This window comes from Leptospira bandrabouensis (assembly GCF_004770905.1).
GTDB lineage: Bacteria > Spirochaetota > Leptospiria > Leptospirales > Leptospiraceae > Leptospira_A > Leptospira_A bandrabouensis.
The window spans coordinates 807,402-865,072 of the sequence record NZ_RQHT01000014.1 but is presented as its reverse complement, the minus strand read 5'-3'; the positions used below and the strand labels follow the sequence as shown (position 1 = coordinate 865,072).

Genomic DNA, 57,671 nt, shown 5'->3' with positions numbered 1-57,671 from the left:
TTTTTTTGTTTTGGGGTGTTCTAGTTTTTCCCGCAAAATCAAATTGATTGATTCTTCTGCTTCCATAGCGTTTTTCGAAGTGGAGGAAGAGGAATGGAAAAAAATATTTCCAACCGAGATATCTTTGCTTAAAATTAACTCTAATAATTTTAATGAACTAACTACCGTTTTAAAATCAATTCAATACAAACGAGGTGTTCTTGCGTATGAGGATTGGGATGTATTGGTTCCGGAAGCCTACCTTCCTGAAATTCAAAAGTTTGCTGAAAAAATAGGAAAGAACGAAGAACCAAAGGTCTATCTTTGCATTTTTAAATTAGATGATATTCTCTCACCCAATGTTAAAATTTTAAAAACCAGTTTTTATTTTCTCAGCACGGAAAATGGTTTGGTATTGTTGTTTCATGAAATGAATACGAATATCACTTTCCAAACACAATATTCTTTTGAGGACTGGGTGATTTTTCATCCATCGCCGATACAACCAATCTATAGGCCTGAACTTTGGTTACGTGACCGGCAGCAAACTAGTTTGTATAAAGATAAAAGTCGAAGTAAAAATGCGATTTATGGAAATATTATTGTTTTTAATGTTCCAGAATTGATGCCAAACCCTCCTCTTTTTCGGTACCCCAAGGAAGATGAAATTAATCCGCCGTTAGAACAGTGGAAGTCAGTTCCTGAAAAATTAAAGGCATTAGAAGAAATGCGAAAAAACAAACTCATCACTGATGGAGAATATGACCGTAAAAAAACGGAACTTTTAAAAGAATTTTAAATTCCGTCTCCATGGATGAATTCTTGGATAAAACGATCGTTCTCTGGAGCCTCGTCAGATGCTTTTTCTAACAGTTGTTGTTTCTCATATAATTTGTTAATGAGTTGCTGTTGGGTTTCCACCTTTTCCAATAATACAGAAAAAACTTTAGCAATGGGATCCGGCATTTGATTGTGTTCTAACATTTGTTCTACGCTATCAGAGGCAACGTCACCTGCTTTGACAACTTTCCCCGGAATACCGACCACAGTACATCCTGCGGGAACATTTCTCATCACAACTGACCCGGCACCAACACGGACATGATCTTCTACAATAATGTTTCCAAGCACTTTGGCTCCCGCACCGATCACAACGTTTTTTCCAATGGTTGGGTGACGTTTGCCTGATTCCTTTCCTGTTCCTCCAAGAGTCACTCCTTGGAAAATTAGAGAACCGCTGCCAACAATGGCTGTCTCTCCAATGACAACTCCAGAACCGTGGTCGATAAATACACCTGGAGCAATTTTTGCACCAGGATGGATGTCGATTCCGGTCAAAAACCTACTAATGTAGTTCACAAGTCTGGGAATGATTGGTAAACGAAGTTTATAAAGTAAATGAGCAAATTTATGAAGCCAAAGGGCATGGAGACCAGGGTAACAAAGGACAATTTCCAAATAGGATTTTGCAGCCGGGTCAAATTTTTTGATAATTTTTATATTTTCAAACATTGATTAGTTGGTTTTAAAATTACTATTTAGACGAGTCAACTTTTCCGAGAGTTGGGAAAGATTTAATGGAACTAAAGTTTGGAGTGCGTACAGAAAATCCACTTGTTCAGTGGATTCAAAAGACCCAAATTTAGGAAGAATATTTTCCCCTCGTGGAATCTACAAAAAAGAATCAACTTTGCCAATTCATCCGGAAATGACACAGTTTTTCCAAAGGATCAGAAACTAAGTTTTCATCTGAATCTAGTTCAGAGTCTAAAGATTGAGTCAAATTTCTGATTCAGATCGGGTTTATCATTGATTCTATAACTCAGTTATTTATCCTTTCGAGTAGAAATAAATTTCTAGGTTGTTCCGAATTTGGAATCAAAAAAAACATTACACATCCTTTTATTCATTCTTACATTTTTTACATTAACTTATTCTGATATTTTTTTAAATCCACAAGTGCCTCAAACATTAGAGAATTATAAACTGATGTTTTTTGAGAATTGGCCCTATTCAGTGTCACTTCTATTCATTTTATTTGCTCATGAAATGGGGCATTATTTACCTGCTCGATTTTATGGAGTCAAAACGACTTGGCCATATTTTATTCCATTACCTGTGGGTCCTATCGGAACTATGGGTGCTGTCATTCAAATTAAACAACAGATTCCCGATAAAAAAGTTTTATTCGATATTGGAATTGGAGGACCAACTGCTAGTTTAATACTCTCGATGATTGCTTGGTTAGTCGGTATAAGCCTTTCGAAAGTGATAGAAATACCACCTAATTTTGACAGGTCAGGTTTTTTATTTTTTGGAGATAGTTTATTCACTTATATTACGAGTCAGTGGATTTTAGGACCTATCGATTTTTCTACAATGGATATACAGGCGCATCCTTTGGCAAAAGCAGGATGGGTCGGTCTTTTGATTACTGCAGTAAATTTGTTACCATTTGGACAATTGGACGGCGGTCATGTCATTTATTCTATGTTTGGTGAAGGTTACCGCAAATGGATTCATATCCTATTCACAGCTTTTCTAGTATTTGCTTTAATTCATTTTACCTGGTTACTTTGGGGTTTTATCATTTATTATGTGGTTAAAGTGGAACATCCTTTCATTCATGATTCCGTTGCTGGGATTGGAAAATTTCGATTTTATTTTGGGGTTATCATGTTAGTATCATTCCTAGTTATTTTTGTACCAAAACCAATCATATTAGGATCCGAATTGGAAGAATCTTCTTTACTGATGGATATTTTTCGTCTGATAACACATAACATCGGGTTCAATTAATGATTCGTATTTTAATATTTTTACTGATATTTATTTCCACTGGAATTTTTGCCCAAGAGAGCAAAGAATATAAACTTTCTGATAAAGCATACGGGCTTGCATGGGACGGTGTCAATTTTTGGTACATTGATACCAATCGTCGTGCTATTATTAAAATCAATGAAATCGGGGAACAAGAGATTTTTAATTTAGGTCTAGCAAACCTTCGTGGAATTAGTTTTGATACACGAGAAGGAAAACTCCTAGTCGTAGCCCCAAAACAGATTTTGAAATTGGATCCTAACTCAGGGGGGATAACAGACAAAATCCAAATCCCAATCGCAAACGTTGCAGGTATTGCAAGTGTTGGAAATTATTATTATATTTTAGATTTGGATTCAGGAAAGGTTCAAATTTATGACCAGTCTTCCTCTCTTATGATTGGTGGATTTTTTACAGATCGCACAAGACCACGTGATATCTGTTATGGTAGAGATTCTTTATGGATATCCGATTCAGCTGATAATAGTATCTATCGATATGATACCAAAACAGGGAAAATTACGGGTTCTATTAAAACAAACTTACGATCGATACGTGGAGTTTTGTTAAGTGGCTCAAAACTATGGGTGGTTGACCGAGAAAATAAAGAAATAAAAAATATTCCCTTCATTGAAACTGAAAGGTTCATTGCCTCTGGTGAAGAAGAATACAATTTAGAAGTATCATTAAAATTCAAACTAGACTCTGTTTCTCTTTCCAAAGCTCAAATTGCCATCCTCCACCCACCTTCAAATGAACAACAAAGAATACGTGCTGTTAAATTTACTGATGGAACTTACCAACCTTCTTTTATTCAAAGAAATCGAGTTCACCTGAAAAAACTATCCATCGAAGATTTACCAGGAGAACAAATTGTTAAGTATAAGTTTTCTTCAAAAAACCAATTTATCAAATACTACGTTACCGACGAATATTTAGATAAAGAAGCTACTTATCCAAATGATGTTACTGCTTTTTATGAAAAAACTAATGAAGAGTTAAAACTGTTACCAAGAGACTATTTGGATGCGATTTACCAAGCTCGTCAAACTAGTATTAGTTTAAATGATTTTAAAGACAAAATGAAAGAAATGGGAGTTCCAATACAACCATTTCGCATGATCCGTTTTGAAAAAGGAAAACCTAAGTCCATTCAAGATTCTGTCTCTATTTTCCTTTTAAGTTATGGTTGGATCCCCATTGCCGATTTGGGGTTGGGAAGTAATACAGACAAACGTTACTTTGAAAAAAAAGAAACAGATCTAATTTTATTTCAAAGTTTGAATTCCAAAACATCCATTTCTCCTGTATACTTTCGGAAAGATGCCAACTCTGAATGGGAAAATTTACCTGCAGAAATTACTTATAAAATTAAGTAGACTTTCCGTTATCTTTTTAGTCGTTTGTTCACCACTGAGACAAAAAGTTGATTCGCTGTTTGTAGATAAAACTATAGAAAGGGAAACAAAATTTCGAGATTTAGTCGAATCTACCTGGATTCAATATCCGAAATTAGGATTATCTTGTGATAAGGAAATTTCTTATCACAAATTTTATTGTAAAATCCAAACGATAATAAGTCTTAAAAAACTTTCTGAATATCTGGGAATTCCTATTTTTGAATCTGGGCCTCATACAAAATATTATTTAGAATTGAATTCACCAAATGACTTTGGGCATTACCATCCTGAATTTCCAGTAAAATTACGAGAGTATCTACTTCCTGCAAAAAGTAACAAAGCTTTGTATACGGTAACTTTGCCTATTTATGAACATTCCATTCGAAATATAGCTCGTGAGTTTTTTATTGTTTATCAGAAGTTAGATTCAAATCCAAAGTTTTTTAGAAAAGAAGCGGATCGTTATTTGATGTTAGTGGAAGAGAAGAGGTTAGATCCTTACTATTTAGATCGATTCATTTTATTTTTATATCCCGCTTTTACCGACAATGAAGACCCTGAAGAATCATCGCGATTTGTTTATAGAAAGGGCGATGAAACTATAGATGCTCAGGTAGTGAAAGAACTTGTTGGTTTTTGGATTCGTAGAAAGGCAGATGGAACGGATACAGAGTTTGTTTTGGGTTTAATTGATTTATTAAAGTTGTACGATCCAGAGTTTTATCAAAACCGAACCGTAACAACTTCCAATTAACTTTTTATCCCAAAATATCTTTTACAGCATCAATCACATCTTTTTCATCAGATTTTGTCATTCCAGCAAACAAAGGTAAAGATACTGATTTATCATACATGGAACATGCATTGGGGTATTCTTTGCGATTGTATTGAAAGGTTTTTTTATAATAAGGGTGTTCGAAGATAGGAATGAAATGAAGGCTTGTTCCAATATTTCTCTCTTTTAATTCTTCTACTAATGTATCTCGTCCCACTTTCGCAATTTTTGGATCTACTTCAATTCGATAGAGATGCCAACTGTGAATTCCATTTGGATCTTCTTTAGGAAGTTTAATGCCTTTAAGGGAAGAAAACTCTTGGTTGTAATGTTTTGCAATTTCTATTCTACGTTCCCAAAATCCGTGAGATTCTTTTAACTGCACAACACCCAAGGCAGCGGCTATATCGGTCATATTGTATTTATATCCTGCATCAACTACTTCGTAGTACCAGCCAGGTCTGTTAAACGCATCTCGATTAATACCATGAAGTCGCATTTTACGAATTCGTTCCGCGGCCTCTTTGTGAGAAGTGGTTACCATCCCTCCTTCTCCTGTTGTGATTCCTTTTGTAGCATAAAAGCTAAACACAGTAAAATCGCCCCAGGTACCGATCATTTTATTTTTATGAACCGCGGGAAATGCATGAGCCGCATCTTCTATTACATATAAATTATATTCTTTCGCGATTTTGAGAAGACCTTCCATATCACATGTATGCCCTGCTAAGTGGACAGGCAGGATTGCTTTGATTCGTTTTCCGGTTTTTTTACTTTTAAGTTCTTTTCCGTTCCATTTGCATTTGGACTCAATAGTCTCCCGTAAGGATTCTGGTGTCATTAGATTGTGAATGGGATCAACATCAGTGAGAATTGGCTCGGCACCGAAATAACAGATTACTTCTGTCGTAGCAGTAAAGGTGATGGAACTTGTGATGGCGGCATCTTCAGAAGTTAGTCCAATCGCTTCTAAAGCTAAATGTAAGCCGGCAGTGGCGGAATTAACAGCTATGGATTCTTTGCTACCGACAAAGTCACCAAACTCCATCTCAAACTGTTTGACTTTGGGTCCTGAGGTGACCCAACCAGACCGTAAAACTTGGGCAACTTCTTCAATGGCTTCTTCAGAAATTGATGGAAGTGCAAACGGTAGAAAGGTTTTGCGAGATGTGAGCATATTCATTTATACGACATAATTCGGAAAAAATTTCCAGTCTTTTCCGCCCCCAAACATCCTATCGACGGGATTTTTCAAACCTAAATAGGGATTTTCACCTGGACTCTAAAAATCTACTTGTAGATACCCGCTGATTCACCCATTCTTTCCTGGAACATGGAAGTTCCTTTTTCTGAGATTTTAAATCGTATTGCTGTCATTGACCGTGACATAGCAGAGCTCAATCGCCTGAAAAGTCGGCTGCCAGCTGACAGGCCCTACTCTCCTACTATCCAACTTACTTTTGATAAACAAATCAATACGCTGTTAAACGAGCGTGTTTCCTTGATGGAACTCCCAGTCCTCCATCCACCACTTTGGCTTTTGTCCAAAGAAGGGTTGGAACCAGCAGCAGAACCTTCGGTTCTCAAGGAAAGAAAGTCCTTACTTGCTGGAGATCTTTCTGTCCCCCATCCCAATGAGCAAGATGTCATTAACTTCATACGCGAAATTCCCAAAACGGAAGTGCATCTCCATTTGGAAGCTTGCGTAAACAAAGAAACATTAAAATTTCTATATAAAAAGAATGGAATCGAAGTAACCGATAAAGAGTTCGAAGACAAATATAATTTCAAAGATTTAAACGGTTTCATCCAAGTATTTTTCTTCGTTCAAGGTGCGGTTAAAGAAGCATCGGATCTCGGATATTTTATTGATAGTTTAGCCGATTACCTTCGATCCAATAACATTGTTTATTGTGAGGCATTCTTCGCACCTTCTAAGTTCATTCAAAATGGATTAGATTTTGATGAAATGGTAGAAGTGATGGTAAATCGAATTCGTCAAATTGAAGTTAAGGACGGAATCACCATTCGTCTGTTAGTTGATGTTTCGCGTTCCTTTGGACCTGAAAATGCGATGAACAATCTCAAACGAGTATTAGGATTAAAACATAAAGAAGTCATAGGAATTGGACTTGGTGGAGCGGAACTTATGGGACCTGCCAAGGATTATTCGGAAGTATTCAAAATTGCTAGAGAATCCGGTTTACGATGTGTTGCTCACTCGGGTGAAGATGATGGTCCATGGGCGATTTGGGATGCAGTAAATCTATGTAAGGCGGAAAGAATTGGTCACGGAACATCTGCGATCCAAGACCCAGAACTTGTCCGTTACATGAAGGAAAACAAAATCCCAATCGAGATTTGTGTAACTTCAAATGTGTTTACAGGAAAATATGTTCGCAAAGAACAAAACCATCCAGTTCGATATTATTACGACCAGGGACTTATGTTGTGTATCAATACGGATGATCCAGATATCTTTAATGTGAATCTTACGTATGAATTTTTTAAACTCTATCGTTTCTTAGATTTTTCCATTGATGAAATCATTGATTTGGTGAGACAAGGTGTGCTTTGTACCTTCCATCCAGAAAAAGATTCTTTATGGAAGTCAATGGAAGAAAAAATTGATCAAATTAAATTGAAATACAATTTGATCTCTGAAAAACAAGTAACAGCTGTCTGATTGTAGTAAGTTAAATTAATTAACTTACTGCTTCTTTCAGTGCCGCTATATCTATTTTTCTCATTTTTAACATGGCTTGTGTGGCACGTTCTACTTTTATAGGATCTTTGTGCGAAATAAGTTTTAAAAGAATATTGGGAGTCACTTGCCAGTGCATTCCAAATTGATCCTGAAGCCAACCACACATACTTTCTTTACCGCCATTGGCTAAAAGTGCATTCCAATAATAATCTACTTCTTTTTGGGTTTCTACACTGATCATAAAGGAAACTCCCCAAGAAAATTTAAATTCCGGTCCACCATTGTAAGCTTTAAACTTTTGACCGTTTAAAATGAACTCCCCTTGCATGGGATTTGCGGTTACGATTTTGGATTTTTTAAAAACCGATGCGTAAAACTTTGCTACCTCTTCAATGTTCGCGTTAAACATAAGAAAAGGGGAAATGGTGTGAGTCGGATTGGGTCGATAATCTAATTTTTTGAGATTGGATTTGGTTTTAGTTCCAGTGGTTTTTTTCTTCTTTGGTGCTGCCATAGTATTTCCCTTTTGTGGTTTCGAAAGATTCCGTTTGTTCTTAAAAATTTGAACTCGTTTCAGTTTAAACAGAGTTATATGAGTGGATAATGACAATCTTTCAACAAGAAAATATAGATCGAAAAGGAATATCTAGATTCGATTTTCTGGGGAATACAAACCTCGAGTTGAAATTTGAATTTGTTTAAAAACTTAAAATTAGAATTTTGGTTCTCCCATCAAAAACCAGGCATTAGAAATTTTGTGGTTCATAATTTCATAAATCGCTAATACTTCAATCGTACCTTTTCCTTCAGGAAAATTCCTGGTAACCAATTCATGGTCTACAATTTTACCGTTGAATTTAGTTCTAGAAATTAGTTTTGCAAAAAGATTTGGTTCTTGAAAACGAATTAAATGCCTTTCTTTGATCTCTTCAGTTCCTTCGGCTACCAGTGTATCCGGATGCAAAAAGATTTTGGCATTTTTATCCCAACATTCTAAAAACAAATCTATATCTTTGTTATTGTATGCGTTTAGCTGTTTATCAATTAGTTTTAAATTTGAATCTTCATTCATGATTGATTTCCATGACAATTATTATTTAAAAACCTGGCAAAGTATTATTTAAAAAATTTATTTAGTGCTTAAAAAATGAGTTAACAACTATTATATAAGGTAAAGCTATTGTTTCTCTGAAAATGGAATATAGGTCACGTATTTCAATGTATCTGGCGTAAGATGTTTTGATATTATTGAATCCTGCTCTTTTTACTAGGTAACTTGCTCTAGGAAGATGATAATACTGCGAAATGATAAGAATTGGTTCCGATTCATGCGATTTCAAGATTTCCTTTAAATTATCTGCAGATTTTTCCGTAGTGTAACCTAGATTGTCTTCTATGATTTGATTTGCATTTAAGCCATTTGCTATTAAATATTCTTTCATTATTTTTGCTTCGTCAAATCCTTCTTTTCCAATCCCTCCAGAGACTATTATTTTCTGAATTGAATTTTCCTTATAAAGGAAAACGGCACGATCTAATCTTGCTTGTAATCGATCCGAAGGTTTTCCATTTAGTTCTACTTTATTACCCAGTACAAGAGCAAAAGTTGATTTTAAGTCTTTTTCTTCTGTTAATCCATGATAAAGGATATAACCAAATGAAACTAACAAATAGAAAGAATATATCTTCGTTAATGAGATAAGTTTTACTTCGAATTTTTTTAGAGACATGAATTTGTTATTGTTATAGAATTTTTAATTCAATTTGGTTTGGAAAAAAGTACACCTAGAAATTCGGAATTATTCCATTCTTCTATAATAAAACCATTTTTAAATTTGGAAACAATCATTTCGTCCCACTGAATGGTTTTACTTGTTTTTAAGTTTTTGTTCTTGGAAGGTTTTATTTTTCCACGTAAGGTTCTTTTCCATACTATCAAATCCTCTGTTTGTACTAAGAATTGAATTTTTACTATTTTTAAATCGGATAAAAAATCATGTAAATTCTTGGCCCACTTGATGATGATTTTATGTCCTTTATAATCTTTTTTTGATGTATGAACAATGTATTCACTCGAAAAAACTTCTTGGATTGATTTAGTATTGTGATTTGTAATTAGTTCGTTCAAAATGTACGAAATTTTTTCCTGGTTTGTTTTATTTGTTTCCAATCCTCAATTTTCTCCTTAGCGTATTCTCGGTAATTTGACGATAGAGTGTGAACTTAGAAAAGAAGAAATTGGGTTTCTGGAACAAGGAATAGATTGACAATAAATGATTTGATATTAAACTATCTAAATAGAGGGACGGATAAATTTAATTCAGGTAACTATCATGAATCATGCAGAAAACATAGAAAATTGGGGTATTTTCCAAAGCTCAGAAACTTTTACTTCGCTTTTTTTGGGACATGGAAGTCCGATGAATGCGATTGAGGAAAATGAATTTGTAGAAGGTTTACGAAATCTTTCCTCTGATCTTCCCAAACCAAAAGCGATTCTTTGTATTTCTGCCCACTGGGTAACCGATGGTACTTTTGTAACCGCCATGGAAAATCCCCCCACCATACATGATTTTGGTGGATTCCCAAAAGCTTTATTTGATGTTCAATACCCGGCGCCAGGTAACCCAGAACTTGCAAAACTAGTGCAATCAATGGTGAAATCTCAGAATGTAAAATTAGATTACGAATGGGGTTTGGACCACGGAGCTTGGAGTGTGATCAAACATATTTATCCTGATGCCGATGTACCCATTGTTCAGTTGAGTATGGATTATAAAACTTCTCCTGAACAACACTTTCAGTTAGCAAAAGAATTAATTCCGCTTCGAAACCATGGTGTATTAATTATAGCTAGTGGAAATATAGTACATAACTTGCGTATGGTGGCTTGGGACCGATTAAACGAAGTGTATGGATTTGACTGGGCGCTGAATGTAAACCAAAAGGTCAAAAATTGGATTATGGCAGGAGACAATGACTCATTAATTCAATTTCGAAATCATGGAAAGGAATTTGAATGGGCCATCCCCACTGCGGAACATTATTTGCCGTTAATTTATACGTTAGGGACAAAACTTGATTCAGATAAGGTGTCCTTCTTTAATGATAAACCAGTCGCAGGTGCGTTGACAATGACTTCTGTCAGGTTTGATTCGTAATCAAAAGTAATAATAGAAAGAGATAATCATATGGAAAAACCGTTAGAATTTTTAATTCGAAAACCAAAGGTATCGATTGAAAAACCACCTCTTCTCTTATTGTTACATGGCGTTGGAAGTAATGAAGAAGATTTGTTTTCCTTAGCAAGTAATTTACCTGATTCTTTTCTGATCGTTTCACTTAGGGGTCCTTTGGTATTAGGTCCTAAAAGTTTTGGATGGTATGAAGTATTATTTACAACTGGCCAACCTAAAATCAATTTAGACCAAGAAAAAGAGAGTAGAAAGCTATTATTAGATTTTTTGGATTACCTTAAATTCAATCACCAATATGATGAATCCAATGTTTGGACTTGTGGCTTTAGTCAAGGTGCCATCATGTCTTATTCTATTGGATTACTTTATCCAGAGAAATTCAAAGGGATCATTGCTTTAAGTGGAAGGTTGCTGGAAGAGAATAAGGAAATGATAAAGGTCACAGATGATCTTTTCAAAAAGAAGATATTTATTTCTCATGGGACCAAGGATCGAGTGTTATCAGTTGAATATGCACGTTCGGTGAAACAATATTTGGAATCCATTGGCATTCGGCCTTATTATCAGGAATATGAAGAAGGCCATAGTATCAACAGAGAGATGTTAAAAGATTTGATCCAATGGTTGGTTACCGAATTAGAAAAGAATTATTAAAAACTATATTATTTATTCAATCTTTAACAAATGTTCAAATTGATTCAGAAAGTTTGAGCGGCCAATTGTAGATATACTAATCCGATACTTTTTTTCATAAATTTTTATTTGTGTTTTTCGTTAATCATCCGGTTTTTTTGAAAAGTTTTTAAATACAAAAGATAAAAATCCAAAAAAAAAGGACTAGGTTTGTAAGAACCTAATCCTTTTTGAAATCTAAGATTTGATTTTTCTTAAAACTAATTAATCAGTAATCCCCAATCGTTTGAAAATGAGAGGAATCCTTTCCAAATAAGGTTTGATTTGGAAAATTTCATCCAAGTCGCTATCTTTTAGGATGGCAGAACATCTTGGATCTTGTTTTAAAAGGTCACGAAGATTTTTGGATTGGTCTGCCCATACTGCCATTGCATTTTCCTGTACGATTAAGTAGGCATCTTCACGAGTGATTCCACCTTTTTCAATCAACCACAACAGAACTTTTTGTGAAAAAATTAATCCACGTGTCACATTTAATGTGCGTTCTGTGGCATCAGGATACACATGAAGTCCTTTTAGGACAAAATTCATTTTCTCTAAAATGTAATCGAGTGCGATGGTAGAATCGGGAAGTACAATTCGTTCGGCAGAAGAATGAGAAATATCTCTTTCATGCCAAAGTCCAACGTTTTGTAATCCCACGTTTACGTTGGACCGAATGACTCTGGAGATTCCAGAAATTCTTTCGCAAACAACAGGATTACGTTTGTGAGGCATAGCCGAAGATCCTTTTTGGCCTTTGGCAAAAGGTTCTTCTACTTCGCGCCCTTCCGTTTTTTGTAAGAGTCGAATTTCAGTTGCCATTCGGTCTAAACTGGCAGCAACCACTCCAAGCACTGACATATAAAATGCATGGCGGTCACGAGAAATAACTTGTGTAGCAATGGGATCAACAGTTAATCCAAGTTTGGTTAACACATATTCTTCAATTTCTAAATCAATATTGGAATAGGTTCCCACAGCTCCAGATAGTTTACCTACCGCAACTTGAGCCCTAGCATCTTTCATCCGTTCTAAGTTTCGAGTCATCTCCGCATAGAAGAGAGCAAACTTAAGACCAAGTGTCATTGGTTCCGCATGGATTCCATGAGAACGTCCGATACAAGGAAGGTCTTTGTACTCTTTTGCTTTTTGTTTTGTGGTTTCTAAAAGAGTTTCGGTTCTTTGGATGAGAAGGTCCATTGCTTGGACCATTTGTACACAAAGTGCAGTGTCACCAACGTCACTGGATGTCAGTCCAAAGTGAACATGTCGGCCTGCTGGTCCTATATAAGAGTTTAGGTTTGTCAAATAGGCGATCACATCATGGTGAACTTTGGATTCTATTTCTAGAATTTCGTCCACATTGAATTTTGCCTTTTGTTTGATGGTTTCTAGGTCCTCTTTGGGAACTTCTCCACGGTTGGCGCGGGCTTCGCAGGCATAAATTTCAATATCTGTCCAAATCTTAAATTTGTTCTCTAATTCCCAGATGGCAGAAATCTCTGGATGGCTGTATCGATCGATCATAAGGGCAGTCTTTCATTAGAAACTTCTCTTTCAACTGGGAATTTTACGATTGCCGAACGATGTTCGAAATTCAAGTTTAGAATCTAGTAATAAATCCTAGGGGGGCATATGTCCAAAGAATTCGAAGGAAAAGTAGCACTGGTAACGGGAGCTGCCTCTCCCATTGGTTTGGGAAGAGCAATCGCAAACCGAATCGCATCGCATGGTGCAAGTTTGGTGCTTGTTGATTTGAATCAGGAAAAAATTGAAGAAGCTGCAAGAGAAGTAGAAGCAAAATTTGGTGTGAAAGCAATTGGAGTTGCTTGTAACGTAACAAAACCAGAAGACTGCGACACTGCGATCAGCAAAACTAAAGAGGCTTTTGGAAAACTAGATTTTCTAGTAAACAACGCTGGAGTTTTAAAAGACAATCTTCTCATTCGTATGTCTGAACAAGAATATGACTTTGTTATGGATGTAAACTGTAAGGGAGTTTTCCTTATGACTAAGTCCGCAAGTAAACTCATTCTAAAATCTGACTCTGGTAGAATCGTAAACATCTCTTCTGTTTCTGGATTAACCGGCCAACCAGGCCAAGCAAACTACTCTACTTCCAAAGCGGGAGTGATTGCATTAACAAAAGTTTCTGCTCGTGAATTTTCAGGAAGAAACGTACTCGTAAATGCAGTTTGTCCAGGTTATGTACAAACAGAAATGACGGGAACACTTTCCAAAGAAGTGCAAGACAAGTTAACTGATCCTTCTGTAATCCCACTCAAACGTCCGGGAAAACAAGAAGAGATCGCATCTGCTGTTAAGTTTTTCTTAAGTAACGATGCATCTTACATTACTGGAACTTACCTCCGTGTAGACGGTGGTGCGGCTATCGGGATGTAGATTTTTTATCCTTTGCCTTGGGTGCGATTGAAATTGGTTTCACCGCCTTTTGCACCTTAGGTGAAGATGGTTTTGTTTTAGTTTCTTTTATATTCTTTTTATCTTTTCCCAAATCTACGTTTTGATTTTCGTTAGGAAGTTTTTTCTTTTCTTCCGTAACAGGTGGAGCCTGTATTTCGTAATCATATCGAACTGTCGAACTCCAATTTCCAGCAAAATCTCGCACACTCGCAAGCACAGTATGTTTCCCTGGTTCATATAAAATCTCTGGTTCAAAGATTTCCAAACGACCGTCTTTAGGAAAAAATTCCGCTTTGCCTGGAATTCCATCCACTGTGATGTCAAACCCGTCAGGCATAATTCCTGATCCAACATCCACAGCTTTTAAATACAAAGCAAAATCTTCTCTAGGATAAACGGTTTTACTCATCAACTCGTGTAAGTAGATTGTAGGAGGAGTTTGGTCTGAAAGAACCACAAACATTCCTGTCTTGCGTAATCTTACTTTGAAAAACTGGCCCCAAGAACTAAAAGAAGATCCATTTATTTTTTTAACGTTTCCATCTGGTAAAACTTCATATAGGTCAGCTGAGTTAATATCTTTCGATTTTGGTACCTTTACATAAAGGTCATAACCTAAATTAAAATCCTTAAAATCAGGACCAATTTTATATACACTGGAAAGTTGGTTGAGCCCTTGTGTTTTGATTTGTATTTGTTCTTGGGCTTCAATTTCAAAAAATGCTTTGGAATACACAGCATTTACTGGAAAAAATAATTCCACTTTTGTATCTTTCGATTTGAAAGTCGTATAACGATCATAGTACACATTGTATTTCCATTCTTTAGTGACAATATGACTATAATCCCCTTGGTCTTTTAGAATATAAAAGGAAGCAAAAGACATCTGGCCACCCATACCAGTAGCTCGAATGGTAATCTCTTTTGGTTCACCCATTCTCATTTGTTCGCTATCGAGTAGGCCTTGTTCTCTTCCATTACTCCGCATTCCAAGAAGGTCATTCCCATCTCTTGTATGTAAATAATAGGAAAATGGGTTTCCATTAGGTTTACTTACAGAACTGTCATATAATAATACGTTTTTTCTTGTGTGTTCTTTTAGAATTTTCGATAGTTGGAAACCTTGTAAAACATTTTCACCAATTAACATATCTAAGGTGAAAATACCAAGACGATTACTATTTGATTTTTGGTGGATTGCAATTTGTATTCCCACTTTTCCCTGTATAAAGAGAGTAGGTGACTCGGATAACTCAAATCGGTTTCCACCTGTTTCATAAAAAGGAATTTCAACGGTTTCATTTCGGCCGTTAATAAAAGTTCGTGGTGTTTGTGGCGTAATCCGAAGTGCATTGAATACAATAGGTTCTGCCACGTTGTATCCTAATCCATAATGTACGGGATTATAATATACGTTGTCTTTAAAAAGTTCAAAGTGAAGGTGAGGTGGCCCCACTCCTGTGTCACCAGAAAATGCTATTGTTTCGCCAGCTTCTACCTCAACTGGTTCAGGAAGTGCTATATCAAAATCGGTTCTATCTTTGTATCTTTTTGCTTGTTTTGATTTTAAGATTTGTTTGATAACTTTTTGTGAAAATTTATGTAAATGACCGTACCGTGAAGTCATTCCATCATCGTGTTGGAGGAATAACGCATAACCTATGCTAGTCCATCTTCTTTGTACTCGTGTGATTTTTCCTTTTGCGACAGCTACGATAGGAATACCAATCCTGCCACCTGTAGAAAAATCTTGGCCCATATGAAAATGACCTGTTCGAAATTCACCGAAGGTGCCGGTGATAGAATCATATCCTTTGACGGGCCAGACGTAGGGATTTTTTAAAACAAAACCTGGGGGAAAATCAGAGACAGATATTGCAGAAAGGGGAAAGAAAGAAAGTATAAGTACTAATACGAGAGAACGCAACATCAGATTTCACTATATTTTTCGGCTATTATGGTGAAAAGACTTATAAGAATCGAGGGGCCATTCTCATTTTCCCCTCGTTCTGTAAAAATTTATTTAAAAACGGGTCTACGTTTTTCCTTAAGGGCTGTCATTGCTTCGAGTAAATTATCAACAACACCTGGTTGTTCAAAGGATTTGATCGTGTCCTTTTTATACTGATCTAGGTGAGCTATCAGTGCACCATTCAAAGTATTTTTTGTAGCCCGGTAGGCAGCGGAAGGAACTTTCGACAGGGCCTCCAGTTTCTTTAATGCAAGTTTTCGAACCTCTTCGGGAGTTGGAGCCACTTCATCGATAAGACCAATTTTTTTGGCTTCGGCACCTTTGTAAGTGGTTCCTTCTAAACATACTTCTGCCCAATACCTTGGATCCACACACATTCGAATCCGATCGATAAAACTTCCAGGAAGCGGAAGACCCACATTGACTTCTGTAAAACCAATCCTTCCTTTTCCATCCAACATATATTTAAAATCAGATGCAACCGTGATGACCGCACCACCACCCATGGCATGACCGGTGACTTCGGTAATGAGAGGTTTATCAAATTTAACTAACTCACCGAATAAAATAACAATGCCACCGACTTCATCGATGAGTTTGTCTCTACTGGTAGAAAGTAAGTTTTCTGCATCGAGTCCATTGCAAAAAAACTTAGGATTGTCTGTGGTTAAAATCACACCACGTTTGGAATTGTCGGCCTTGATTTCATTTAAAATTTCACCGAGGTCTCTCATGTTTTGACCGGTGAGTGAATTTTGTTCGTTCATTTGAAAGCGAATGATTTCGCCTTTGCCGTTGGGAATATCGATGACTTCTCGTTTGTAGTTCATTGGTTACTTCTTTTGTTTAATTTTTATCAATTATGGTTGGGGTGGAGATTGCGTTGAATCAGAGTTAGACGAAGTATCTGTCGATTCTGAAGAAGGATTTGAAATTTCTGGTTCGCTGGGTGGATTGATTGGAAGTTCAATTTTAACCTGGCTTAAAAGTGTAGGAGCTGGTGGAGGTTCTTTACCTGTTTCCTTAATAAACTTTTCCTTTTTTTCTTTTTTACGTTGTTCTTCTTTTTTCTGTTCTTCCATTTTTACATATTCTTCGAACTCGTTTGGCGCCATGAATACTAACATTTTTTCATCATCTGCTGCATGTTCAATAAAAGCACCCATGTGTCGACCAGCGATGAATACAACTTTTTCGTGATTTGAAAACAGTTTCATCACACGTTCGAAAACTTCTACTTCATCTTTTCCCAATTCGGGAACAACGCGAACATCAAAACAAATACGTTCAGACTGGATGGACTTTAAAAAATTAGGTGTGAATATTTTTTTGAATTCTGGAAATACATATCGTTTGAGATTAGCACGACACTGAAACAATACACGTCCATGTCCTCTATCCACAACAACAAATGACATATTGTCTCTTGTTTTGGATGATTCGCTAAACTTATATTCTTCAATATGTGAGTGGATACGATCTAAAAGAGGTTGTTTGATTAATGGTTTAACCATATAATCTGTAAAACCAAGAGCTTTATGATTTGCTATGAAGTTGGAATCTTCTTTGGGAATCATAGCCAAAATAGGAATGTTATGAGTGATCACATCACGGCGAAGTTCCAAAACAAATTCTAATTCTTTTTTATCCTTAAAGGACAAACCCATTAATATGATATCTGGATTAGAGGATTTCACATATTCTTGGACTGTTTGAGAAAACTTAGTGATAACAACTCGTTGGCGTAAACCAAGGAAGATATTTTCCAAATCCTGAGAGGAATTGGGATCGTTTTCAATCGCCATGATGAAATGCATAATGAATTTTAAATTAAACCTTCTTCGGAAGCAACCCGAAACAAATTCCCAACTTTCTTTTGTTTTTCTGACAAAATTTTATCTGTCAATACTTCTTTCACAACATCTTCATGGATTGAATGCAGAACTTCAAAATCCCTTTTATAATCCGATACGGTCATTTTTCCAAATAGAATGTTTGCTTGGAATTGGTAAATTTGGTGTTCCATAAGAAATCGTAAAGTATCAAAATCCTCAACAGCTTCAGCAGTAATCACAGCCTCCCTGTTATCAGCTAGACGTTTACAATAATCAATAAATGCCAAGTTATCCAAAAATTTAATTTGGTCTTCTTCCATTTTGAATTTAAAACTAATAGGATCTAGTTTAAATTCTTTGATCATAATTCCTAGATCTAAAACGATTTGGTGGGACTGACTTTTTACCCCAAAGTCGTCTGCCGCAAAACTCATTCCATGTGAATAGAATGCATGACATACATCTTTTAATGGAAAGTGCGAATCATCATAAGGTTTTTCTACGAGTTCGAATCGTATGTTTTCAGGAAGTAGGTCTTTATTCTGGATGAGTTTTTTCAGTCGATCGACTCGGTCCATTTGCGAAAAAGTATCAATTAACGATTGAGGCGAAATATTGAATTTTAATAACCCTGGTGCCCCTTCACAAGCTATGATCAACTTTTCTAAAATCAAAAGTTCAATACGATTTATATCTTGGTCAGAAGGAATGTCATTGATCAAATCTTTATAACCGATATAGGCTCCACCACCTAGAAAAACTTCGCCGCCTTTCACAGAATAGGTTTTGTCTTTAGGGTTGAAGATGACAGTCGGTTGGATCATGGCTTCATGAACTGAACCAGAAATATAAGTATTGGCTTTATTGTAATATGTCCAACTCCAACGAACTAGGTTATCGTTTAGATTTTTTTCTGATGATTTATAAAGTTCGTTATAAATTTCCTCATCATCCGAGATGAAATTAGATTGAGTTCTAGAAACTCCAAAGTGAAAGGATGCAGTTTTATTCTGTAAACATTGTTGTTGGAATTTACCAACTGCATTTTCAATATTTGGGAATCGTTCGATATCCCATTCAAAAAGGGGAGAGATCCCCATAATCAAAATGTTTTGTTTTTCAATATGGTGAAATCCAAAAGTAATATCTTCCAAATCCATACAGTTATAAAACTCAGTTCGAAGTAGATCCAAAAAATCAGTAAGTTCGATACCAGTAATGTTTTCAAAACGAATGAGGAAAAGAGGTTTCCCTTGGTTTTCTTGGATGAAATGTTTTTTGAATACATCCAAATCTTTCATACCAAAATAATAGGGACCTGTTAAAAGTTGATTTTTCAAATGTAGCCTGCGTATATGATTTGATTCTCAAACGACTTCTTGTAAATTTATGAGAATTCAAAAGAAAAGGCAACAAGGATAGTAACTTATGTTTAGTTTTATTTGGTTTTTACTGATTGGTCTTGCAGCAGGTTGGCTTGCTGGTCGTATTTTGCGTGGAAAAGGATTTGGGCTGATTGCCAATTTAGTGATCGGTGTTGTCGGTTCCTTTTTAGGAGGAATTGTATTTGGCCTATTAGGTTTTCGATCTTATGGTCTGATTGCGGAATTGATTGTGGCAGTCGTAGGTGCCATTTTACTTATCTTCATTGCAGGTATGATCAAAAAAAGATAAACCAAAAAACCGGTAACTTCGTAAGACAAAATATTTGTCTTACGATTTCAAACTTCACTTGAGACAGGGCGACATAATTTACCGTCCTGTCTTTTCAGGGAAAAATTTAATCTAGTTCGACACCTTCACCTAACTCAAAGTTGGAACTTACACCCTGCACGTCGTCATTGGCTTCTAGGTTATCAATTAACTTCATCACCTTTTCTGCGGTTTCTTTGTCGTTTACTTCGACAGTTGTCATCGCAATGTATTTAATTTCTGATTCTTCCATATTTAGGCCCTTTGTAGAAAGGGCAGATTGGACAGCTTCATATTCTGCAGGAGCTGTAATTACAACATACATTCCGTCATTCACTTGGATGTCTTCGGCACCAGCACCGAGTGCCAAATCAAACAACGCTTCTTCAGAAATTTGGTCTGCTTTTAGGGTGATTTGTCCTTTTCTTTCAAAAAAACGAGAAACGGCACCTGCATTGGCGAGGGAACCACCGAGTTTGGTTAGAATGCTTTTAATTTCAGGAGTTGTACGGGATTTTTTATCAGTAAGAACATCCACCATAATGGCAACACCACCAGGTGCGTAACATTCGTACAGACACTCTTCGTAGACCATACCTTCGAGTCCACCCGTACCTTTTTTGATGGCACGTTCAATGTTGTCTTTAGGCATATTGGCGGCTTTTGCTTTCGTGACAGCTAAGCGTAATCTTGGGTTTCCTTCTTGGTCTCCACCACCTTCTTTCGCTGCTACGGAAATTTCTTTGGCAATCCTTGTAAAGATGGCGCCTCTTTTGGCATCAATGGCTCCCTTTTTTCTTCGAATCGTCGCCCATTTCGAGTGTCCTGACATTGTTTTCTCCCAAGGCTAGGATTTTTGATTCAAAAGATTTTTCAACAGATTTAAGTCGCCCTAGTTTCTTGACTCAGAGAGAAAATTCCAAAGTACTGTAAAAAAACATCTATAAGGCATACCATGATCGACTTTTCTATCACCGATGAACAAAAAGCCCTACGCGACTTAGCGAAAGATTTCGCCAAAAATGAAATGATTCCCAAGGCGGAACACCATGACCACACAGGTGAATATCCGAAAGAAATTTTAAAGAAAGCTTTTGATGTAGGTCTTATGAATATGCATATCCCCGTGGAATACGGTGGGTCTGGCCTCGGTGTTTTGGATGAACTGATTGCTTCGGAAGAGTTATTTTACGGATGTTCTGGAATGGCCACAGCCATCCTAGCAAACAACTTGGCACTTGCGCCTGTATTGTTAGGTGCGGATGATTATGTGATGAAAAAATTCATCCAACCAATGACTGAAAATTTTACATTGGCTGCTTATGCAGTAACGGAGCCAGGAGCTGGTTCCGATGTGGCTGGAATTCGAACTACGGCAAAAAGAGTGGGTGACGAATACATCATCAACGGATCCAAAATGTGGATCACAAACGCAGGTCATGCAGATTGGTTTTTTGTTTTAGCAAAAACAGATCCAAATGCGGGTCACAAAGGTATGACAGGTTTCATCGTCGATGCCAAATCTCCAGGAATCATCGTTGGTAAAAAAGAAAAAAATATGGGACAACGTTGTTCCGACACTCGTGGTGTTACTTTTGAAGATGTAAAAGTTCCAAAAGAAAACATGATTGGAAAAGAAGGAGAAGGGTTCAAAATTGCGATGGGCGCTTTTGACCAAACTCGTCCTGCCGTGGCAATTGGAGCTGTCGGTGTGGCACGTGCGGCACTCGATCATTCTATCCGTTACGCAAACACTCGTAATGCGTTTGGGAAACCAATTTCTGTAAACCAAGGTGTTAGTTTTATGATCGCTGAAATGGCTCGTGACATCGAAGCAGGAAGACTCCTTTGTTGGCAATCAGCTTGGCTTATCGATAACAAATTCAGAAATACTTACCAAGCATCGATTGCAAAAGTTTTTTGTGCAGATATGGCTATGCGCGTTACAACGGATGCAGTACAAATCTTTGGTGGTTACGGATTCAACGAAGAATACCCAGTCGAAAAATTGATGCGTGATGCAAAGATCTTCCAAATCTATGAAGGAACTTCGCAGATCCAAAGAGTCATCATTTCTAAATTTTTAAATGATGGTGTTGGAATCGAAACTCCTAACGCGTAAAGATTGGTTTAAGGACAGGTGGACCTGATTTTATCACCACTTGTCCTCTCCCAGTATGTTCCTTCTCATCGACAACTACGATTCATTCACTTATATTCTGTACCAATACCTGAACCAAATCATACCAACAACTGTCATTCGGCATGATGAAGACCTACCTTTGGATCTACAAAACAAATACAAAGCTGTTGTATTGTCACCGGGTCCAGGTCTTCCCAAAACTTCAGGAAAACTCATGTCTCATTTAAATTCCATTTATAAAGAAATGCCGGTTCTCGGAATTTGTCTCGGCCACCAAGCGATTGGAGAAATGTTCGGAGCCAAATTGGAACAAACTCCTGAAGTGTTCCATGGTCGGCCCTCGGAAATCCTACATAATGGAGAAGGTGTCTTTAAAAACCTTCCCAATGGATTTTTAGCTAACAGGTACCACTCTTGGGCTGTCTCGAAAGTTTCTTTACCAAACGAATTGGAAGTGACAGCGGAAACCAAAGATGGAGTCATAATGGGAATTCGTCACAGAAAATGGAAAAAGGTCTTTGGGGTTCAGTTTCATCCGGAATCCATCCTCACGGAAAATGGGCAAACCTTACTCCGCAACTTCTATGAGGAAGTTATCCAATGAAATATTTTTTAAGACTATTGTCCTATTCTGTGCACTACCGGGAACGATTTGTTTTGGGACTCGTGTTTGCACTTTTGACGGCCGTTTTAAATGGAATTTCTCTTACAGCACTCATTCCCCTATTCGATTCGTTAGGTGGTGATAAAAACAATCGTTTCCACCTAGATTTAACTCTTCCTGAAAAAACGATCCTTGTCCAAGAAGTTCTTTTGGGTGTTGATAGTTTGGATGGCTTGGAACGTATCAAACGTCTGATAATCTCTGCAAAACTTCAAATCAACGAATTCACAAAGGATATGGAACCCAAGGAAGTGGTTTGGGCAGTTTGTATCGCTGTATTCCCACTTTATCTTTTAAAACTGGGAACCTATCTTCTTTCTGTTTATTGTATCGCCACGGCTGGATATAAGGCCGTTCGAGACATTCGCCAGGAATTATTCCAGAAAGTCCAGAGGTTGCCTCTTACCTATTTTTATAAAGAAAAAACCGGACTGATTATGAGTCGGGTTATCAATGATGCAGAGATTGTAGCAGCCGTTATTTCGAGTAACCTTCGTGATGCGGTCATTAACTTCTTTTACGTTTTAACTCATTTAATGATTCTGATTTATTTAAATTCAGAACTATTACTCCTGGCATGTCTTACTATTCCCGTAGTGATAATGCCTGTAACTTTGTTTACACGAAAAATTTCTTCCTCTACAGCAAGGTTCCAAGAAAAACTTGCTGATCTCAATAGCCATATCCAAGAATTCATTTCAGGAATTAAGGTCATCCGCACGTTTCGCCAAGAGAAACAAGACCTTAAAAAATTTGATAATATCAATTACAAGGTGTATCGAAGGACTTTCAAAGGCCAATTCTACTTACAAATGGCCCCAAGTCTTGTCGAACTTACTTCATCCATCGTGGTGCTAGGTTACTTTGCTATGGGTGCCAAATTTATTTATTCAGGTAAGTTTACCCAAGGTGAGTTTATGGCCTTCCTTCTTACCTTGTTATTTTTACTTCGTCCGCTTACCCAACTTTCACAAATGGTTGGAAAAATCACCCAAGCCAATGCTGCAGGGAAACGGATTTTTGAAATTATCGATCGTGATTCGGAAGTGGTTGAACATGGGGATGAGACAGTCCTCGAAAAAATAGAGAAGGGGATTCAGTTTGACGACATTCATTTTTCTTATCCAGGAACAAACCAAGAAGTTTTAAAAGGAATCAACTTAGATATCAAACTGGGTGAAACTTATGCCTTTGTTGGAACCAGTGGTTCTGGCAAATCAACTATGATGGATTTGATTCCTCGTTTTTTTGATCCAACAGCTGGCAAAATTTTAATTGATGGAATGGACATTCGAAACTATTCCCTAAAATCTCTTCGTAAAAAAATTGGAATTGTCACTCAGGAAATTTTTCTCTTTCACGGAACGATTGCAGATAACATTGCTTATGGGACTGGTGCTGCGACCAGAAAAGAAGTGATTCGTGCGGCACGTCTTGCCAATGCCCATGATTTTATTACCAATATGGAAAACGGCTATGATACCGTCATTGGAGTACGTGGACTTGACCTGAGTGGTGGCCAAAGACAACGCCTTGTCATTGCCAGAGCTTTGTTACGAAACGCAGAAATTTTGATTTTAGATGAAGCTACCAGTGCCCTTGACGCCGAATCCGAAAGGTTGGTTAGCCGAGCTTTGGAGCGGCTCTTTAAAAATAGAACTACTTTTATCATTGCACATCGCCTTTCCACAGTAAGACGGGTGAAAAATATTGTAGTGATTGAAGAGGGCGAAATCAGGGAAAAAGGTGATCATGATTCTTTACTTGCCCAAAACGGAATTTATAAAAAATTATATGACAGCCAATTTGCAGAAGCGGAGATTCAGATATGAAAAAAGTTTTAATAGTAGATGATAATGACCGTTATGCGAACAATCTAAAATCATATTTTGATTCTAAAAATATATCCTCGGATCGTGCTGTGGATGCAAAGGAAGGATTAGCCCTTTTTACAAAAAATCCAAACTATGATATGATTGTTTCGGATGTGACTATGGAAACCCAAACATCAGGTCTCTGGATGATGCGCCAAATATACAAATCCGGTTATAAGGGAGTTCTTGTGATTGCTTCGACTGGATTTGATGTAATGGGTGTGATGCCGTTTTCTTCTCTATTTTTACCTTGGTTTTGTGGTCTTCATTGGATGATTCCGAAAGTTCCTCTCAAACAAGGGACGGTAGAATGGGTTCCCACCGCCCTTTCCAAAGGAAAATCTAATCCTTTCTAGGAACTTTGATTTCTTCAATTGGGTTGAAGAGATTGTTGTGTTTTCCTTTTTTCAAATTGGAATACTTTCCAGAATTTCCATCACTGCCAAGTTGTTTCACTTCAATGATATCTAGTTTCGGATAAAATACCCAACCTGTGACAAAGGCATCGCGTGCTCCCGGAAGTGTAGATTCCATTTTCACCTGGATGTATTTGTCAGTGAGAATGTCTTCCCCGATCCGCACGGCAAATTCCTTTTTAGTTTCAGAAAGAATTAAACCAATCTCTTTGTTTTTGATATAAGAAACAGGTCTCGAACGTTCGTTTGGTTCTGCCCGGAGGTAATCATCTTCAATGAGGATGATCGCATACTTACCAAATGCCTTACGACGAAGTAAGGATTCACCAATTCGTTTATTTATTTTTTCATCAGTCTGCGACTCATTCAATCGAATGAGAGCAAAGGTTGCAGATAAAGATGGATTTTTGCTAATTTCATCAATGGCAAGTAATGCCATGTTTGGTTCTTCCGAAACAAATTTTTCCAAAATTCTAAGACTTTCTCTACTTCCATGAATCGCAAGAGCTTCAAGACATGCTTCTTTAATATCTTGGTCATTCGATTTTAAAAACTTACTAAATACTTCGACATCAGCATCTAGTTTGTGATAGGCGAGACCGCGTAAGGCACCCGAAACAATCACCACATATTCTGAGGCGAGTCCTGTTGTAAGGATCATCTCACGTCCTGCTGGATCTTTTGTTTTTCCCAGACCTTCGTAACTCACAGCGATCACTTCTGGATCTTCTGCTTTGGTTCCGGCTATAAAATAAGAAAGGGAACGTTTATCTCCAATATCAGACAAAGCTTTATAGGCAGCAGGTCTTACTTGGTATCCGTCTTTATCGATGGCATTTTCTAAACTAACTCGGCCTGCCTTTAATCTACCAAGCGCCAGTGCAGCAGCAGCGCGCACACGAGGGATAGGATGAGTGGTTAAAATCTTTTCTAAGTTTTTTGGCTTTCGGTAGTATTCCCATTGGAAAACCTGAACCAACCCTTTACGAATTTGGTCTGTATACTCTCTGTCCTTTTTTTCTTCTTCGGAGAGAACTTCTTCTTCCTTTTTTACTGACTCATTGATTTGATCGGTAACTTTAGCTTTTCCTGTTACTTTTGCTTTGCGATTGAGTCGTTTGATAGAAATTTTAGATGGATTCTCTACTTTGTTAGGAATTATTTTTTCAATTTTTTTGGGAGTTTCCACTTCATTCGTTATAATGACTGGATCTTCCACTACTGGTTTTATATCTTTCTCAGCGATATCTTTGCCTTGGTTGTAGTTCCCTGAATCAGAACGTAAATGTCGAATCGCGTTTTGGATACCAATTGCTTTAGGACTGTTTTGTTTTAATGAATCTAGAATATTACCTAATTCATAACTGACACGACCAATGGCTGGGCCATCAAAATCATTGGGAACGCTATCAATGAGATCTTGGTTGGTTTGGATGAGTCCTGGCAGCTTGGCAATAACGACAGGCAAATCTTCTTCCAAATAGGCAGCCGCTTGCATTTCCTTATCTACTGGTTCGCCGACTGTTTTTTTGCTATCAGCACGAAGAGCAACATTTTCTCCAAACTCAAGTAAAGCAATGGCCTTATGTGCTTCTTGGATAAACTCATCATACTTACGGTTTTTAGTCACAGGGATTGTGACAGATTTTGATTTATGCGGGTCTAAATCCGAACCTTGGTATTCTTTATACTTTGGTGAAACGTCTGTTAATTGGTATGGTTTTGAGGTGGAACAACTGATCAACAGAACAAGGACCACCCATAAACTGCTCTTCCAAATTATGTCTTGACCCTTTTGAAACATCTGATAGCCTACTTCCATACTTTGAATATCGGATACGTACTATAAGTAAAATTAGCGGCAATCTAGCTGGTCTCAAGCCAAACCAGTTAAAAAAGTTAAAATCTCTCTCCGAAAGACGACTTCGGGAGGATTCTATCATTTCGATGGAGCTCGCAAGGCTCGTGGGCGAGATTTCCGTGGAAATTGGTAGGCAGGTAGGCCTTCTCATTGAGAGGACAGGTTATGTCACTCATTTGATTGTTGGGAACGACCATTCGATTGAAATTCCCCATTTGGATCGGTATCGTGTGGCTCATTCGAGGCTTCGTGGCCTTCGACTCTTTCACACACACCTCAAAGAACACCCGTTAAACCAAGAAGATTTGATGGACCTTGTCCTCAACCGATTTGATTCCATCACGGCTGCTTGCGTGGGTGCCGATGGAATTCCTAAATTCTTTTTTTCTGCCTTTATCAATCCAGATCCCGACGCAAAGGAACCTTGGATTCTTTCTCCCAAACAATACCCAGGCCAATTGAAGTATGGATACACGGAGCAAGTGGAAGCACTCGAGTCCGAATTCACAAAAAAAACATCCAACCTCAAAGAATCACAAAAAGAAAACCGAGCCTTCCTTGTGGGTGTGTATGATGTCAGGAAGATGAAACGTTCCCCAGAACATTCCATGGCAGAACTCAAAGAACTTTGTCGCACAGCAGGAATTCATGTTGTGGATACTTATGTTCAAAAAAGAGATCCCGATCCCAGGACTGTTGTAGGAAAAGGTAAGTTACAAGAAATCATTCTAACTTCAGTTCACAAAGACATTGAACATTTAATTTTTGATTTGGAACTCACACCTTCGCAGGCCAAAAAAATCTCGGATGCCAGTGATTTAAAAATCATCGATCGCACCCAACTCATTTTGGATATCTTTTCCAAAAATGCAAAATCACGAGATGGAAAACTCCAGGTGGAACTGGCCCAACTCAAATACTTAAAAAACCGACTTTCCGAATTGGATGACAATATGAGTCGCCTAACAGGTGGTATTGGAGGAAGAGGGCCTGGGGAAACTAAGTTGGAAATTGGTAACAGACGTGTGGAAGAAAAAATCACTCGTTTGGAAAATGAACTAAAAGACCTCAAACGTCGTAGGGAATTAAACCGCAAGGCTCGTTCCCGAAATGAAATTCCCATTGTGGGAATTGTTGGTTATACGAATGCAGGAAAATCAACCCTTCTCAATGCCCTCACGAATTCTACTGTCATTGCCGAAGACAAATTATTTGCAACTTTAGATCCTACAACTCGTAGGATTCGTTTTCCCGAAGAAAGAGAAATCATCATTTCTGATACTGTAGGTTTTATCCACGACCTTCCGCCAGACCTTTCCCAGGCCTTTAAGGCCACATTGGAAGAATTAGGGGATGCGGATTTATTACTCCATGTAGTCGACTCCACAAACGCAAATTATGCGGAACAAATGGAGGCGGTAGATACGATCCTCAACTCACTGCAATTGAACGAAATTCCCCGAATGGTGGTTTTTAACAAAGCGGATGGGTTGGATGAGGAAACTCGTCTTTCCTTTGAAAAGAATGAGGCACTCCTTGTTTCTGCTGTGACCCGCGAAGGTTTGTCTCATCTTTTGGATTTAATTGAAGACGAACTTTGGAAAAAAAAAGATCAGAACCCTAACTTGATATCTATTACCAATTCGTAATGGCTTCTTGTTTGGTGTTAAAAATCTGAACCTGACGTGGCAAATCCATTAATCGAATCACGTTTTCCAGAAAATGATTGAGTCCCCCAATCATAATTTTACCATGATTGCTCTCCACAGTTTTGATGATACCAATGAGTGTTGCCACTCCAATGCTATTGATATAATCCAACTTGGTTAGTTCCAAAATGATATTGTAAACAGAGTCGCGAAAGATCATGGAAATATTCCGATTGATTTCGTAGGCGTTGGTATTGGTGATCTGGCCCACAAAGGAAACAACCAGCACTCGCTCTCCTTTGATTTCGATGAATTCTGTTTTGAGATCCAGGGAGGGAAACTGTAAATCCGCCATGCGAGTTACAGGTTTTCCAAAAGCCGGATGGCAACAGTTTTCTGTTTAATGATGTTCGACATAGTATCAATTTCCTGCAGAGATTTCTGAAATTCCCCTTCTGTCGCCGAGTGTGTGACAACAATCACAGACACTGGTTCCGAAGTGGACTCCTTCTGTTGGACGGATGCAATGGAAATATTATGACGACCAAGTACTTGAGAAATTTCAGCAAGAACTCCCGGTTTGTCCACAGTGGAAAAACGTAGGTAATAACGAACCATATTGTCTGGCTCTGGAAAGGCTTTGGCTTCTGGGAAAAGATTATTTTCTTTAGCGATGTCCTTACTTCCCAATCTCGAAGCATAATAGATGATGTCAGAGAGCACCGCACTAGCTGTTGGCATTCCACCAGCACCTTTTCCCGTGATCATTCCCGAATCCGCTTCTTTGGTTTTATAAAAAACAGCATTGGATTCGTTCATTACATTTGCCAATGGATGGTCCAGAGGAACAAGCGTAGGATGCACTTTGGTTAGTACTCCCGCCGAACTTCGTTTAGAGATTCCTAAAAGTTTGATTCGATATCCAAGAGAAAGTGCTGACTGTATGTCCAATGATTGCAAATCGGAAATTCCTTTTACGGAAAGGGAAGCGAACGAAACGTACTCACGGAAGGCAAGACTTGCAAGCAAACTAATTTTATGACCAGCATCGATCCCTTCTACGTCGAAGGTTGGGTCTGCTTCGGCAAATCCCAGTTCTTGTGCTTTTTTCAGTGCCGTCACATAATCCCAAGCCTCTTGTTCCATTTTGGTTAAAATAAAATTTGTGGTTCCGTTCAGAATTCCGCAAATAACTTCAAATTCACAGGAAGAGAGTCCATCTCGTAAAGTGCGGATGATGGGAATGGAACCCGCCACTGCTGCCTCATAACCAAGCTCAGCACCGGTTTTTGCAGCGATCGGATACAATTCCCGCCCTTTTTCGGATAACAAGGCCTTATTGGCTGTGATAACAGTTTTCCCATGTTCCAAAGCGGATCGAACCGCTTGGTAAGCCGTATCAGTTCCGCCTATCAATTCAACAATCATATCGATATCCGAACGATTTGTAACAGATAATACATTGTCTGTTACTGGAACGTTCGTTTTACCTTGGAGTTTTCCCGGACTGCGAGTGGCAATGGTCGTTAGTTGTAAGTTGATTCCATAATGACGTTGGATTTTTTCTCGGTTTTTATCCAAGAGTTGGAGTAAGCTTGTGCCGACAACTCCGGCACCCAATAGACCAATACGAACTTCTTTCATTTAGGATCACGATTTCGGAGTAGAAAAGGAAACACACTTAAAAAAATTTTAAAAAAAAACAAATTTGAGAAGAAGTTCTTCAGCTTTTTCTGATTTCATGTGATAACTATAATTAGAATTGTCTCGGCAATAAGGATTATCATTATGGCAACGAAAAAATCATCATCTGCCGCTAAGAAGAAGGCTGTTAAACAAGCGGCTAAGAAAACAAATACGGTTAAGAAACAATCTACAAGAAACGAGAGTGCATCTCTATTCGGAAACGATGAGTCCGCGCAAGTTTCTCTTCAATCCCCAGTTTCTCATTCTGAGGGATCTTCTCAAACGAAAGAATCAGGAAACGGAGTATATCTATTTTTGGTTTTGGCCGGAGTACTTGCCATCGGGTACTTAGGATATGTGAAATACTTTAAAACAAAGGCACCGGCACCAGTGGCTACAGCTTCTGTTCCAGCAGATGCACAAACCAAACCAGTAGCAGCAGAACCTGAGAAAAAAGTAGAAGAGGCTCCTGCACCTGCAGAAGAATCTACTGCTGTGTTCCTAGTGGACAAAGTAGCTTCTAAAAAATGGTCAGAAGCAGCTGCTTATTGTAAATCAGTAGGTGGAGTCGTTCCTTCCAAAGACGATCTCGTAAAATTTGCGGCAACTGCTCCAAAAGAGATCAAATCTAGCGAAGAGAAATATTGGACGAAAACAGAAGTGGATAAAAAATCTGGTTTGGCTTACCGTTTTTCTAACGGAAAGGCACCCAAAGTGGACAAAGCTACTTCTTTAAAAGTTCTTTGTAAAAACTAATCTCTAACGAGAGTTCGATTGGATCGGGGCTAGAATTTCTCTTCTGATTTTGTCAGCAAGGTCAGAAGAAGCAAACATCTTCCCCGATGCATCTGTTAAATAAAAACTATCTTTGGCCCGGCCTGTTTCAAAGTCCGTTTCAATAGTAGCACTACGAATGTTGATTTGGTTTTGCATTAAAATGCGAGATACATAATACAACAAACCTCGACCGGCACTACTTTCCAAATACAAACAAGTTTCGTTCCTTTCTGGTAAATCGCTAAAAATAAACTCTGGGGTTTCGCGAAAGAATGTGGCTACTGCTGGTTCTTGGATTTGTAATTTTTCCAAAATTTCTTCAAACTTGGTATTTTTAGAAAATAAGGAATCCATCATCATTCCCAGTTTGAATGCGGCTTGGGTGGTGTCTCCGCCATCTGCTTGTAAAATGAACGAATCGATTGTAAACTCGTGACCTTGTTCTATGACTGTGCTCAGTTCCCCTGAAAGTATGTCCATTTTGAGTGCATAAATGATGGTAGCGATTCGGTGGAAGGTACCGATTTGGGTAGAATCGGTTTTGAGGGAAATAAGGATATTTTCCTTCTCTCGTTTGTATTGAAACTCGATCAATGTGGTATTTCCCTTTCCCACAGATTGTATACATGCACAGGAAATTTCAATCAAAAGGTTTCGGCAAAATACGCCGATGATGATAAAAGACAGTATGAAAAAACTACTAATGATTCTATTCGTTTGGGGAATTGTAATTTCACCCCTTGTTTCGCAAGAGGAAACTTCGGAAGAATCACCCTTTGCCACTACTAAAAAGAAAGTTCAACTTTGGAAAGGTGAAGTTGTTGGCGTTTATAAAAATAGATTATGGATTAAAGTTCGGATTTATCGTAATCAACGGATTTCCAAACTTTCACTCGCAGAAATAAAATCATTATTTGCTGAAACAAAAGAATTTCCTGTGTATCAAAAACTGACAGACCTAAAACAAGGGGTTCTTGTGGTTCGAGACACTGTTTGGGAAGAAAAACATATCAACAAAAAAAATCAATTCATTGAAGTGGTGTTAGTGGGTGATTACAAACCGGATCTAAGCTCAAAAATGAAAGAGATCACAACAGATGCCTATATCTCCAGTTATATCGAAGAAGATTTTTTTACGGAGCCAGATGCTTTCTTTAAAGGAAGATTTACTCCTCCTAGGAAAACTGTTTTTCATCCCAAAGATAGAAAGGAGATGGTTTTAGTTTCAAGAGGTTTATTTTTATACGGGCAAGGGACAGATCCTTCCTCAGATAGTTTTAATCCTTATTTTTTAGAACCAAAACCCTCCAACCTAAAAGAAATCCCATCCTTTTATATTGATAAGTATGAAGTCACCAACGCAGAATACGCTTACTTTTTAAAACAAACAAATTCTCCAAGTCCACCTCATTGGATTGGGGGAAAATATCCCGAAGGGGAAGGAGATTATCCGGTAATTCATCTTACGTATAGAGAAGTCGAACGATATGCCAGTTGGGTTGGAAAACGGATTCCCACTGAATGGGAATGGGAAAAAGCGGCTCGTGGTCCAGGGGTGATTGAATTTACCAACAGAGATGAAACCGTAGGTTACCAAATCATTGCCACCAAATATCCGTTTGGAGATGAATACGATTCTTTGTACTGCAATACTAGAGAATCAAAAATAGGGAAAGCTCAGTCTGTATTAGAATTATCTACAGAAGGAGCAAGTCCCTATGGAGCAATCGGAATGTGTGGCAATGCACCGGAATGGACATCCAGTGACTACCAGTTGTATCCAGGACATCATATCAAAAACTTTTCTTTTGGGAAAATTTACAAAGTGGTTCGTGGCGGTTCCTATGCAGACTCAGCAAAAAATGCAACGGCCAGTGCTAGGTCCTACGGTGGGATTCCTAACCTATCCGAAGATAGGCGAGCAGGATTTCGATTGGTAATGGATTACCGAGATTAAATTACTTACAGATGGCTTCGGTTTTTTTACCGAGTTTTTTGCAGATTTTACCGAGTAACTCTTGTTCCTCTGGAGACAATACTGCAAATTCAGAAGTAATTCGTTTCACATGGTCAGGAAAAATTTGTTCGATGAGTTTTTTTCCTTCAGCTGTTAGGTGGACAGAAATAAACCTTCGGTCTTCCACACCGCGAACACGTTCTACAAGATTTCTTTTTTCCAGGTTATCAATCACAAGGGTGATGTTTCCCGTACTTTTGAGGATTTTGTCACCCAAGTCTTTTTGACAGAGTGGACCCAAGTGGTACAAAGTCTCTAAAACCCCGAATTGGCTTTCTGAGATGCTCCACTTAGTAAACTCAGAAATGAGTCGGGAAGACAGAGATTCGGCAGCGCGTTTTAATTTAATAAACGCATCGAGTGCCTGTACTTCTTTTTTAGATCCTTTGAATTTTGTTCCCATTAATTTAATATCAAACTATCAAATCTTAAACCAATTGTCAACTGGTTTCTTGGCTCTTTTGGAAAAGTTCTTTCATCAGCCGAAGAGTCCCTGTCAGCCCCAAAACCACAGAAGAAGCTGCTACACCGCCCATCAAGGCACCAGCCACACCAGGAGAGCAGGCATCAGCTCCCGTTAGGTAAAGATTTTTGATCGTTGTCCTCACACCTAACCATTCTTGTTTAAAGCGTTCCGGTGTACAGGAAAGTCCGTAAATGGAGCCTTCTTTGTGTCCCGTAAAAAATTCGGTTGTGATGGGTGTGGAGAGTTCTGTGAATTCGATTAAATCGCGGAATCCAGGAAATCGTTTTTCTAAAAATTCTAACATCCCTTCGGTGATGGTTTCTTTGAGTTGGCTGTATTCTTCTCCCCGTTTTTTCCATGGTTCGTCCTTCCATTTGGCAAATAGGGAGTAGTCGGCAAAACTAATTGCTTCTGCGGTGTGGCCTTCTGCTTCCGGATTTTTTAAAGAAGGAAAGGAAAGATACATCATTGGAGGTTTTCCCTCCGCCAAATCATTTCGTTTCGCATAACTAGCGTCATGGTTTGTGTCAGGGAAGATCCAATGGTTTTCGCCGTGGAATCCGAGTTTTGTAGGAGATTCTTTAAACCCAATATACAATGTGATGGATGTCGTTCCTTGGGTGCTAAGAGTTTCCAAAGGTTTTTGGAAGGAAGAGGAATATTCTTTTGGTAATAGTTTGTTGTAGGTGGTATATGCACCTGCATCCGAAACAATCACATCTGCAAAATATTCCTGTTCAGAAAAAGTTTTTCCTTTTTGGACTTCAACTTTCACACCGACTGCTTTATCTCCTTCGAGAAGGATTTCTTTGACTGTATGAAGGATTTTTAAGCTCCCACCGTTTTCTTCCACAATGGGTTCAATGGATTCGACAATTTTGGATGAACCACCAATGGGAAAATAACCACCGTTAAAGTAATGCGCCACAATCATGGAATGGATGGCAAAGGAGGATGTAGCTGGAGGAAGACCATAATCACCCCACTGCGAACAAAGAAGTGCCCTTAAGTTTTCATCCTGAATATGGGTATCCATATATTCTTTGGTGGTGATATAAGGAGTGGGGATATGGTTTAAGTTTAAAAACTTGGCAGCCTTTTCGAATACGGATGGTAAGGCTTTGAGAGTAAAATGCCTTCCAAACCATTGGGTAAAGGTTTCGACATCCCGAAAGTATCTGTCAATGGCTTCGGATTCTAAAGGAAACTTAAGTTTTAAGTCTGATACAAATTTTTCTTTTTTTCCATACACAGGAAAACTAAAACCGGGATAATCGAAAACTTCGAATGGCTCTTGCATTTTGTTCCATTTCACACCTTTTCTGGTGATGGAATCAAAAAGAGTTCGTAACATTGAACCTTCGGCTAAGTCCCCAATATAATGAATTCCCACATCCCACTCAAACTTTCCAAGTCGTTTGAAGGTATGAGTGAAACCGCCTAACTTAAAATGACGTTCCAGAACTAGTACTTTCTTTTTGGCAACTTGAGAAAGGATAGAGGCGGCTGTGAGGCCACCAATACCAGAACCAATAATGATTACGTCATATTTATTTTCCATTAGTGGTACTTAGTCTCTACAGTATATTCTACATTCACAGTTTCATTTGGTTTTAAAGGAACGTCTGTATAAGCTCTTGTTGAGGATTCTTTTGTAAATTTATGGGAAGATTTTGTGATCGTCCAATCACCCCATAGGCTTGCATAAAACCGAACTTCGATTTCTTCTTTTTTTCTATTTCGGATTTCTGCGGAGTAGGTTGATTTATCTCCACGAGAAAGTTTGAACACTTCGCTTGAGAGTCGTTTCCCATTTGCCACTACATCAAAGGCTTGGCCTGTTCGAATTTTCACTTCTTCGTTTTCAGGAGTGTGATCGATTGTATCTTCACCTAGAAGTTGTTGGCGTCCTTTGGAATCTGCTTTGAAAACACGAATGGTCCCTTGTGGGAGAGGGCGACCTAAATTGTTTTTCTTCGCATTTTTGAAGATGTATTTGATGGTTGCGTTATTGAAATTTTTTTCATTTCCCTCATACATGGGTAGGTTTTCAAAAACAAAATACTTTTTGATTTCGATTCCTTCTGATTGAAACAATTGGACCTGTTTAGTTTGGTTGTAACCAATGTTTGTTGGTTGGTCTAAAGTATATAAATAATATTCAGACAAATTCTCTTGGTTGAATTCCGGTGCTGCAACAGACTCATCATACTCTTTCATCATTGTTTTTTTGACGGAGCGAGGTTGCATTGCATAGGTATTCGTTTGGTTGGAGATTAAATTCACCTTTCCTGCTACGAGTTGTAAAGTTGCGTTCTTAAATTCAGCGCCTGAGTTGTTATTTAAAGTCACCCAAGAGTTCAGACCGCAGAGATTTTCCTCTTTATCCAAAACAAGGATATAATCGGCCGACCAACCAAGTCCATTCGTTTGGTAAGAAACTTCTAAGGTTTGTTCCTTTTCTAAATCGTTTTTCAATTTCCAAACGAGTGTAGGTTTTGCAAAAAGATTTTCAGGAATGGTAGGAACAGTCACTCTTCCGTTGTATCCAAGAGAAATTTCATCTCCAATTTTATACACTGGGTTTCCATTGTTTGAAATCAGGGTCGCTTTGACGGATGTGGTTTTCTCTTTGGTTTCATTGTAAAGGGTGACTTCTTTTCCAATGTATTTGTCCATCAACCGTTCTGGTGAAATTAAATCGTATTCGTAGTTCTGTTCAAAGACTGTGAGTTTTTTAGGATCTTCTCCCTTCACTCTTACTGTTTGTGGGATGATTTGAGAAGGAACATCTTCGAAACGTAAAGTTCGAATTCCTTTTGATAAATTCAATTGACGAGTTTCCCTTACAAGACCTATGCCTCCATTGTAAATGGTAACACTGACTGATTTGCGGTCCGACTGTGTGGACATGTCAAAAGCAGAATCAGAGGTAATTCCCGCTGTAAAGATCAGGAGTGTGAGAGTGGTTAAGGACAATATTTTGGATTTCATGAATTCTCCCATGAGCATTCTACAGTCTTCGAATGTAAAAAACGAATGCAACCAAAATCGTTGGGGGAAAACTGCACTTTAAGAGGATTCATATGGCAAATGTAGTGAAAATCGGGGTCATTGGTGGAACGGGCCTATATTCAATTGATGGAATGGAAATTATCAAAGAAATCCATCCAGAAACTCCCTGGGGCAAACCATCGGACACGATCACCATTGGTCGTTTTAAAGGTAAAGAAATTGCGTTTTTGCCAAGACATGGAAAAGGACATTTTTTAAATCCAAGTGAAGTTCCGGCCCGAGCCAATATTGCCGCATTAAAACAGTTAGGCGTAGAAGAAATCATTGCATTCAGTTCTGTCGGAAGTTTACGCCAAGAAATTGCTCCAAGAGATTTTGTGATTCCTTCACAAATCATTGACCGCACAAAAGCGCGCGCAGCAACTTTTTTTGAAAATGGTATGGTGGCACATGCTCCCTTTGCAGATCCATTTTCACCAGGCCTCGGTAAAAAAGTAGAAGAAGCAGCAAAACTCATCAACCTTCCCATTCATTCCAACAAAACACTCATTTGTATGGAAGGTCCATTGTTTTCAACAAGAGCCGAATCTCATATGTATAGATCTTGGGGAGCAGATATCATCAACATGACTGTCCTTCCAGAAGCAAAACTAGCAAGAGAAGCAGAGATTCTTTACCAAATGGTTTGTATGTCAACGGATTACGATTGTTGGAAGGAAGATGAAGCCCATGTCACATTGGAAATGGTTCTTGCGAACTTAAGTGCCAATGCAGATACAGCTAAGAAGTTACTATCGGCTCTCATTGATTTTCTAGGAAAATCGGATGATACAAGTCTTGTAGGAAGTACAAAGTTTTCGTTGGTGACTGCTCCGGAAAAAAGAAATCAGGAACAAATTAACAAATTAAAATATCTTTTCCCAACCTACTTTTAGTCGGTTTTCACAGCTTGTTCCAAAGTCGGAAAAATTTGGAGCAAGCTCCTAAGTTTTGTTAGTTCTAACACATATCTTACTTTTTCTGAAGGGGATATGATTCTTATAAAGCCTTTTTGTTTCATAAGTTTGGAATGAATTCCTAAACAAACACCGAGTCCAGAACTATCAATATAACTGACTTGTTCAAAGTTTAAAAAAATAAAATTGATTCCTTTGGAGATTAGAATTTCCAAATTTTCTTTCATGATTTGTGAATTGTATAGATTAATTTCTCCAGACAATTCAAAATAAACTGAGGATTCAGGGAGGGGGACAAATCTCTGATGGAGAACTTCCATTTTGAAGTCTCCACTTTCAACTGTGTAATCACTCCAGTTTTCAATCATAATGAAATTTCCTTAACCCCGTCTGAAATTTGAAACTTATAAAAGTCTAACGCAATATTAAACTTTTGTTGATAACTTTTTTTCAAAACGTCTTCTATTTTATAAAAATGATCTTTGGTATCTAGTACGAGTACGCATCCACCGAAACCACCACCAATCATTCTTGCTCCAGTGACGCCCATACTCTGCAAAGAATCAACAATGAAATCAGTTTCTGGACAAGAGACTTCAAATTCTTTAGATAAAGACCAATGTGTTTGAAACAGTGAAGATCCAACTTCTTTAAAATTACCAGATTCTAAACCATCAATGACCACTTTTGTTCTTTCCCTTTCTGAAGTAACATGTTTTGTTCTTTTAAATTCTTCTTTTGTTAGGTGACAGTTTTCTAATTCCGATTCAGAAAGATTTACGTCGTACAATTGTGTAAAATTTGGATACTTTGCTTTAATTTTTACCAAAGCCGATTCACATTCTGATCGTCTTTGGTTGTAAGCACTGTCCTTCAGACTATGTTTTACGTTCGAATTGATAAGGTAGAATTCATAATCACCCAAATCAAAATGGTGGTAAGTGTATTTTAGAGTTTCGGTATTTAACGAGATACAATCATCTTGTTTTCCCACAGCGATTATGAATTGATCCATGATCCCACATTTGGTTCCGACAAAATGATTCTCAGCTCGTTGTCCAATAAGAGCAATCTCTTCTCGTGAAAGGTGTAACCCAAAAGTTTCATTGATCGAATAACCTGTGACCACTTCAAAAGCGGCTGAAGAAGAAAGCCCTGAACCTTGCGGAATATTTCCATCCACTAATAGATCAAACCCTGGGATGGTATGGCCCAACTTTTCTATTTCAGATATGACACCAGAGATATAATCGGCCCAGGGTGATTTTGGATTTGGTCCGAGTGGTTTTTTTAATTCTACCGTTTCATTATAGGTAACAGAGTATAAATGATATGAAGATGTGTCATTGGGACGAAGATAAACTTGGACGGCAAAATCTATGGCTGCGGGAAGTACGATTCCACCTAAATAATCAACATGTTCCCCAATTATATTGATTCTAGCAGGTGCTTGGAACAAACGAGGGGGACGGTTTGTTTTTCCAAATATTGATTCAAATCGATTCAAATTTTCTTTACTTCTAAAAGAATCCACTTCATCTTCCTTTCGATGCCATACTTTATTCAAGGATCGTTGTTATGTCGAACTTAAAAATTTCGGACCGTTTTGTTAAATCTTTTATCGCTGAAACAGTTATCCAGAAAGAATTGGAAAAGGCTGAGAAAGCGAGACAAACTCTTCTCGAAAAAACGGGACTTGGAAATGAATTTTTAGGATGGGTGGATCTTCCAAGAGAAACGACTTCGGATGACCTTCAAATGATTCGAAAAGCAGCAGAAACCATTCAATCTCATTCGCAATATTTGGTTGTTGTCGGAATTGGTGGAAGTTATCTCGGGGCTCGTGCTGTCATTGAGGCCTTAACTCCTGAATTTAGTGCAAATGAACTACATAAAAAATCCGTAAAAATTATATATGCGGGTCACCACTTGGATGCGGACTATCACTCACGATTATTGGCCTTTTTAGAAAACAAAGAATTTTCAGTGAATGTTATTTCTAAATCTGGAACAACTACAGAACCAGCGATCGCCTTTCGTTTGTTACTCTCTCTATTAGAACGTAAATATGGAAGAGAAAATGTTAAAAACCGTGTTTTTGCAACAACTGACAAACATAAAGGAGCTCTAAAACAACTCGCGGATGAATATGGATTTCCTACCTTCGTCATTCCAGACGATGTGGGTGGACGTTACTCTGTGTTTACTCCTGTTGGGTTGCTGCCTATTGCGGCTGCCGGCTTCAGTATCAATAAACTGATCGATGGTGCCAAACAAATGGAAGCAGAGCTAAAGGCTAAATCAGCCTTTGAAGGAAACATTGCGGCATTGTATGCAGCGATTCGAAATTCCTTATATGCCAATGGTAAAAAAATTGAAATCTTTGTGAGTTATACACCAGCTTTGTCATTTGTATCTGAGTGGTGGAAACAACTGTTTGGTGAAAGTGAAGGGAAGAGTGGAAAGGGAATTTTTCCAGCATCAGTTCAGTTTACAACAGACCTTCATTCGATGGGACAGTACATCCAAGATGGTGAGCGCCAATTGATGGAAACCACTATTAAAGTGGAATCTCCAAAACAAGATGTTTATCTTACTGAAAAGGAAGACGATCGAGATGGCCTCAATTATTTGGCTGGCAAAAAACTTTCTGAAGTGAATCAGAGTGCGATGCTTGGTACTCTCGTTGCGCATAAAGATGGGGGTGTACCTTGTTTAGAAATAATTTTACCTGGGTTAACCGAAGAAGTCATTGGAGAACTATTGTATTTCTTTGAATTTGCATGTGGGATCTCCGGTTATATGTTAGGTGTAAATCCATTTGATCAACCAGGTGTAGAAGACTATAAAAACAATATGTTTGCTTTGCTTGGCAAAAAGGGATATGAAAAACGTAAACAGGAAATCTTAAGTCATATATGAAGATTTAAGGAAAACTTGAATTTTCGAAATTTCTTCTCCAAAAATATCAGTTTTGAAATAGGTTTCCCAAAGTTCTTTTGTACCCAAATCGAGAACTCGACCGGAGAAAACTTCTCCGGTAATTTCTTTACGCTCCGCACATTCTTTAAAAATATCAGAAAGGTCGTAGTATTTATTTTTCTCTAAATGAGAAAGACATTGAGGATTAAGTAATGCAAGTCCTATATAATAATAATTTCCATTACCAAAGGTTAATTCCCCTTTTTCACCAATATCAATTTTTGTATAACTTTGATTAGGAGGTGCAGGCAATAAATATAAATGAATTTTTGTATGATTGGATAATTTAGTTTTTGGTTTAAAACTTGGATCTGGAAAAAAAAGGGTATCTGGGTTTATTAAAAAAATTGGTTCTTTCAAAAGTTCGTCTGTTAATCCAGTACGAATGCCTCCAGCAGTTCCTAAGATTTCATTTTTTTCTTCTAATAATTCAATGGGAAATTTGATAAATTTTTCGATATGGTTTTTTATCTGTTCCCCTAAGTAATGAGTGTTGATCCAAACTTTAGAAACTTTCCATTGATCGAGTAGATAAAGACTATAATCAAGGAGAGTGATATTCTGAATCTTTAACAGAGGTTTGGGGCAATTTTCCGTAAGAGTTCCCATTCTTTTGCCAAATCCCGCCGCTAAAACAAAGGCATTCATAAATTTTTAAATTCCATATGACGACTTAATTCATCCCGTAAACTTCGAACAAAAATGTACAATGAATCTGCAAACATTCCTAATTGGATGATCTCCTCCAATTGGTTTAAACATGAAATGATAGAAGGTTTGAACTTTTCTTTACCGTGGTCAGAAACCATTCGAAAGTATGTTCCTAAAGCCTTGAAAGACCGCTGCAGAGCTTGGAGATAAAATGTATCATTAAATTTTTTTGATTGGTCTATGTTTCGATCACGAAATGATTTTAACATTAACGAACGAAAGTCCCTTGGTAATGGATAATACGCATCATATAAAATAGAGGCAAGATCATATTGCGGAACTCCCATCCTTGCATCTTGAAAATCAATCAAAGAATAATCATAATTAGGTGATACCAGTAAATTACGACAATGAAAATCACGATGAGTAAAAACATTCACAGGATATTTGTTCAAATAAGCAACGGTTTCTTCGATAAATGCCCTAGCTTCATTGGAAATATTTGTTTTAATTTGGTATAATCTTCGAAAATCTTCAAATTTTTCCAAAGTCAGGTTGGTTTCGAAGCTTAGTTTTTCTGTATCAAACTTTCTATTTTTTACTAAGGGAGGTGGATCAAGTGACTGTAATTTTAAAATTAAATCAATAAGGATAGGAAATTTCTGTTTATAGTTATTTAGATTGTAAGAGCTAAAATCATCCAATCCTTCAAAACTCATAAACGTGAGTCCAAATTCTCTATTTACATTCAAAACTCTGGGAACATGAATTTGATTGGCATTCAGAAACTCAGAGATTATGATAAAATCTTCGTTTACGATTGAGTCAGCACAAACAACTTCTTCGCTTCCATTGTTTAACGTTATGCGAAAATACCGTCGAGTTGAGGCTTCCTCTTGTAACGAAACAATTTTACAATTTTTACCATACCTTGAAAATATAACTTCGAGCTGTTCTTTGTTTAATTCAGGATTCACTTAGCAACTATGATTCAGATACCTTAGGAAAAATAAAATGAAATTTAGATCCGTTTCCTGGAGCTGAATCAATTTCTAACCGAATATCGAAATTATCCACAATTTGTTTGACTACAAACATTCCCAGGCCCGTTCCTTTTCCAAGTTCTTTCGTTGTGAAATAAGGCTCATAAATTTTATTCAATGTCTCTTGTGACATACCTTCACCATCATCTGTAACAATCAAATGTGAATTTTTTTCATCTTGGTAAGATATGATTTCTATAGTACCGATATTGTTTGTAGCATCAGCAGCATTGAGAAGTATATTTGAAAGTAATAAGGCAAATTGATCCGAATTCATTTGTATGGGAATTTTTTCAACAGACTCTTCCCATTTGATATGGCAGTATTTAAGTTTTGCCGTTTCTTTAAATACTTGAAGAACCGATGAAATTTCTTTGTTCAAATTTAAAACTTTAGATTGTTCATCGTTTGATTTTAATGATTTGCCAAGTTGTAAAAGATTCGAAGTTAAGGCTCGTAATTTTTCAGTTTGATTCAATGTAACCTTTAGAGCACGGTCCTTTAACATTGTATCTGCGTTTTCTCGAGAAGCCATTTCTACAAAACCTTGGATTGCAGTGAGGGAGTTATTAATTTCGTGCCCTATACTTGCAGCGACTACTGATAAAAATGCCCTTCGTTCAGATTGAATGAGCTGTTCTACCATTGCTTTTTTCTGAGTAACATCTCTGATGACACCGGTATAATAAGTATCACCATCCAAACTATAGGAACAAATAGCAATATCGGCCAAAAAAGTAGAGGTATCTGAACGTAATAATGTTACATCTGATAGTTGAAGAGTAGATTTATTTTCTTCTTCACTCAATACTTTGGAAACTTGGCTCATGTATTTCTGCATTTTATTTTCAGTGAATAAAATTTTAACAGATTGACCAATTAAATCTAAGGGTGTTTTAAATCTAAACATTTCGAAACTTGCTTTGTTTGCAGAAACAACCGTTAGTTTAGAATCAATAGTAATCACAGCATCGGAGGTTGCATTTAATATCGCCGCATTCTGTCTGTTTAAATCTAAGTTTTGAGTGCGAAGTGCTTTTTCTAGCTTTTCCGATAACATCAATTTTTCTAAATCGGAATCTTTTTGATTTTTAAGTTCTAATGCTCGTTTAACAACAGATAAAATTTGTGTTCTGTCAACAGGTTTCGATATGTACTCGAATGCATGATAACGAATGGCTGATTCTGCGGAAGAAAGATTAGGATTTCCTGTTATAAGGATAACGGGTAAGTTAATTTGTTTTTCAGCAATATATTTTGTAAAATCAATCCCAGACATTCCTGACATTAAAATATCTGATATGGCAACTGAAAATGTTTCTCCTGACGAAATTCTATGAATAGCTTCAGAAGCAGATTCTGCCAGTTCAATTTGATATCCTTCGCGAGATAAAACCCGTTTTAGTGCGATTCTGATATCTTCTTCGTCATCTACAATTAAAATCTTATCCATTTTCGTCCGTGTGAGCAGGGAGGTAAATTTCTACCTTGGTTCCTGTTCCTTCTTTAGTTTTAATATAGATTTCCCCACCATGTTCCGCGATGATTTTTTTTGATATAGAAAGACCTAAACCAGTTCCTTGTTTATTTCGTCTCGTAGTGAATAAGGGCAAAAAAACCTTCTCTAAAGTATCATCATCAATTCCGGGGCCATTATCTTCGACTGAAAAAACAACCCACTCTTTTTTTTGAGTTTTGACTAAATCAATACCTAATTCGATTTTCGGAAATTGTCTCGCTGTTTCCATTTCTGAAAGAGCATTGATTGAATTTACCACACAATTGATTAAAACTTGTTCTATTTCTTGCCAGCGCACAAAGATTCCTGGTAAATTTGGTCCCGCGTGCCTTGTAAAACTTATATTTTTTTTCCGGCAACTAACTTCGACTAGTTCGCTTGTTCGAACTAAAATATAATATGGAGAAACGATATCACGATTGGGACTTTCCATCCTTCCTAAATCAAGTAATGCCTTAACTAAATCACGAATTCGTAAATTGGCCGATTCAATTTTTTTTAAAATATTCCTACGTTCATTTTGATCTGCTTCGTCGACAGTAATTAAGTCGTCCAAGTACAAAAGTGCACTTTGTAGTGGATTATTAATTTCGTGTGCAAGACCGGCTGCAATTTCACCAATACTGGCAAATTTCATCGATTCTATAAGTTGTCGATCCTTTCGTTTTGCTTCTGTGATATCTGAAAAAACTAACAAAATTTTTTTGTCGTTTGGATCATATCGTCTAACGGGTATAAAGCGAATTTCAAAAGTTTTTTCTTCACCAAGTAGAGTATAATCAAATTCCGTAGTTTGTGAGTTTTGATTTTCAATAACAGAGTTTAGAACTTCCATTAGTTTTGATTTCATTTTTTCATCAAAAAAATGGAAAATATCTTCACCGACTTCAAAGGCAAAGACTTGAAAAAGTAAAAACTTAAAAATAGGAGCAATTTCTAAAATTTTTGCGTCTTTGTTTATGATCACAAAACCATTATTCATAGTAGCAAAAAATGTTCTTAATTTATCTTCACCGTATTTTATGATTCTTTCTGCATTTTGTAATTCAGAAAGGTCAAGTAAAAGAATCGTAATTCCATTTTGGTTTCCATCTTCCGTTGTGATAAAACTTTGAATTTGAAAGGTGGTCGAATTTTCAGTAGGGTGATCAACTTCAAAGAGAAGTTTCGTATTTCCCTGCAAAATTTCATTCTTTAGGTTTTCAGGTAAAATGAGAACATCCGATATTGAATATGTGTTAATTTTGTCTGGTGATAATCTAAATAATTCAATCAATCGATTGTTTGCATATTTTAGATTACCAGCTAAATCAGTTTGAAAGAACGGAATTTCTAAATGATCAGCGATTGAAGGATAATCATCAGTTTGCAATTGATTCCAGATGATAGTAATTGCATAAATTTCGGTATTTAAATCAAAGAATTCAGTTAAGGAAGAATAGTTAATAGAAACGGGAACTTTCTCTGCATTTTGTTTTTTTAGAAACCACTTATAATCACTTTTGGATTGTGGATGTGTATGAATTTCTGAAACTAGGAGATTAAAATCAAAGAATATGTTTTCTGCATCCAAGGATTTTGGATTTTTTAATTCCAGATGTTCTACTGTAATGGGATTGATGTAAAGAATTTGTTTTGATTTAAGATCGACGAAAACCAATCCTTTTTGGGAATGGGAGAGTAGCTGCGATAGTCTTTCAATTTTTGAATCCAACATTATGATTAAATACTTTTACCGAAGCCTTTTTCGAAACTATCAGTCCCAGAGACGTAAATCAATGAAAAATATGGGTGGGACACCCTGTTTTGTTCCAATGGGTGGACACCGAATTTTTTATTGGAAATTTGGAAATGGCAATCAAAAACCAATAGTTTTTTTGCATGGTTTACTCGACGAAAGTTTTGGATTTCGGCGTGTCGTAAAAGAACTGTTAAATGACGGATACCCACTTTATGTTTTTGATTTGCCTGGTTACGGAAAAAGTAAATTACCATTAGTGAAGTATCTTTACCAAATCGATGTTTGGGCAGACCTACTTCTTGAGTGTTTTGAGAAATTAGAATTAAAAGATATTTGTTTAGTTGGTCATTCTATGGGAGGTCTTACATCCCAACATTTAGTTTTACAAGATACTCATAACAGAGTGCAGAAACTAATTCTTTTGGCACCTGGTGGTATTCCTCATCCAGAACGTGAGAAAATGCGTAAGGTGCTTTTTCCTAAAACTGAAAAACAGGTGGTATTACTACTTCGATATCTTTACGGAGAAGAATTTCCTGAACCTGGGTTTTTGTTTCGCCACACTCTTGTTACTAATTGGAATGAGAAACCAAACGAATATTTACAAGAGAACACCTTACGTCGGGAAGAAGAGATTTTTTTTGATTCTAAAATGAAGGGAATCAAAATTCCAACTATGATTTTAGCTGGCGCTGAAGATGAAATTACACCACCATTTATGATGAAAAAAATTAATTCTTATATCAAAAAAAGTAAATTGGTTTGGATTCCAAAAGTAAGACATGCGATTCACCTAGAAAAACCCGATGTGGTTGCAAGCAATATTAGGATATTCTATAATACTTAACTATTCACCGTCATCGCCAATGGCGTCTACTGGGCACATTGCCATTGCTGCTTTTGCCTGTTTTTCTTCATTTGGCGTTGATGGTTGTTTTTTTACAAAAATGTGACTTTCGTCTGCACTGTATTGTAAAAGGTCAGGGGCTTCTTTTATGCAGTCGTTACAGGGAACACAGGTTTGGTCGACATAGTATTTTCCTGGTACATTCTCGGGTTGTTTGATACTTTTATCTGCCATAGAGTATTTTTACTTTTTAACAGACCCCCCCTTATAAAATAAAGCATATATGACAAAAAAGAACATCCTCATCGTAGAGGATGAACCTTTCCTCGGACTTAATATCAAACAGAAAATCGAATCTTTCGGTTTTCATGTGATTGCAGTGGTTCCTTCCGGGGATGAGGCTTTCCAAATCGTTTCGGAAAAGGTTCCAGATCTGATCCTAATGGATATTAATTTGGAAGGGTCATTGGATGGGATTGATACGGCCGAATCTTTAAGGGAACAATTTTCAGTGCCAGTGTTGTTTTTGACGGGATTTTTAGATGATACGGCAAAACACAGAATCAATCAGAATCCGTCTTACGCCTATTTGATGAAACCTTTCACTACGGACCAATTAAAAGAAGCGGTCTCCGGTTTTACTTCTTAATTTTAAAAACCTATTTTTTCCATTCCCAGCGAATCAAAAATTCCCGATTGCCATCGGCTCCCTGGATTGGGGATTCTGCGAGACCTAAAAATTTGAGTCTGGAATCTAAATTTTTCACCTTGTGCCAAACCGAACGTATCGTATAACAAATATGATGCGAATCTTTCAATACTCCTTTTTCCAATTTGGAAGGATGAACTTCAAACTGAGGTTTGAATAAAGAAATACCTTGCCAATCAATATGGGAACTCGATTGAAAAAGGGAAATTAAGGATCCAAATACAGGAACAAGAGAAATAAAACTTAAATCCATGGTGACCCAAGTTTCTTCTGTTAAAGGTCCTATTTGAGAAATAGTTAAGTCTTTTAGATGAGTGCGATCGAAAACGGTGACCTTGGGATCATTGGCAATTTTTTGTGCTAATTGGCCGTAACCTACATCCACGGCAATCACCCGGGAAGCACCTTTTTCCAAAAGCACCTGGCAAAAACCGCCTGTAGAAGAACCCAGGTCGATACAGGTTTTGTTTTGGACATTGGCAGAGGGAAAAGAATCAAAGGCTCCCAGCAGTTTGTATGCCCCGCGAGAAACATAGGTTTTTATTTTTTCTTTGGTTCTTACGATATCTTTGGAGGTAATTAGGGTTCCTACTTTGGAAATGACAACATCATTGATTAGGACAGATCCAGAAAGGATTAACGATTGTGCTCGTTTTTGATCGATCGCATAACCTTCGCGAACGAGGTATTCATCCAGTCTAATTTTTTCTTTCGGCAATGTATTTCGGTAATCCTAAAAAGAATTCATTATTTAGGGACGATACGTTTGCCACAAGGGAAATCGCCTTGGATACGGATTCATCTCTTAATTTTTTAGCAGTGTCCATTCCATAAAGACTAGGGTAAGTTAATTTTCCAGCTTTGGCATCCTTTCCTGGCGTTTTTCCAAGATCGGCAAGGTTCCCTTCTACATCTAAAATATCATCGGTGATTTGAAATAATAACCCGATTTCCTTCGCATAACTTGAAATTACCGATTCTCTTTCTAACCAATCTGGTCGTAATCTGTTTCCTAAAAGGAAGGAGGCTTCAATCAGGGCACCAGTCTTTTTTTCATGGATGGAGGCGAGTTTGGATTCTTTATCTATAGGGCTTGGATTTTTTTCTTCTTCAATATCTTCCATTTGCCCAAGGATCATTCCCTTCATTCCTGCCCCATTATGGAGGATTTGGATGGAGTCTCGGATCGTTGTGGAGTCTGTGTTTTCAAATAAAGATAACAAATAGAAACTCAAAGAGTTCAGTGTGTCACCAGCTAGGATGGCAGTGGCCTCATCAAACTGAATGTGGCAGGTAGGCATCCCACGACGGGTGTCATCATTGTCCATTGCTGGGAGATCATCATGGATGAGGGAATAGGTATGAATGCATTCAACGGCAAAAGCCGCTAGATAAACAGAAAGATGATTATTGGTATTTAGTTTTTTAGGTAGTTGGTCTGGATGAAAAAAGGAATTTAGAACAAAGATTGGTCGAATTCGTTTTCCACCGGCCTGCAAACTATATAGGCAAGCATCTGTTATGCGAGTGCGAGGTTGAAACAATTCTTTTGTATAGGACTCAGAAAAAGAATCAAAGAGTTGTTTGGAATTTGTTAAGATATTAGAAAACTGAGTGGGCACGGGAAAAAGCACCGGCTCCCTAAAGAACCGGTTGTTTGTTTGGTTCGAACTTAGTTAAGTTCATACCCTTTGAAGAAAAACGCAATTTCTTGAAGTGCGTTTGCTACAGAGTCAGAACCGTGAACCGCATTTGCTTCTTTGCTTTCTGCAAAAAGTGCCCGAATGGTCCCTGCTTTTGCTTCTTTTGGATCAGTGGCACCGATCACATCTCTCCAATGTGCTACAGCGTTGTCTCTTTCAAGAGCACAAGCAACGATTGGGCCAGAAGCCATGTAAGTGCAAAGGTCATTGTAAAAAGGACGAGCTGCGTGAACTGCGTAAAATTGTTTTGCGTCTTCGAGGCTGAGTTTTAGGAATTTCATTCCTAGGATTTTAAATCCTTCTTTTTCGATTCTTTGAAGGATGTCACCGATGTGTTTGTTTTTCACAGCATCGGGTTTAAGCATGATAAAAGTTCTTTCCATATCTCCAAAAGCATGGAGAAACCGAAAAAAGCAATCGAATCTTTAGGTGCTTAAAAAACGAACCAAAAGAAATGAAGTGGGAAGAAGATCCATTTTCTCAAATCCCATTTCTTCCCAAACATTTAGATCGATGAGAATCAATGAATACCCTGTGATTTTATTTAAGGCGATTGGATAGGGATTTAGATCTGTTTCGGGTTGTACTAGGTCTTCCACCTTGATTTTGTTCGACTTCATCCCTTTGAGGGATGTTAGTTTCTGGGCAAAACCCAGGATGGGATCTTTTTCCCCTTTGTAAAGGATGGCCACTTTTTCTATGGATTCTAAACCATTGTCGATGAGGACACCCACAGTGGCAGGACAATAGTTGAGAATGCCCTTAATTTTTCCTCCCGTATAACTACGAGAAAATAGGGGTTTGGCAGCACCGATTAGTAAAATATCTGTGTGTTTGATTTTGGCAAAATTAACAATTTCATAAGTTACATTGTCTGTGATCCGGTATTCTGTTTGCACTTGAATTCCCATACTAGAGCCTGTTTGGCGAATGGATTCAAAACTGGCATCCCGGTAACGACGAATTTCTTCATTGGAGAGTGAGTCGTTTGGTGAAATATGAAGGGCTGTAATTTCCAAATTTTTCTTTTGGTTTCCAGAAAGAGAATAAGCAAATCGAACCAAACTTTTCCCCATTTTCTCTTGGGCAAAAGCAACTAACACTCGTAATTTGTGGTCTACTGGTTTTTCTGTGGGGATACGTTTTTCAGAATTAGAGAAAAACTTTTGGATTCCATCGAGAAGTGGTCCTGTAGAAAGAGTGGTGACAAGTGCCATTAAAACAAACACAGCAAAGATCTCAGGACTTAAAATTCCTAAATCGTATCCAATATTAAGAACCACAAGTTCCATGAGGCCACGAGTGTTCATAAGAGCACCTATGGAAAGAGCATCTTCCCAATTGGAACCAGAAACTTTTGCTGCAAAAGCACTTCCTATAAATTTTCCCACAACAGCTACAAGGATGACTAGACCAAACACCAACCAAAGATGAGAACCATTGAGTAGCCCAATCTCTGTTCTAAGTCCTGTAATCACAAAGAAAATGGGGAGAAACAAAATAACAGCTATGTCTTCTATCTTTTCCGCTACGAGTTTTTTGAGGTTTCCCTCCGTTGGCATAATGACGCCTGCAAGAAAGGCTCCGAACAGAGCATGGATTCCGATAACCTCTGTTGTGAGTGAGGATAGGAATAATATCATTAAGATAAGAGCAACAGCAGTTCTTGTTAAGTTTTCCCTGGAGATATAAATGGATCCTAATCGTTTGAGAAAGGGAGCCACTAAATATATCATTGTTAGGATGTATGCAAAAGATAGTCCTATGGTGAAAAGTGCCGTATTGAGATTTCCTGCTTTAGAGATAGTGACAATGATCGCAAGTAAGATCCAAGCGGTCATATCATCTGCAGCAGCGCAAGTGAGGACCATGGCACCAAGCGGAGTTCTTGTGAGATTTCTTTCTTGTAGGATCCGTGCGAGTACTGGAAAGGCAGTGATACTCATTGCAATTCCCATAAAAAGTGAAAAGGATAAAAATCCTACATTCTCAGGTGCATAGTCTGTATAAAAAAAATAAGCTAAAATCATCCCTAAAAAGAAAGGGAAAATGATACTGGCGTGGCTAATGATAATGGCTGAATGTGCTTTGTTTTTAAGAACGGAGATATCAAGTTCCATTCCTATAATGAACATAAAAAGAACCAAACCAATTTGGCTTAGGGTTCCAAGAGTCGGAAGACTTGCCGGTGGAAACAAAAATCCCATCGTTTCTGGAAAGTAGTAACCAAGTAACGATGGTCCGAGTAAAATCCCAGCAACAATCTCTCCCATTACGGATGGTTGTTTGAGTTTCCTTGAGAATACATAACCAACAAATCTCGCTGACCCACAAACAACGATAATTTGGAGAAAAAGGAGTGCCAATGGATGGTGGAAACGGTTGAAAAAATTTTCAGTGTCTAGATGTTCATTGGTGATTGTCACAATATTTTTTGTGACTTCAAGAAGGGAACCTGCTTGTAAAAGAAAGTAACCTAGTGAACCGAATAAGAGAATGGTGAATCCATAAAAAAGGGAAGAACGCGTTTTCATAGAATCCTCATTTTACCTTAGACGGAAAATTTTTTAGTAAGAGCTTCGCCCACAATGTCTGGAACTTGGTTGGATACAGCTCTTCCATGTCTTGCTACTTCTTTGACGATTGTCGAAGACACAAAAGAATATTCATTGTCCGCCATCAAAAAATAAGTTTCGATTTCTGGTGCTAATTTTTTATTCATCAGCGAAATCGCATATTCGTAGTCAAAATCTGTGACGGCACGAAGCCCGCGTAAAATCACACGGGAATTTTTTTCTTTGCAATAATCGACGGTAAGGCCTTCGAAACTATCAATTTTGATTTTGTCCCAACCTTTAAAAACTTTCCCAATCATCTCCACTCGTTCTTCAGGGGAAAATAGGGAAGTTTTTTTGGAATTGATTGCCACTGCAATAATGATCTCTTCGAATAACGGATGAGCTCGCCGTATGATGTCGAGATGACCGTTTGTGAACGGATCAAAAGAACCTGGATATACGGCGATATTTTTCATCTTATTTGTTTACCCTTGCCCATTCTTTCATAGGTAGTCCGTATAAGTTGATAAAACCTTCGGCATCATATTGGTTGTACAATTCTTCTTTTTCAAAGGTAGAAAGACCTGCATTGTAAAGAGATTTGTTGGATTTACGTCCTACAACGGTGCAACTTCCTTTGTACAATTTGATTCGGACAGTTCCATTGACATACTTTTGTGTGTAATCCATATAAGCACGTAAAGCATTCATTTGGTTGGAATACCATTGGCCATTGTAAATATAACGAGCAAACTCTTGAGAGAGTTCATCTTTTTTGTGTTGGGTATCACGATCCAGTGTGATGGATTCTAAATCGCGGTGTGCGATATGAAGGATGGTTCCACCAGGAGTTTCATACACTCCGCGAGATTTGATTCCTACAAGTCGGTTCTCTACGATATCAACTCGACCCACTCCGTTTTTTCCACCTACATCGTTTAAGGTTTCCATTACTTCGAGTGGATTTAATTTTTTTCCGTCGATGGCAACGCAGTCTCCGTTTTCAAAATCCAATTCTAAATAAGTTGGTTTGTCTGGTGCTTTTTCGGGAGATACGGTTAAGATAAACATATCTTCCTTCGGTTCGTTGAATGGATCTTCCAAAATTCCACCTTCAAAAGAAAGGTGCATCAAGTTTCTATCCATGCTATACGGTTTAGCGGCTGTTACAGGAACTGGAATTCCTTTTTTCTTTGCGTATTCAATCAGGTCCGCACGGCCACCAAAATTCCAAGTCCTCCAAGGAGCGATGATTTGTAAGTTAGGCGAAAGTGCTTTAAAGGTGAGTTCAAAACGAACTTGGTCGTTTCCTTTTCCTGTGGCTCCATGTGAAAAAGCATCGGCTCCTTCTTTGGTCGCAACTTCTGCCATTGCTTTGGCAATGAGAGGACGTGCCAGAGAGGTCCCGAGTAAATAACGCATTTCATAAATAGCATTCCCGCGAATTGCAGGGAAAATAAAGTCTCGTGCAAATTCCAAACGTAGGTCTTGGATGTACACTTTGGAAGCTCCGGTATTTTTTCCTTTTTCTTCCAGACCGGTAAGTTCTTCTTTTTGACCAACATCGGCACAAAAAGCAATGACTTCACAACCATAGGTATCTTTCAACCAAGCCAGGATGACGGACGTATCGAGTCCTCCGGAGTAAGCGAGAACGATTTTTTTGGGAGCAGGTTTCTCTTTCATAGAATAAGGTCAAAATAAAAGAAAAAACCAAGAACACAATTAAATATTGTCTGAAACGAAATTGTGTAGTAGATTTGGTGGATGCGTTTTCCCGTTTCTTTTTCTGTTTTCGTAAGCATTTTCATTTTTACGATCCACTGCCAAAAACAAATTGTTCCGCAAGAGGAAATCTCCCAATACCTACCTAACCCAAAGGTATACATCCAAAAAGAGGGAAAAGGAAAACGGGGAAGTTTTTTGGGGATGGAACCCTATCTCAACAAGTATAGTTACGCAACAGAAGATAGTTTTTATCTGGCTTTGAACGAATACTTTCGAACGGCAAAGGAAAATGAACTTCTTTTTGTAGATCGTAGCATCGTTGTTCTACCGGAATACATTGGAACCTGGCTTGTTGTGACTGCCGAGGACAGATCTATTTTCACAACCAATACAATCCAAGAAGCAATGGAAGTATTGGTAAAACATAACTTAGGTTCCTTTCTTTGGCATTATCTCTTTAGCAGTTCTTATTCTTCTGATACATTAAAAGAAACACTCTTTCGGATGAAGGCTTGGCAAATGTCTGACAGATACCAATCTGTTTTTGCAAAACTCGCACGTGAGTATCGAGTCTCCATTGTTGCCGGTTCGATTGTTTTGCCTCACCCAAAAGTTATTGAAGGAAAAATCACTCCGACCGATGGGCCTTTAGAAAATGTAAGTTTTTATTTTCACCCCGATGGAAGAGTGGATGACCAAATTGTAAGAAAACTATTTCCCATTACCGACGAAAAAGAATTCCTAAAAGAAGGTAAGATAGAGGAAAATCCAAGTTACCAAACCTCGCTTGGGAAACTATACACGATGGTCTGCGCCGATTCTTGGTTTCCGGAAGTATATATGGAATTTAAAAAATCAGAAGCGGAGTTACTTGCAGTTCCCTCTTTTGTATCACCAGCAGACGCCTGGACCACTAAATGGCAGGGTTACAACGGTTATGCGAATCCAAAAGATGTGGATTCCAAAGACATCGGAACCATTTCGGAACGAGCCGCTTGGAAAAAATATGCAATGAATGGTCGCCTCAAAGATCCAAAGGTAAAAGCAGGAATCAATGTATTTTTTAGAGGTGAAATTTGGGATTTAACAGCAAGTGGGGACGCTTTTTTAAATCTCGGGGGAAAACCTGTAATCAATGTTGTGAAAGAAGATAAAAACCAAGGAAGAATCTATGTACTCTATCTCTAGAAAATCCTTTTTAGCTCTCTTAGTCTTTTGTGCGGGCATTAAATCCAAAATTCGTTATTTTTATTTTAGTGATTCGGAAACAAAAACTGTCACTGCCTTTTCGGAGGTAGTCCTTCCCATTACTGAGCCGGGTATGCCAAATTTAGAAGAAGCAAACGTGATGCGAAGATTGGATGAAGAATTGTATTTTGTTTCCGAAGAGATCCAGGAAGACTTTCATTCTGCCGTCATGGTATTGGAATACCTTCCCTTCTTTTATGGATATTTTCGATTTTTCTCAAATCTCTCTCGAGAAAAACGAGAAGCACTTTTATCTCTTTTGGCAGAGACAGATTCGGATATCGTCCGTGCCGTGGTTGGGAATCTAAAACTTTTAGTTTGTTTGGTTTACTATGGCCACAAATCCACTTGGGGTCAAATATCTTATCCAGGTCCTTTTGGCAATCCTCCTGAGAAATGGAGCGAATCAAGAATCCACTACCAAAATTTAGTGAATGGGAAGGAAGTTTAAAATGAAACCAGGAATATATCGCGATTACAAAAGTTATGCGAAGAAGGAAACCATCGTTGTTGATGTAGTGGTGATTGGTTCTGGTTGTGGTGGGTCGACAATGGCCTATGAACTTTCCAAAAAAGGGATCAAAGTCGCTCTAATCGAACAGGGTGGAAATTATCACACAGGAACCTTTGATAACAATGAACTCAATATGGGTGGCAAAGTTTCTGCAGAGAGAAATTTTCATACAACGGCAGATGGTGGGATCAACCTTGTTTATGGAAACAATTTGGGTGGGGCCTCAGTGCACTACTGGGCCGACAGTTATCGCACCCCAGATGACAGGTTATTATTATGGAATCGTAAATACGGAATCGAAGACCACCTTCCCGAAGACCTACATTCTTATTGGCAGGAATTGGAAACGGACCTTCATGTGACTCCTGCGGGTGAAGAATCTTTTAATCCGATGAATCGACTATTTCGGAGCGCTTCACAACGATTAGGTTGGGAAGGACATGCCGTCCCACAAGCTCGGAAAAACTGTCAGAAATCTGGACATTGTATGCAAGGTTGTATGTTTGGAGCCAAACAGTCACAACTTGTGACACATATTCCAAGAGCCGTGCAACTCGGAACTGATGTGTATACAGACCTTCGGGCAGAAAAATTAATTTTCAAAGGTAGAAAAGTCTCAGGCCTCGAAGCTGTGGTGATAGACAGAAGAACCCTTCGGCCAACGGCGACAAAGGTAATTTTTCAATCCAAAGCTGTTTGCGTTTCGGCAGGTGGATTTGGTAGTTCTACTTTTTTACTTCGCAATGGACTCAAAAAAAGATTACCGGCACTTGGTGAGTTTTTGGCGATCAATCCTTCTCCCATGGTACATGCGTTATATGAAGAACCCATCGTACAATGGAGAAATATTCCTGCAGCTTATGGTGTTGAGGATTTCCGATTAGCAAGATACCAAAATGGAAAGTACAAAGAAGGTGGGTATATGCTCATGCCAAACCAATTGCAACCCGCCACTCTTGCAGCTCTTATTCCTAGTTTTGGAAAAGACCATTATTCTTATATGAAACAAATGGAACATTTGGGTGGAACCATTGGTTGGATTGATGATGTGGATGGGGAACTTGGTTCTATCGAAGTAGACCTGTTTGGGAAAAGAAAAATCAACTACCCTTTTGGAAAGGTCACCAAACAAATCTTTAGTGATCTGACATACAAACAAATGAAGTTAAATTTTGAAGCGGGTGCCAAAGAAGTTTTCCTTGCAGGTATGAAACTACGTAAATATTCCAAACTTCCTAAAAAAGAAGAAATTGATGCTCTGGCATGGAGACCTGCGGAATTTCCAATGGCCGCTCCTCACCCTGCCGGTGGATGCCGAATGGGAAAATCGAGCGAAAATTCCGTTGTGAATTCTCGCCACCAAGTTCATGGATTTGAGAACCTGTTTGTGGCAGATTCTTCTGTTTTTCCTACTGGGGTGAGTGTGGATCCAAGTTTTACCATTATGGCTTTTAGTAAAAAAGCCTCTGGATTTGTAATGGATGTTATGTGAGATTTTTGTTTCTGAAAACGGCTACGGTTTCAACGTGGTCGGTTCTTGGAAACATGTCTACAGGTTGCACGGAATTTAAGAAGTATTGCCTTGCCAGAAGATTTGTGTCTTCCCTGAGACTCATTGGATCACAAGACACATAAACTATTTTTTTAAATCCCATTCCTAAAATGGTTTCTGCCACTTCAACTCCGAGTCCTGTCCGTGGCGGATCAAGAACTAAGGTATCATAGTTTTTTCCAAAAAGAGTTGGTAACACTTCGGCCACCCTTCCTTTGCGAAATCGTACATTATGTACTTTATTATACTTTACCGATTCCAAGGCAGTTTTATGAGAATTGGGATTTTCTTCAATCCCCATCACTTCCTTACAGTTTCCTGAAATCCAAAACGAAATGGTTCCAATTCCTGAATAAGCATCGATCACTCGGGATTCTGGTTCGATTTCATCCAGAACTAAATTGTACAAACTCGGTGTTTGGATGGGGTTTACTTGTAAAAAAGTAGAAAGGCCCACACGGAATTTATGTTTTCCAAAATGTTCGTGGATGTAAGGTCTACCCCATAACAGATGTTCTTCGCGACCAAGTGCCATTGTGGTGTGTTTGGTATTGATGTTTTGGATGATTCCAACAATTTTTCCAAACTTTCCTGTTTTCCCAATTCGGTTTTGGATGGCAGTATGGAGTCTTTTAGATGCATCTTTGGCGTGTGGTAGATCTTCTTTGGCAGTGACAATCCCCAGAATGATTTCTCCTGTAGAAAAAGATTTTCTTGCCACAAGGTATTTCATCATCCCACGTCTGGATTTTTCGTTATAAGGAAGGAGTCCTTCTCGCCTAGCCCATTGTTTGACGGCCAGGGCAATTTCGGTTAGACCAGGATCTTGGATTTGGCACTCGGTTTGGTCGAGAACAAAAGTAGATTCTTTATTAAATAAACCTAATGTGAGTAAGGTTTTGTTGGCTATGTTTCTACGTCCGAAAGGAAGTTGGATTTTGTGACGGTAGTATTCTGGTGAGGGACTGGGAACAATCGTACGAAATTCTAAATGGCGATAGGTTTTAAAAAGTTCTTTGATGGTTTGTTCTTTTTTTCGAAGTTCTTTGGTGTAATCAATGTCTAGATAATTACAACCACCACAGGTTCCGAAATGAGTGCAGATTTTTGTTCCAGGACTTGTTGTCATAATTAGTTTCCTGATCCCACAAGTTCAGAGATATTATTTAGTTTTTTTTCTTTGATCACTTTGTCGAGATAAGAACAAATTTGGTAAGGAAGAAATGGTCCTTCATAAATATAACCAGTGTAAATTTGGATTAGGTTGGCACCGGCTTCCATCATCCGTTTTGCTTTTTCCCCTGAGTCGATCCCTCCCACACCAATGATAGGGATTTTTCCCTTTAAAGTTTTGTAAGCAAGGGAAACAAAATGAAGTGACCTTTCGAAAAGTGGGCCACCAGAGAGCCCGCCTTCCTCTGGATTTTTTTCCCCGAGTACTTCTTTGTTAAGTGTGGTGTTAGTCAGGATGACACCACTAATTTTATAATCCAAACATACGTTTAAATTTTCGACTAACTCTTCTTCTGAGAGATCAGGAGCAAATTTTAAATACAAGGGAATCGGAAACTTGTGTTCAAAAGCAGATAAGATTCCTTCGATAAGATCGATAAGAGTTTTTTTTGTTTGGAGTGTTCGTAAGCCTGGAGTGTTCGGTGAGCTGATATTGATCACAGCATAATCTCCATAAGGAACCAACTTCTTTAGTGTATAAACATAATCACCCACAGCATTCTCTAATTCAGTGACTTTTGATTTTCCCGCATTGATTCCACGTACACCCAACTTTTGTTGGTTCTTTATATTAGATTCGGCAATATCGGCCCCTGGGTTATTAAACCCCATTCGGTTGATGAGGGCTTTGTGTTTGGGATAA

General features: G+C 37.9%; 58 protein-coding genes (3 of these 58 running past the window's edge). 23 read left to right on the top strand and 35 right to left on the bottom strand.

The features are described 5' to 3' along the window. Positions 1-66, bottom strand: partial view of a peroxiredoxin family protein gene (locus EHR07_RS11265; RefSeq protein WP_238776989.1) — the start only. It extends 564 nt beyond the left edge of the window; 66 of the gene's 630 nt are visible here — the first part of the coding sequence; it begins with the start codon at positions 64-66; its stop codon lies beyond the left edge, outside the window. Here EHR07_RS11265 and EHR07_RS11260 point away from each other — a divergent pair. Then, on the top strand, positions 1-778 hold the 3' portion of the coding sequence (locus EHR07_RS11260; protein WP_409036984.1) for an SHOCT domain-containing protein. The gene continues 11 nt to the left of window position 1, outside the view; 778 of the gene's 789 nt are visible here — the last part of the coding sequence; the start codon falls outside the window, past its left edge; the stop codon is at positions 776-778. The two genes, EHR07_RS11265 and EHR07_RS11260, sit on opposite strands and share 77 nt — an antisense overlap. Here the strand turns inward: EHR07_RS11260 and cysE are convergent. Further along, entirely contained in the window at positions 775-1,491 is a 717-nt protein-coding gene (cysE, locus tag EHR07_RS11255) for a serine O-acetyltransferase (protein ID WP_135745170.1), read from the bottom strand. The two genes, EHR07_RS11260 and cysE, sit on opposite strands and share 4 nt — an antisense overlap. A gap of 360 nt (positions 1,492-1,851) precedes the next feature. On the opposite strand from cysE, the gene EHR07_RS11250 reads away from it, so the two are divergent. Genes EHR07_RS11250 through EHR07_RS11240 form a run of 3 tightly spaced genes read left to right on the top strand, consistent with a single transcriptional unit; the run spans position 1,852 to position 4,953 of the window. Beyond that, positions 1,852-2,778 carry a site-2 protease family protein gene (locus EHR07_RS11250; RefSeq protein ID WP_208739766.1) on the top strand — a complete coding sequence of 309 codons (927 nt, stop codon included), beginning with the start codon at positions 1,852-1,854 and terminating at the stop codon, positions 2,776-2,778. Next, a complete protein-coding gene (locus EHR07_RS11245; RefSeq protein ID WP_135745169.1) occupies positions 2,778-4,178 on the top strand; it encodes an NHL repeat-containing protein in 1,401 nt (466 codons plus the stop codon). The genes EHR07_RS11250 and EHR07_RS11245 overlap by 1 nt, the downstream gene beginning before the upstream one ends. Beyond that, the gene (locus tag EHR07_RS11240) at positions 4,123-4,953 is read left to right on the top strand and encodes a hypothetical protein (protein WP_238734987.1); all 831 of its coding nucleotides are present in this window, start codon (positions 4,123-4,125) and stop codon (positions 4,951-4,953) included. The genes EHR07_RS11245 and EHR07_RS11240 overlap by 56 nt, the downstream gene beginning before the upstream one ends. A gap of 4 nt (positions 4,954-4,957) precedes the next feature. Here the strand turns inward: EHR07_RS11240 and EHR07_RS11235 are convergent, their stop codons facing one another. Continuing rightward, a complete protein-coding gene (locus EHR07_RS11235) occupies positions 4,958-6,151 on the bottom strand; it encodes a DegT/DnrJ/EryC1/StrS family aminotransferase (protein ID WP_135745168.1) in 1,194 nt (397 codons plus the stop codon). Positions 6,152-6,307: 156 nt separating this feature from the next. Here EHR07_RS11235 and add point away from each other — a divergent pair, with 156 nt between their 5' ends. Beyond that, positions 6,308-7,660 (top strand): adenosine deaminase, encoded by a 1,353-nt coding sequence (gene add, locus EHR07_RS11230; RefSeq protein ID WP_135745167.1) that lies wholly within the window; start codon positions 6,308-6,310, stop codon positions 7,658-7,660. A gap of 19 nt (positions 7,661-7,679) precedes the next feature. On the opposite strand, the gene EHR07_RS11225 is transcribed toward add, so the two are convergent. From EHR07_RS11225 to EHR07_RS11210, 4 genes are all read right to left on the bottom strand, one after another. Then, positions 7,680-8,195, bottom strand: coding sequence for a VOC family protein (locus EHR07_RS11225; RefSeq protein ID WP_135745166.1), 516 nt, complete (start codon positions 8,193-8,195; stop codon positions 7,680-7,682). A 198-nt stretch (positions 8,196-8,393) separates the two neighbouring features. Further along, complete coding sequence (locus EHR07_RS11220) at positions 8,394-8,753, bottom strand: nuclear transport factor 2 family protein (RefSeq protein ID WP_135745165.1); 360 nt, start codon at positions 8,751-8,753, stop codon at positions 8,394-8,396. 61 nt (positions 8,754-8,814) lie between these two features. After that, positions 8,815-9,351 carry a YdcF family protein gene (locus EHR07_RS11215; protein WP_244288933.1) on the bottom strand — a complete coding sequence of 179 codons (537 nt, stop codon included), beginning with the start codon at positions 9,349-9,351 and terminating at the stop codon, positions 8,815-8,817. A gap of 89 nt (positions 9,352-9,440) precedes the next feature. Beyond that, on the bottom strand, positions 9,441-9,809 hold the full coding sequence (locus EHR07_RS11210) for an ester cyclase (RefSeq protein WP_238776999.1): 369 nt from the start codon (positions 9,807-9,809) through the stop codon (positions 9,441-9,443). A gap of 205 nt (positions 9,810-10,014) precedes the next feature. On the opposite strand from EHR07_RS11210, the gene ygiD reads away from it, so the two are divergent. Next, a complete protein-coding gene (ygiD, locus tag EHR07_RS11205) occupies positions 10,015-10,842 on the top strand; it encodes a 4,5-DOPA-extradiol-dioxygenase (RefSeq protein ID WP_135745162.1) in 828 nt (275 codons plus the stop codon). A gap of 30 nt (positions 10,843-10,872) precedes the next feature. Beyond that, positions 10,873-11,532 (top strand): alpha/beta hydrolase, encoded by a 660-nt coding sequence (locus EHR07_RS11200; protein ID WP_135745161.1) that lies wholly within the window; start codon positions 10,873-10,875, stop codon positions 11,530-11,532. Between the two features lie 243 nt (positions 11,533-11,775). On the opposite strand, the gene purB is transcribed toward EHR07_RS11200, so the two are convergent. Continuing rightward, positions 11,776-13,080 carry an adenylosuccinate lyase gene (gene purB / locus EHR07_RS11195; RefSeq protein WP_135745160.1) on the bottom strand — a complete coding sequence of 435 codons (1,305 nt, stop codon included), beginning with the start codon at positions 13,078-13,080 and terminating at the stop codon, positions 11,776-11,778. A gap of 108 nt (positions 13,081-13,188) precedes the next feature. On the opposite strand from purB, the gene EHR07_RS11190 reads away from it, so the two are divergent. After that, a complete protein-coding gene (locus EHR07_RS11190; protein WP_135745159.1) occupies positions 13,189-13,956 on the top strand; it encodes a glucose 1-dehydrogenase in 768 nt (255 codons plus the stop codon). On the opposite strand, the gene EHR07_RS11185 is transcribed toward EHR07_RS11190, so the two are convergent. From EHR07_RS11185 to EHR07_RS11170, 4 genes are all read right to left on the bottom strand, one after another. Then, entirely contained in the window at positions 13,943-15,907 is a 1,965-nt protein-coding gene (locus EHR07_RS11185; protein WP_135745158.1) for a M23 family metallopeptidase, read from the bottom strand. The two genes, EHR07_RS11190 and EHR07_RS11185, sit on opposite strands and share 14 nt — an antisense overlap. Positions 15,908-15,996: 89 nt before the next feature. Beyond that, complete coding sequence (locus EHR07_RS11180) at positions 15,997-16,779, bottom strand: enoyl-CoA hydratase/isomerase family protein (protein WP_135745157.1); 783 nt, start codon at positions 16,777-16,779, stop codon at positions 15,997-15,999. 30 nt (positions 16,780-16,809) lie between these two features. Next, positions 16,810-17,766 (bottom strand): response regulator, encoded by a 957-nt coding sequence (locus EHR07_RS11175; RefSeq protein ID WP_208739765.1) that lies wholly within the window; start codon positions 17,764-17,766, stop codon positions 16,810-16,812. Between the two features lie 8 nt (positions 17,767-17,774). Further along, entirely contained in the window at positions 17,775-19,124 is a 1,350-nt protein-coding gene (locus EHR07_RS11170) for an EAL domain-containing protein (protein ID WP_135745156.1), read from the bottom strand. A gap of 88 nt (positions 19,125-19,212) precedes the next feature. Between EHR07_RS11170 and EHR07_RS11165 the strand changes: the two genes are divergently transcribed. Then, positions 19,213-19,458, top strand: coding sequence for a GlsB/YeaQ/YmgE family stress response membrane protein (locus EHR07_RS11165; protein ID WP_100743621.1), 246 nt, complete (start codon positions 19,213-19,215; stop codon positions 19,456-19,458). Between the two features lie 106 nt (positions 19,459-19,564). Here the strand turns inward: EHR07_RS11165 and EHR07_RS11160 are convergent, their stop codons facing one another. Next, positions 19,565-20,308, bottom strand: a complete 744-nt coding sequence (locus tag EHR07_RS11160; RefSeq protein WP_135745155.1) for a YebC/PmpR family DNA-binding transcriptional regulator — start codon at positions 20,306-20,308, stop codon at positions 19,565-19,567. Positions 20,309-20,431: 123 nt separating this feature from the next. Between EHR07_RS11160 and EHR07_RS11155 the strand changes: the two genes are divergently transcribed. Genes EHR07_RS11155 through EHR07_RS11140 form a run of 4 tightly spaced genes read left to right on the top strand, consistent with a single transcriptional unit; the run spans position 20,432 to position 24,513 of the window. Next, complete coding sequence (locus EHR07_RS11155; protein WP_135745154.1) at positions 20,432-21,598, top strand: acyl-CoA dehydrogenase family protein; 1,167 nt, start codon at positions 20,432-20,434, stop codon at positions 21,596-21,598. A gap of 55 nt (positions 21,599-21,653) precedes the next feature. Further along, positions 21,654-22,223, top strand: coding sequence for an anthranilate synthase component II (locus tag EHR07_RS11150; RefSeq protein ID WP_135745153.1), 570 nt, complete (start codon positions 21,654-21,656; stop codon positions 22,221-22,223). Next, positions 22,220-24,115: an ABC transporter ATP-binding protein gene (locus tag EHR07_RS11145; RefSeq protein WP_135745152.1), complete on the top strand. Its 1,896-nt coding sequence runs from the start codon at positions 22,220-22,222 to the stop codon at positions 24,113-24,115. The genes EHR07_RS11150 and EHR07_RS11145 overlap by 4 nt, the downstream gene beginning before the upstream one ends. Continuing rightward, complete coding sequence (locus tag EHR07_RS11140) at positions 24,112-24,513, top strand: response regulator (protein WP_135745151.1); 402 nt, start codon at positions 24,112-24,114, stop codon at positions 24,511-24,513. Before EHR07_RS11145 ends, EHR07_RS11140 begins: the two co-directional genes overlap by 4 nt. Here the strand turns inward: EHR07_RS11140 and EHR07_RS11135 are convergent. Continuing rightward, positions 24,500-26,377 (bottom strand): HEAT repeat domain-containing protein, encoded by a 1,878-nt coding sequence (locus tag EHR07_RS11135; protein WP_208739763.1) that lies wholly within the window; start codon positions 26,375-26,377, stop codon positions 24,500-24,502. The two genes, EHR07_RS11140 and EHR07_RS11135, sit on opposite strands and share 14 nt — an antisense overlap. A 143-nt stretch (positions 26,378-26,520) precedes the next feature. On the opposite strand from EHR07_RS11135, the gene hflX reads away from it, so the two are divergent. Beyond that, a complete protein-coding gene (gene hflX / locus EHR07_RS11130) occupies positions 26,521-28,083 on the top strand; it encodes a GTPase HflX (protein WP_135745150.1) in 1,563 nt (520 codons plus the stop codon). Here the strand turns inward: hflX and EHR07_RS11125 are convergent. Next, a complete protein-coding gene (locus EHR07_RS11125) occupies positions 28,070-28,438 on the bottom strand; it encodes an STAS domain-containing protein (protein ID WP_135745149.1) in 369 nt (122 codons plus the stop codon). The two genes, hflX and EHR07_RS11125, sit on opposite strands and share 14 nt — an antisense overlap. A gap of 5 nt (positions 28,439-28,443) precedes the next feature. After that, positions 28,444-29,727 carry a homoserine dehydrogenase gene (locus tag EHR07_RS11120; protein WP_135745148.1) on the bottom strand — a complete coding sequence of 428 codons (1,284 nt, stop codon included), beginning with the start codon at positions 29,725-29,727 and terminating at the stop codon, positions 28,444-28,446. Positions 29,728-29,871: 144 nt separating this feature from the next. Here EHR07_RS11120 and EHR07_RS11115 point away from each other — a divergent pair, with 144 nt between their 5' ends. After that, complete coding sequence (locus EHR07_RS11115) at positions 29,872-30,525, top strand: hypothetical protein (RefSeq protein WP_135745147.1); 654 nt, start codon at positions 29,872-29,874, stop codon at positions 30,523-30,525. Between the two features lie 3 nt (positions 30,526-30,528). Here the strand turns inward: EHR07_RS11115 and EHR07_RS11110 are convergent, their stop codons facing one another. Beyond that, a complete protein-coding gene (locus EHR07_RS11110; protein WP_135745146.1) occupies positions 30,529-31,140 on the bottom strand; it encodes a hypothetical protein in 612 nt (203 codons plus the stop codon). Positions 31,141-31,234: 94 nt separating this feature from the next. On the opposite strand from EHR07_RS11110, the gene EHR07_RS11105 reads away from it, so the two are divergent. Continuing rightward, a complete protein-coding gene (locus EHR07_RS11105; protein ID WP_135745145.1) occupies positions 31,235-32,503 on the top strand; it encodes a formylglycine-generating enzyme family protein in 1,269 nt (422 codons plus the stop codon). Between the two features lies 1 nt (position 32,504). On the opposite strand, the gene EHR07_RS11100 is transcribed toward EHR07_RS11105, so the two are convergent. Genes EHR07_RS11100 through EHR07_RS11090 form a run of 3 tightly spaced genes read right to left on the bottom strand, consistent with a single transcriptional unit; the run spans position 32,505 to position 36,023 of the window. Beyond that, a complete protein-coding gene (locus tag EHR07_RS11100) occupies positions 32,505-32,966 on the bottom strand; it encodes a MarR family winged helix-turn-helix transcriptional regulator (RefSeq protein WP_135745144.1) in 462 nt (153 codons plus the stop codon). Between the two features lie 37 nt (positions 32,967-33,003). Further along, complete coding sequence (locus tag EHR07_RS11095) at positions 33,004-34,590, bottom strand: phytoene desaturase family protein (protein ID WP_135745143.1); 1,587 nt, start codon at positions 34,588-34,590, stop codon at positions 33,004-33,006. Next, complete coding sequence (locus EHR07_RS11090) at positions 34,590-36,023, bottom strand: DUF4139 domain-containing protein (protein WP_135745142.1); 1,434 nt, start codon at positions 36,021-36,023, stop codon at positions 34,590-34,592. The genes EHR07_RS11095 and EHR07_RS11090 overlap by 1 nt, the downstream gene beginning before the upstream one ends. Positions 36,024-36,115: 92 nt before the next feature. Here EHR07_RS11090 and mtnP point away from each other — a divergent pair, with 92 nt between their 5' ends. Next, positions 36,116-36,979 (top strand): S-methyl-5'-thioadenosine phosphorylase, encoded by an 864-nt coding sequence (gene mtnP, locus EHR07_RS11085; protein WP_135745141.1) that lies wholly within the window; start codon positions 36,116-36,118, stop codon positions 36,977-36,979. Here the strand turns inward: mtnP and EHR07_RS11080 are convergent. After that, the gene (locus EHR07_RS11080; protein ID WP_135745140.1) at positions 36,976-37,368 is read right to left on the bottom strand and encodes an STAS domain-containing protein; all 393 of its coding nucleotides are present in this window, start codon (positions 37,366-37,368) and stop codon (positions 36,976-36,978) included. The two genes, mtnP and EHR07_RS11080, sit on opposite strands and share 4 nt — an antisense overlap. Next, positions 37,365-38,534 (bottom strand): galactokinase, encoded by a 1,170-nt coding sequence (gene galK, locus EHR07_RS11075; RefSeq protein ID WP_135745139.1) that lies wholly within the window; start codon positions 38,532-38,534, stop codon positions 37,365-37,367. Before galK ends, EHR07_RS11080 begins: the two co-directional genes overlap by 4 nt. Positions 38,535-38,578: 44 nt before the next feature. On the opposite strand from galK, the gene EHR07_RS11070 reads away from it, so the two are divergent. Then, on the top strand, positions 38,579-39,922 hold the full coding sequence (locus EHR07_RS11070; protein ID WP_135745138.1) for a glucose-6-phosphate isomerase: 1,344 nt from the start codon (positions 38,579-38,581) through the stop codon (positions 39,920-39,922). On the opposite strand, the gene EHR07_RS11065 is transcribed toward EHR07_RS11070, so the two are convergent. From EHR07_RS11065 to EHR07_RS11050, 4 genes are read right to left on the bottom strand one after another with little or no spacing between them, the layout of a single operon-like run. Further along, positions 39,908-40,630, bottom strand: a complete 723-nt coding sequence (locus EHR07_RS11065) for an NTP transferase domain-containing protein (protein WP_135745137.1) — start codon at positions 40,628-40,630, stop codon at positions 39,908-39,910. The genes EHR07_RS11070 and EHR07_RS11065 overlap by 15 nt on opposite strands. Beyond that, entirely contained in the window at positions 40,627-41,610 is a 984-nt protein-coding gene (locus EHR07_RS11060) for an aminoglycoside phosphotransferase family protein (RefSeq protein ID WP_135745136.1), read from the bottom strand. Before EHR07_RS11060 ends, EHR07_RS11065 begins: the two co-directional genes overlap by 4 nt. 7 nt (positions 41,611-41,617) lie before the next feature. Further along, a complete protein-coding gene (locus EHR07_RS11055) occupies positions 41,618-43,129 on the bottom strand; it encodes a hybrid sensor histidine kinase/response regulator (RefSeq protein WP_135745135.1) in 1,512 nt (503 codons plus the stop codon). Beyond that, the gene (locus EHR07_RS11050) at positions 43,122-44,912 is read right to left on the bottom strand and encodes an ATP-binding protein (protein ID WP_135745134.1); all 1,791 of its coding nucleotides are present in this window, start codon (positions 44,910-44,912) and stop codon (positions 43,122-43,124) included. Before EHR07_RS11050 ends, EHR07_RS11055 begins: the two co-directional genes overlap by 8 nt. A 1-nt stretch (position 44,913) precedes the next feature. Here EHR07_RS11050 and EHR07_RS11045 point away from each other — a divergent pair, with 1 nt between their 5' ends. Then, positions 44,914-45,783 (top strand): alpha/beta fold hydrolase, encoded by an 870-nt coding sequence (locus EHR07_RS11045; RefSeq protein ID WP_238734927.1) that lies wholly within the window; start codon positions 44,914-44,916, stop codon positions 45,781-45,783. Here EHR07_RS11045 and EHR07_RS11040 read toward each other — a convergent pair whose 3' ends face one another. Further along, positions 45,784-46,017 (bottom strand): ferredoxin, encoded by a 234-nt coding sequence (locus tag EHR07_RS11040; RefSeq protein ID WP_135745133.1) that lies wholly within the window; start codon positions 46,015-46,017, stop codon positions 45,784-45,786. A 49-nt stretch (positions 46,018-46,066) separates the two neighbouring features. Here EHR07_RS11040 and EHR07_RS11035 point away from each other — a divergent pair, with 49 nt between their 5' ends. Further along, positions 46,067-46,432: a response regulator gene (locus tag EHR07_RS11035; protein WP_135745132.1), complete on the top strand. Its 366-nt coding sequence runs from the start codon at positions 46,067-46,069 to the stop codon at positions 46,430-46,432. A gap of 10 nt (positions 46,433-46,442) precedes the next feature. Here EHR07_RS11035 and EHR07_RS11030 read toward each other — a convergent pair whose 3' ends face one another. Genes EHR07_RS11030 through EHR07_RS11005 form a run of 6 tightly spaced genes read right to left on the bottom strand, consistent with a single transcriptional unit; the run spans position 46,443 to position 52,439 of the window. Continuing rightward, a complete protein-coding gene (locus tag EHR07_RS11030; RefSeq protein WP_135745131.1) occupies positions 46,443-47,210 on the bottom strand; it encodes a TlyA family RNA methyltransferase in 768 nt (255 codons plus the stop codon). Continuing rightward, positions 47,191-48,114 carry a polyprenyl synthetase family protein gene (locus EHR07_RS11025; protein WP_135745130.1) on the bottom strand — a complete coding sequence of 308 codons (924 nt, stop codon included), beginning with the start codon at positions 48,112-48,114 and terminating at the stop codon, positions 47,191-47,193. Before EHR07_RS11025 ends, EHR07_RS11030 begins: the two co-directional genes overlap by 20 nt. 50 nt (positions 48,115-48,164) lie before the next feature. Continuing rightward, a complete protein-coding gene (locus tag EHR07_RS11020; protein ID WP_012387121.1) occupies positions 48,165-48,578 on the bottom strand; it encodes a nucleoside-diphosphate kinase in 414 nt (137 codons plus the stop codon). A 42-nt stretch (positions 48,579-48,620) separates the two neighbouring features. Continuing rightward, positions 48,621-50,729, bottom strand: a complete 2,109-nt coding sequence (locus tag EHR07_RS11015; RefSeq protein ID WP_135745129.1) for a cation:proton antiporter domain-containing protein — start codon at positions 50,727-50,729, stop codon at positions 48,621-48,623. Positions 50,730-50,746: 17 nt separating this feature from the next. Beyond that, entirely contained in the window at positions 50,747-51,229 is a 483-nt protein-coding gene (gene coaD / locus EHR07_RS11010) for a pantetheine-phosphate adenylyltransferase (protein WP_135745128.1), read from the bottom strand. A 1-nt stretch (position 51,230) separates the two neighbouring features. Then, positions 51,231-52,439, bottom strand: a complete 1,209-nt coding sequence (locus tag EHR07_RS11005; protein ID WP_135745127.1) for an argininosuccinate synthase — start codon at positions 52,437-52,439, stop codon at positions 51,231-51,233. 81 nt (positions 52,440-52,520) lie between these two features. Here EHR07_RS11005 and EHR07_RS11000 point away from each other — a divergent pair, with 81 nt between their 5' ends. The 3 genes from EHR07_RS11000 to EHR07_RS10990 are packed head-to-tail and all read left to right on the top strand — an operon-like array spanning position 52,521 to position 55,735. Then, positions 52,521-53,669, top strand: a complete 1,149-nt coding sequence (locus EHR07_RS11000) for a carbon-nitrogen hydrolase family protein (RefSeq protein ID WP_135745126.1) — start codon at positions 52,521-52,523, stop codon at positions 53,667-53,669. Further along, entirely contained in the window at positions 53,653-54,180 is a 528-nt protein-coding gene (locus tag EHR07_RS10995) for a hypothetical protein (RefSeq protein WP_135745125.1), read from the top strand. The genes EHR07_RS11000 and EHR07_RS10995 overlap by 17 nt, the downstream gene beginning before the upstream one ends. A gap of 1 nt (position 54,181) precedes the next feature. Further along, positions 54,182-55,735 (top strand): FAD-dependent oxidoreductase, encoded by a 1,554-nt coding sequence (locus EHR07_RS10990; RefSeq protein ID WP_135745124.1) that lies wholly within the window; start codon positions 54,182-54,184, stop codon positions 55,733-55,735. Here the strand turns inward: EHR07_RS10990 and rlmD are convergent. Continuing rightward, entirely contained in the window at positions 55,728-56,924 is a 1,197-nt protein-coding gene (gene rlmD, locus EHR07_RS10985) for a 23S rRNA (uracil(1939)-C(5))-methyltransferase RlmD (RefSeq protein WP_135745123.1), read from the bottom strand. The two genes, EHR07_RS10990 and rlmD, sit on opposite strands and share 8 nt — an antisense overlap. 2 nt (positions 56,925-56,926) lie before the next feature. After that, positions 56,927-57,671 carry the 3' portion of a quinone-dependent dihydroorotate dehydrogenase gene (locus tag EHR07_RS10980; RefSeq protein WP_135745122.1) on the bottom strand. It continues 323 nt past the right edge of the window, so the window shows 745 of its 1,068 coding nt (coding positions 324-1,068); its start codon lies beyond the right edge, outside the window — the gene reads right to left on this strand; it ends in the stop codon at positions 56,927-56,929.

Bases quoted from the DNA above. Each gene is read 5' to 3' on its own strand.
- cysE (WP_135745170.1), bottom strand. From the start codon at position 1,491: ATGTTTGAAAATATAAAAATTATCAAAAAATTTGACCCGGCTGCAAAA.
- EHR07_RS11245 (WP_135745169.1), top strand. From the start codon at position 2,778: ATGATTCGTATTTTAATATTTTTACTGATATTTATTTCCACTGGAATT.
- EHR07_RS11240 (WP_238734987.1), top strand. From the start codon at position 4,123: ATGCCAACTCTGAATGGGAAAATTTACCTGCAGAAATTACTTATAAAA.
- EHR07_RS11235 (WP_135745168.1), bottom strand. From the start codon at position 6,151: ATGCTCACATCTCGCAAAACCTTTCTACCGTTTGCACTTCCATCAATT.
- add (WP_135745167.1), top strand. From the start codon at position 6,308: ATGGAAGTTCCTTTTTCTGAGATTTTAAATCGTATTGCTGTCATTGAC.
- EHR07_RS11225 (WP_135745166.1), bottom strand. From the start codon at position 8,195: ATGGCAGCACCAAAGAAGAAAAAAACCACTGGAACTAAAACCAAATCC.
- EHR07_RS11220 (WP_135745165.1), bottom strand. From the start codon at position 8,753: ATGAATGAAGATTCAAATTTAAAACTAATTGATAAACAGCTAAACGCA.
- ygiD (WP_135745162.1), top strand. From the start codon at position 10,015: ATGAATCATGCAGAAAACATAGAAAATTGGGGTATTTTCCAAAGCTCA.
- EHR07_RS11200 (WP_135745161.1), top strand. From the start codon at position 10,873: ATGGAAAAACCGTTAGAATTTTTAATTCGAAAACCAAAGGTATCGATT.
- purB (WP_135745160.1), bottom strand. From the start codon at position 13,080: ATGATCGATCGATACAGCCATCCAGAGATTTCTGCCATCTGGGAATTA.
- EHR07_RS11190 (WP_135745159.1), top strand. From the start codon at position 13,189: ATGTCCAAAGAATTCGAAGGAAAAGTAGCACTGGTAACGGGAGCTGCC.
- EHR07_RS11185 (WP_135745158.1), bottom strand. From the start codon at position 15,907: ATGTTGCGTTCTCTCGTATTAGTACTTATACTTTCTTTCTTTCCCCTT.
- EHR07_RS11180 (WP_135745157.1), bottom strand. From the start codon at position 16,779: ATGAACTACAAACGAGAAGTCATCGATATTCCCAACGGCAAAGGCGAA.
- EHR07_RS11175 (WP_208739765.1), bottom strand. From the start codon at position 17,766: ATGCATTTCATCATGGCGATTGAAAACGATCCCAATTCCTCTCAGGAT.
- EHR07_RS11165 (WP_100743621.1), top strand. From the start codon at position 19,213: ATGTTTAGTTTTATTTGGTTTTTACTGATTGGTCTTGCAGCAGGTTGG.
- EHR07_RS11160 (WP_135745155.1), bottom strand. From the start codon at position 20,308: ATGTCAGGACACTCGAAATGGGCGACGATTCGAAGAAAAAAGGGAGCC.
- EHR07_RS11155 (WP_135745154.1), top strand. From the start codon at position 20,432: ATGATCGACTTTTCTATCACCGATGAACAAAAAGCCCTACGCGACTTA.
- EHR07_RS11150 (WP_135745153.1), top strand. From the start codon at position 21,654: ATGTTCCTTCTCATCGACAACTACGATTCATTCACTTATATTCTGTAC.
- EHR07_RS11145 (WP_135745152.1), top strand. From the start codon at position 22,220: ATGAAATATTTTTTAAGACTATTGTCCTATTCTGTGCACTACCGGGAA.
- EHR07_RS11140 (WP_135745151.1), top strand. From the start codon at position 24,112: ATGAAAAAAGTTTTAATAGTAGATGATAATGACCGTTATGCGAACAAT.
- EHR07_RS11135 (WP_208739763.1), bottom strand. From the start codon at position 26,377: ATGTTTCAAAAGGGTCAAGACATAATTTGGAAGAGCAGTTTATGGGTG.
- hflX (WP_135745150.1), top strand. From the start codon at position 26,521: ATGGAGCTCGCAAGGCTCGTGGGCGAGATTTCCGTGGAAATTGGTAGG.
- EHR07_RS11125 (WP_135745149.1), bottom strand. From the start codon at position 28,438: ATGGCGGATTTACAGTTTCCCTCCCTGGATCTCAAAACAGAATTCATC.
- EHR07_RS11120 (WP_135745148.1), bottom strand. From the start codon at position 29,727: ATGAAAGAAGTTCGTATTGGTCTATTGGGTGCCGGAGTTGTCGGCACA.
- EHR07_RS11115 (WP_135745147.1), top strand. From the start codon at position 29,872: ATGGCAACGAAAAAATCATCATCTGCCGCTAAGAAGAAGGCTGTTAAA.
- EHR07_RS11105 (WP_135745145.1), top strand. From the start codon at position 31,235: ATGAAAAAACTACTAATGATTCTATTCGTTTGGGGAATTGTAATTTCA.
- EHR07_RS11100 (WP_135745144.1), bottom strand. From the start codon at position 32,966: ATGGGAACAAAATTCAAAGGATCTAAAAAAGAAGTACAGGCACTCGAT.
- EHR07_RS11095 (WP_135745143.1), bottom strand. From the start codon at position 34,590: ATGGAAAATAAATATGACGTAATCATTATTGGTTCTGGTATTGGTGGC.
- EHR07_RS11090 (WP_135745142.1), bottom strand. From the start codon at position 36,023: ATGAAATCCAAAATATTGTCCTTAACCACTCTCACACTCCTGATCTTT.
- mtnP (WP_135745141.1), top strand. From the start codon at position 36,116: ATGGCAAATGTAGTGAAAATCGGGGTCATTGGTGGAACGGGCCTATAT.
- EHR07_RS11080 (WP_135745140.1), bottom strand. From the start codon at position 37,368: ATGATTGAAAACTGGAGTGATTACACAGTTGAAAGTGGAGACTTCAAA.
- EHR07_RS11070 (WP_135745138.1), top strand. From the start codon at position 38,579: ATGTCGAACTTAAAAATTTCGGACCGTTTTGTTAAATCTTTTATCGCT.
- EHR07_RS11065 (WP_135745137.1), bottom strand. From the start codon at position 40,630: ATGAATGCCTTTGTTTTAGCGGCGGGATTTGGCAAAAGAATGGGAACT.
- EHR07_RS11055 (WP_135745135.1), bottom strand. From the start codon at position 43,129: ATGGATAAGATTTTAATTGTAGATGACGAAGAAGATATCAGAATCGCA.
- EHR07_RS11050 (WP_135745134.1), bottom strand. From the start codon at position 44,912: ATGTTGGATTCAAAAATTGAAAGACTATCGCAGCTACTCTCCCATTCC.
- EHR07_RS11045 (WP_238734927.1), top strand. From the start codon at position 44,914: ATGATTAAATACTTTTACCGAAGCCTTTTTCGAAACTATCAGTCCCAG.
- EHR07_RS11040 (WP_135745133.1), bottom strand. From the start codon at position 46,017: ATGGCAGATAAAAGTATCAAACAACCCGAGAATGTACCAGGAAAATAC.
- EHR07_RS11035 (WP_135745132.1), top strand. From the start codon at position 46,067: ATGACAAAAAAGAACATCCTCATCGTAGAGGATGAACCTTTCCTCGGA.
- EHR07_RS11020 (WP_012387121.1), bottom strand. From the start codon at position 48,578: ATGGAAAGAACTTTTATCATGCTTAAACCCGATGCTGTGAAAAACAAA.
- EHR07_RS11015 (WP_135745129.1), bottom strand. From the start codon at position 50,729: ATGAAAACGCGTTCTTCCCTTTTTTATGGATTCACCATTCTCTTATTC.
- coaD (WP_135745128.1), bottom strand. From the start codon at position 51,229: ATGAAAAATATCGCCGTATATCCAGGTTCTTTTGATCCGTTCACAAAC.
- EHR07_RS11005 (WP_135745127.1), bottom strand. From the start codon at position 52,439: ATGAAAGAGAAACCTGCTCCCAAAAAAATCGTTCTCGCTTACTCCGGA.
- EHR07_RS11000 (WP_135745126.1), top strand. From the start codon at position 52,521: ATGCGTTTTCCCGTTTCTTTTTCTGTTTTCGTAAGCATTTTCATTTTT.
- EHR07_RS10995 (WP_135745125.1), top strand. From the start codon at position 53,653: ATGTACTCTATCTCTAGAAAATCCTTTTTAGCTCTCTTAGTCTTTTGT.
- EHR07_RS10990 (WP_135745124.1), top strand. From the start codon at position 54,182: ATGAAACCAGGAATATATCGCGATTACAAAAGTTATGCGAAGAAGGAA.
- rlmD (WP_135745123.1), bottom strand. From the start codon at position 56,924: ATGACAACAAGTCCTGGAACAAAAATCTGCACTCATTTCGGAACCTGT.